Origin of the sequence: Okeania sp. (assembly GCF_035285525.1) — a bacterium.
Classification (GTDB): Bacteria; Cyanobacteriota; Cyanobacteriia; order Cyanobacteriales; family Microcoleaceae; genus Trichodesmium.
This window is the reverse complement of sequence record NZ_JAYKGW010000151.1, coordinates 1-41,940: the sequence shown is the minus strand read 5'-3', so window position 1 is coordinate 41,940 and position 41,940 is coordinate 1. Positions and strand designations below refer to the sequence as shown.

The 41,940-nt window shown below is 34.9% G+C and carries 37 protein-coding genes and 3 pseudogenes; 21 read left to right on the top strand and 19 right to left on the bottom strand.

Going from position 1 to position 41,940, the window contains the following annotated elements; genetic code table 11:
• Window positions 1-163 precede the first annotated feature (163 nt).
• Window positions 164-1,555, bottom strand: a complete 1,392-nt coding sequence (gene asnS, locus VKJ25_RS14475; protein WP_324237336.1) for an asparagine--tRNA ligase — start codon at window positions 1,553-1,555, stop codon at window positions 164-166.
• 919 nt (window positions 1,556-2,474) lie between these two features.
• Here asnS and VKJ25_RS14470 point away from each other — a divergent pair.
• The 5 genes and pseudogenes from VKJ25_RS14470 to VKJ25_RS14450 all read left to right on the top strand — a co-directional run bounded on the left by VKJ25_RS14470 (window position 2,475) and on the right by VKJ25_RS14450 (window position 8,703).
• A complete protein-coding gene (locus VKJ25_RS14470) occupies window positions 2,475-3,818 on the top strand; it encodes a type III PLP-dependent enzyme domain-containing protein (RefSeq protein WP_324237338.1) in 1,344 nt (447 codons plus the stop codon).
• Window positions 3,819-4,472: 654 nt separating this feature from the next.
• A complete protein-coding gene (locus VKJ25_RS14465) occupies window positions 4,473-5,321 on the top strand; it encodes a Rossmann-fold NAD(P)-binding domain-containing protein (protein ID WP_324237335.1) in 849 nt (282 codons plus the stop codon).
• Between the two features lie 201 nt (window positions 5,322-5,522).
• A pseudogene (locus tag VKJ25_RS14460) lies at window positions 5,523-6,317 on the top strand (SDR family oxidoreductase).
• A 97-nt stretch (window positions 6,318-6,414) separates the two neighbouring features.
• On the top strand, window positions 6,415-7,164 hold the full coding sequence (locus VKJ25_RS14455) for a 50S ribosomal protein L11 methyltransferase (RefSeq protein WP_324237334.1): 750 nt from the start codon (window positions 6,415-6,417) through the stop codon (window positions 7,162-7,164).
• A 792-nt stretch (window positions 7,165-7,956) separates the two neighbouring features.
• Window positions 7,957-8,703, top strand: coding sequence for a DUF2785 domain-containing protein (locus VKJ25_RS14450; RefSeq protein ID WP_324237333.1), 747 nt, complete (start codon window positions 7,957-7,959; stop codon window positions 8,701-8,703).
• Window positions 8,704-9,306: 603 nt separating this feature from the next.
• Here the strand turns inward: VKJ25_RS14450 and VKJ25_RS14445 are convergent.
• The gene (locus VKJ25_RS14445) at window positions 9,307-9,720 is read right to left on the bottom strand and encodes a sll0565 family protein (protein ID WP_324237332.1); all 414 of its coding nucleotides are present in this window, start codon (window positions 9,718-9,720) and stop codon (window positions 9,307-9,309) included.
• 51 nt (window positions 9,721-9,771) lie between these two features.
• Between VKJ25_RS14445 and VKJ25_RS14440 the strand changes: the two genes are divergently transcribed.
• Window positions 9,772-10,080 carry a DUF6439 family protein gene (locus tag VKJ25_RS14440; RefSeq protein ID WP_324237331.1) on the top strand — a complete coding sequence of 103 codons (309 nt, stop codon included), beginning with the start codon at window positions 9,772-9,774 and terminating at the stop codon, window positions 10,078-10,080.
• 16 nt (window positions 10,081-10,096) lie between these two features.
• Here the strand turns inward: VKJ25_RS14440 and VKJ25_RS14435 are convergent, their stop codons facing one another.
• The gene (locus tag VKJ25_RS14435; protein ID WP_324237330.1) at window positions 10,097-10,582 is read right to left on the bottom strand and encodes an ATP-binding protein; all 486 of its coding nucleotides are present in this window, start codon (window positions 10,580-10,582) and stop codon (window positions 10,097-10,099) included.
• Between the two features lie 732 nt (window positions 10,583-11,314).
• Between VKJ25_RS14435 and VKJ25_RS14430 the strand changes: the two genes are divergently transcribed.
• Entirely contained in the window at window positions 11,315-12,220 is a 906-nt protein-coding gene (locus VKJ25_RS14430; protein WP_324237337.1) for an alpha/beta fold hydrolase, read from the top strand.
• A 70-nt stretch (window positions 12,221-12,290) separates the two neighbouring features.
• Here the strand turns inward: VKJ25_RS14430 and VKJ25_RS14425 are convergent, their stop codons facing one another.
• Complete coding sequence (locus VKJ25_RS14425) at window positions 12,291-12,620, bottom strand: (2Fe-2S) ferredoxin domain-containing protein (RefSeq protein WP_324237329.1); 330 nt, start codon at window positions 12,618-12,620, stop codon at window positions 12,291-12,293.
• A gap of 251 nt (window positions 12,621-12,871) precedes the next feature.
• Here VKJ25_RS14425 and VKJ25_RS14420 point away from each other — a divergent pair, with 251 nt between their 5' ends.
• The 3 genes from VKJ25_RS14420 (at window position 12,872) to VKJ25_RS14410 (ending at window position 14,922) form a co-directional block, all read left to right on the top strand.
• Window positions 12,872-13,354, top strand: a complete 483-nt coding sequence (locus VKJ25_RS14420; RefSeq protein WP_324237328.1) for a CBS domain-containing protein — start codon at window positions 12,872-12,874, stop codon at window positions 13,352-13,354.
• Window positions 13,355-13,866: 512 nt separating this feature from the next.
• A complete protein-coding gene (gene nblB / locus VKJ25_RS14415) occupies window positions 13,867-14,535 on the top strand; it encodes a phycobilisome degradation protein NblB (protein ID WP_324237327.1) in 669 nt (222 codons plus the stop codon).
• Between the two features lie 168 nt (window positions 14,536-14,703).
• Complete coding sequence (locus VKJ25_RS14410; protein ID WP_324237326.1) at window positions 14,704-14,922, top strand: ssl0294 family protein; 219 nt, start codon at window positions 14,704-14,706, stop codon at window positions 14,920-14,922.
• A gap of 250 nt (window positions 14,923-15,172) precedes the next feature.
• Here VKJ25_RS14410 and VKJ25_RS14405 read toward each other — a convergent pair whose 3' ends face one another.
• The 7 genes from VKJ25_RS14405 to VKJ25_RS14375 all read right to left on the bottom strand — a co-directional run bounded on the left by VKJ25_RS14405 (window position 15,173) and on the right by VKJ25_RS14375 (window position 20,835).
• Window positions 15,173-15,670: a tetratricopeptide repeat protein gene (locus VKJ25_RS14405; protein WP_324237325.1), complete on the bottom strand. Its 498-nt coding sequence runs from the start codon at window positions 15,668-15,670 to the stop codon at window positions 15,173-15,175.
• A 17-nt stretch (window positions 15,671-15,687) separates the two neighbouring features.
• The gene (locus VKJ25_RS14400) at window positions 15,688-16,812 is read right to left on the bottom strand and encodes a hypothetical protein (protein ID WP_324237324.1); all 1,125 of its coding nucleotides are present in this window, start codon (window positions 16,810-16,812) and stop codon (window positions 15,688-15,690) included.
• 172 nt (window positions 16,813-16,984) lie between these two features.
• Window positions 16,985-17,446 carry a hypothetical protein gene (locus VKJ25_RS14395; RefSeq protein WP_324237323.1) on the bottom strand — a complete coding sequence of 154 codons (462 nt, stop codon included), beginning with the start codon at window positions 17,444-17,446 and terminating at the stop codon, window positions 16,985-16,987.
• A gap of 325 nt (window positions 17,447-17,771) precedes the next feature.
• Window positions 17,772-18,359, bottom strand: coding sequence for a hypothetical protein (locus VKJ25_RS14390; RefSeq protein ID WP_324237322.1), 588 nt, complete (start codon window positions 18,357-18,359; stop codon window positions 17,772-17,774).
• Between the two features lie 266 nt (window positions 18,360-18,625).
• Window positions 18,626-18,928 (bottom strand): sulfotransferase domain-containing protein, encoded by a 303-nt coding sequence (locus VKJ25_RS14385; RefSeq protein WP_324237321.1) that lies wholly within the window; start codon window positions 18,926-18,928, stop codon window positions 18,626-18,628.
• 974 nt (window positions 18,929-19,902) lie between these two features.
• Window positions 19,903-20,250 (bottom strand): tetratricopeptide repeat protein, encoded by a 348-nt coding sequence (locus tag VKJ25_RS14380; protein ID WP_324237320.1) that lies wholly within the window; start codon window positions 20,248-20,250, stop codon window positions 19,903-19,905.
• A 111-nt stretch (window positions 20,251-20,361) separates the two neighbouring features.
• On the bottom strand, window positions 20,362-20,835 hold the full coding sequence (locus VKJ25_RS14375; RefSeq protein WP_324237319.1) for a sulfotransferase domain-containing protein: 474 nt from the start codon (window positions 20,833-20,835) through the stop codon (window positions 20,362-20,364).
• A 164-nt stretch (window positions 20,836-20,999) separates the two neighbouring features.
• On the opposite strand from VKJ25_RS14375, the pseudogene VKJ25_RS24650 reads away from it, so the two are divergent.
• Window positions 21,000-21,071: pseudogene (locus VKJ25_RS24650) on the top strand (hypothetical protein); the annotation flags it as partial.
• A gap of 112 nt (window positions 21,072-21,183) precedes the next feature.
• Here VKJ25_RS24650 and VKJ25_RS14370 read toward each other — a convergent pair.
• Window positions 21,184-22,893 (bottom strand): alpha/beta hydrolase, encoded by a 1,710-nt coding sequence (locus tag VKJ25_RS14370; RefSeq protein ID WP_324237318.1) that lies wholly within the window; start codon window positions 22,891-22,893, stop codon window positions 21,184-21,186.
• Window positions 22,894-23,602: 709 nt separating this feature from the next.
• On the opposite strand from VKJ25_RS14370, the gene VKJ25_RS14365 reads away from it, so the two are divergent.
• The 4 genes and pseudogenes from VKJ25_RS14365 (at window position 23,603) to VKJ25_RS24870 (ending at window position 29,299) form a co-directional block, all read left to right on the top strand.
• A complete protein-coding gene (locus tag VKJ25_RS14365; protein ID WP_324237317.1) occupies window positions 23,603-23,980 on the top strand; it encodes a winged helix-turn-helix transcriptional regulator in 378 nt (125 codons plus the stop codon).
• A gap of 19 nt (window positions 23,981-23,999) precedes the next feature.
• The gene (locus VKJ25_RS14360) at window positions 24,000-24,128 is read left to right on the top strand and encodes a hypothetical protein (RefSeq protein ID WP_324237316.1); all 129 of its coding nucleotides are present in this window, start codon (window positions 24,000-24,002) and stop codon (window positions 24,126-24,128) included.
• Between the two features lie 1,122 nt (window positions 24,129-25,250).
• Window positions 25,251-27,611: a CHAT domain-containing protein gene (locus VKJ25_RS14355; protein ID WP_324237315.1), complete on the top strand. Its 2,361-nt coding sequence runs from the start codon at window positions 25,251-25,253 to the stop codon at window positions 27,609-27,611.
• A gap of 793 nt (window positions 27,612-28,404) precedes the next feature.
• Window positions 28,405-29,299: pseudogene (locus VKJ25_RS24870) on the top strand (Rpn family recombination-promoting nuclease/putative transposase).
• Window positions 29,300-29,423: 124 nt separating this feature from the next.
• On the opposite strand, the gene VKJ25_RS14335 reads toward VKJ25_RS24870, so the two are convergent.
• A complete protein-coding gene (locus tag VKJ25_RS14335; RefSeq protein ID WP_324237311.1) occupies window positions 29,424-29,978 on the bottom strand; it encodes a hypothetical protein in 555 nt (184 codons plus the stop codon).
• A 420-nt stretch (window positions 29,979-30,398) separates the two neighbouring features.
• On the opposite strand from VKJ25_RS14335, the gene VKJ25_RS14330 reads away from it, so the two are divergent.
• Window positions 30,399-30,914, top strand: a complete 516-nt coding sequence (locus VKJ25_RS14330; RefSeq protein ID WP_324237310.1) for a tellurite resistance TerB family protein — start codon at window positions 30,399-30,401, stop codon at window positions 30,912-30,914.
• Between the two features lie 412 nt (window positions 30,915-31,326).
• On the opposite strand, the gene VKJ25_RS14325 is transcribed toward VKJ25_RS14330, so the two are convergent.
• Window positions 31,327-32,823, bottom strand: coding sequence for a CIA30 family protein (locus tag VKJ25_RS14325; protein WP_324237309.1), 1,497 nt, complete (start codon window positions 32,821-32,823; stop codon window positions 31,327-31,329).
• 514 nt (window positions 32,824-33,337) lie between these two features.
• Window positions 33,338-34,132, bottom strand: coding sequence for a Uma2 family endonuclease (locus tag VKJ25_RS14320; RefSeq protein WP_324237308.1), 795 nt, complete (start codon window positions 34,130-34,132; stop codon window positions 33,338-33,340).
• 372 nt (window positions 34,133-34,504) lie between these two features.
• Here VKJ25_RS14320 and VKJ25_RS14315 point away from each other — a divergent pair, with 372 nt between their 5' ends.
• The 3 genes from VKJ25_RS14315 to VKJ25_RS14305 all read left to right on the top strand — a co-directional run bounded on the left by VKJ25_RS14315 (window position 34,505) and on the right by VKJ25_RS14305 (window position 37,104).
• On the top strand, window positions 34,505-34,879 hold the full coding sequence (locus tag VKJ25_RS14315) for a hypothetical protein (protein ID WP_324237307.1): 375 nt from the start codon (window positions 34,505-34,507) through the stop codon (window positions 34,877-34,879).
• 605 nt (window positions 34,880-35,484) lie between these two features.
• Window positions 35,485-36,261 (top strand): tryptophan-rich sensory protein, encoded by a 777-nt coding sequence (locus tag VKJ25_RS14310; RefSeq protein WP_324237306.1) that lies wholly within the window; start codon window positions 35,485-35,487, stop codon window positions 36,259-36,261.
• Window positions 36,262-36,429: 168 nt separating this feature from the next.
• Entirely contained in the window at window positions 36,430-37,104 is a 675-nt protein-coding gene (locus tag VKJ25_RS14305; protein WP_324237305.1) for a lecithin retinol acyltransferase family protein, read from the top strand.
• 191 nt (window positions 37,105-37,295) lie between these two features.
• Here VKJ25_RS14305 and VKJ25_RS14300 read toward each other — a convergent pair whose 3' ends face one another.
• The 3 genes from VKJ25_RS14300 to rpmI all read right to left on the bottom strand — a co-directional run bounded on the left by VKJ25_RS14300 (window position 37,296) and on the right by rpmI (window position 38,584).
• Window positions 37,296-37,826, bottom strand: coding sequence for a tetratricopeptide repeat protein (locus VKJ25_RS14300; protein ID WP_324237304.1), 531 nt, complete (start codon window positions 37,824-37,826; stop codon window positions 37,296-37,298).
• Between the two features lie 168 nt (window positions 37,827-37,994).
• Complete coding sequence (gene rplT, locus VKJ25_RS14295) at window positions 37,995-38,351, bottom strand: 50S ribosomal protein L20 (RefSeq protein WP_324237303.1); 357 nt, start codon at window positions 38,349-38,351, stop codon at window positions 37,995-37,997.
• A 35-nt stretch (window positions 38,352-38,386) separates the two neighbouring features.
• The gene (gene rpmI, locus VKJ25_RS14290; RefSeq protein ID WP_324237302.1) at window positions 38,387-38,584 is read right to left on the bottom strand and encodes a 50S ribosomal protein L35; all 198 of its coding nucleotides are present in this window, start codon (window positions 38,582-38,584) and stop codon (window positions 38,387-38,389) included.
• 88 nt (window positions 38,585-38,672) lie between these two features.
• Between rpmI and scpB the strand changes: the two genes are divergently transcribed.
• Window positions 38,673-39,194 (top strand): SMC-Scp complex subunit ScpB, encoded by a 522-nt coding sequence (gene scpB, locus VKJ25_RS14285; RefSeq protein WP_324237301.1) that lies wholly within the window; start codon window positions 38,673-38,675, stop codon window positions 39,192-39,194.
• Window positions 39,195-39,512: 318 nt separating this feature from the next.
• Window positions 39,513-40,085 carry a 5-formyltetrahydrofolate cyclo-ligase gene (locus tag VKJ25_RS14280; protein WP_324237300.1) on the top strand — a complete coding sequence of 191 codons (573 nt, stop codon included), beginning with the start codon at window positions 39,513-39,515 and terminating at the stop codon, window positions 40,083-40,085.
• Between the two features lie 60 nt (window positions 40,086-40,145).
• On the opposite strand, the gene VKJ25_RS14275 is transcribed toward VKJ25_RS14280, so the two are convergent.
• On the bottom strand, window positions 40,146-41,840 hold the full coding sequence (locus VKJ25_RS14275) for a M14 family metallopeptidase (protein WP_324237299.1): 1,695 nt from the start codon (window positions 41,838-41,840) through the stop codon (window positions 40,146-40,148).
• Window positions 41,841-41,940 lie beyond the last annotated feature (100 nt).

Here is a 41,940-nt window from a genome sequence, read left to right as displayed (position 1 = left end):
GGAAAAGCTATAAATGAGCGATCGCTGATAACGTAGGTTGGGTTGAGAAGTGCAAAACCCAACCAATACATCTTTTCAGATAGATATTTTGGTTGGGTTTCCTTTCGTCAACCCAACCTACAAACTTCTTTGTCTTCCTTGTCTTCCATAATCATTCCTAACATTAAAAATCCACAGTTAATGGCGCTCTCGGGAAAGGAATCACATCTCGAATATTCCCCATTCCTGTCATAAACTGCACTACTCTTTCAAATCCCAAACCAAATCCGGCATGAGGCACTGTACCATATTTACGCAAATCTAAATACCACCATAATTCCTCTTTATTCATCTCCTGTTCATTTATTCTTTTTTCCAAAATATTCAAACGTTCTTCCCTCTGAGAACCTCCAATAATTTCTCCTACTTTTGGCACCAAAACATCCATTGCCCTAACTGTCTTATCATCATCATTTAACCGCATATAAAAAGCCTTAATTTTTGCTGGATAATCAGTTACAATCACAGGTTTTTTAAACAATTCCTCACACAAATAACGTTCATGTTCTGACTGTAAATCCAAACCCCATTCTACCGGATATTCAAACTTTTTATCTGTCTTTTCCAATAAAGAAACAGCCTCTGTATAACTAATTCTTTCAAAACTATTATTAATAATCGTATCTGCCGTTTCCAAAACAGTTTTATCAATCCGTTGATTGAAAAATTCCATATCCTCCGGACAACTTTCTAAGACAGATTTAAAAATATATTTTAAAAATTCTTCAGCCAAGTCCATATTCCCTTCTAAGTCACAAAAAGCCATCTCTGGTTCAATCATCCAAAACTCAGCTAAATGTCGAGAAGTATTAGAATTTTCGGCTCGAAAAGTCGGTCCGAATGTATAAACATTACTAAAAGCAGTTGCCATAATTTCTGCTTCTAATTGTCCACTTACTGTTAGAAAAGACTGCTTTCCAAAAAAGTCTTGACTAAAATCAACATCTTGTTTTTCTGTGAGAGGAACTTTCTTTAAATCAAAATTAGTAACAGTAAACATTTCCCCTGCACCCTCACAGTCACTAGCACTAATAATAGGAGTATGAACCCACAAAAAACCTCGTTCTTGGAAAAATTTATGAACGGCATTAGCACAAGCATTTCTCACCCGAAAAACTGCCCCATAAGTATTAGTCCGTCCTCGCAAATGGGCAATAGTGCGGAGAAACTCAAAAGAATGACGTTTTTTCTGCAAAGGATATGTTTGAGGATCCGCATCACCATAGGCGATCGCGCTTTCGGCCTTCAGTTCAATTCTTTGTCCCTTTGCTGGGGACTCCACTAAAACACCAGTCATTTCTACCGAAGCACCTGTATTTATCTGTTGTAAAATTTCTTGATAATTTGGTAGATCGGGATTTAATACTACTTGCAAATTAGCTAAAGATGAACCATCATTAACTTCTACAAAAGCAAATTCTTTCAACTCTCGCTTAGTGCGTACCCACCCTTGAATTGTTATTTGATCATTAGGTTGACCATTTCTTAATATTTCTACAATGCGTTGCTTTGTCATTTATTTAATCCTGTCGATTAGACTTAACTATTTTGACTAATTTTTTTTATTTTAGTCTATTAGACTAGAGAGTACAAAATTCTAGGCTTTAGGGAATAGGAAATAGGGAATAGAATAAAACATAGATGTACTTTATGACTATGGGAAACCCTATACCTAGGAATAACTATTGCTAGAAATTTGCACTATCCAAATTATTAATTATTAATTATTCCCTAACTACCCAAATTTTTCGGTAATAAACTGGGTTTTTGGCTAAATCTTGTATTTTAATGCACTACGGTTCAGATAAAATATGATATTTTGGCTGTTGACATATTCCTTACTTTGAGTTATAAATATTTTGTTTATATCGGAATTAGTCACTTGCTTTTTTGCTAAAAAAATCTTTCACTATTTAGACATTTCCAACAATAAAAAATAAAATCAATAGTTGTACAGAAATTGTTAATTATTCAGGACTTACGCAGATCAACCCACAAACCCGGTACGAGGGTAGATTATTAATGCTAAAAACAACGATTTATCGTAGAAACCGGGTTCCTCCCGTGTAAGTCCTAATTATTGTCAGCATTTAGCAATCAGCTAACAGCTATTCAAATGGTTCTATAATTTATTACCACAAATTATATGGGTTAATAACTCAGATTGATGGTTGAAAATCTAGTAAAAGTTAAAAAAAATCTGGCTTCATTCATTAATAAAGCCAGGAACTGACGGCTGACTACTAATAGCTGTTAGCCCAGTATTCCACAGGAAATGCTTAACTAATTATTTTCTCCTATTCCCTCTTTTATGGAGATATCTACTGACTACTAAAAATTATTCAACAACCGAAAAATTCAAGTATAATTATATGAAAAATACTAATAATTTGAATGTAAATCAAGTGCGTTCAATTCTTTGATCTGAGCAAGAAATAAAAACAGCCTCAGCACAATACAAGGGTCCCCTATACCTCTACAATCTCAATAAAATTGGCTGTCAATATGCCAAACTACGAGATTACTTGCCGCCAAATTTCCAAATTCTCTATACTCTCAAGGCCAATAGCAATTTAACTATCTGCCACAAATTGGCTCAACTAGGATGTGGAGCAGATATCAGTTCAACGGGAGAATTGCAAGCAGCACTCAAAACAGGATTTTCAGCTTCAGAAATTGTGTTTACAGGGCCAGGAAAAACTAATTCTGAACTAGCAGTGGCCATAGAAATGGGGATTGGCATTATTGTACTAGAATCAGCAAATGAAGCTCGTCGCTTGCATGGCTTGGCCAAAAAATATGGCAAAAAACAAGATGTCTTAATTCGGATTAACCCCTTATACAGAAAAAGTCAGAGTTGCGAAATTAGGGAAAAAGCCAGTAGTTGTGGTAACAGTGATCCTAATAGTGTCCAACCTAGTCTAAAAAGTCAAACTATCGTTAGTATATCTAGCAAATTTGGTGTAGATGAAGACAAAGCTATAGAAGAAATTGCAGTTATAGATTCTTTGGAGAATCTTAACTTAAAAGGTATTCATATATTTACGGAAAGTAATGTCCTAGACTACAATCAATTACTAGATTCTTGGACAAATACCATTGATATAGCTAACAGAATTAATGACCAAGGTTATCATATCTCCCTATTAGATTTTGGTGGTGGCATTGGTATACCTTATAATGCTGTGGATACTGAATTTGATATGGAGTCTTTTGGCCAAGAATTGCCAAGAATTTTTGACAATAATCCTTATCCATATCATTGTATTGTAGAGATGGGGCGTTATATGGTAGGAGAGGCAGGATGTTATATGACAGAGGTAGTTGATATCAAAGAATCTCTAGGACAAAAATTTATTATTTTGGATGGGGGTGTTCACCAACTATTAAGACTTTCTATGAAACCAGCAAGTAAATACATGGAAGTGCTAGGAAAAAATGGTGACTATACCCAGAAAGCAACCCTGGGAGGAAAACTGCCAACACCTTTAGATATTATGGTAGAGGATGTGATGGTGCCAGAAGATATAGAAATAGGCGATCGCTTGGTAATCTATAATTGTGGAGCTTATGGGTTTAATCATAGTTTAACTAATTTTGCTCTGCACAATTATCCCGCAGAAGTAGCTTATAGTGATGGAAAAATGGAAATTATTCGCGAACCTGGAAACATAGAAGATTTTTTCTTGAATCAAAAATTACCATTTGCGACAAATTTAGAAAATGAATTTAAAGAGCACTCAGCAATCAGCAATCAGCAATCAGCAGTAAACTTTTAGAAGAGGATGTTTTAGCTTTCCTAAACTTTCCGATTTATAGAAACCAGGGATTAAAAAACCTAACCCCCCCAACCCTAGCAAGAGAAGGGGGAGTCCTTCTCCCCTCTCCTCGTAGGAGAGGGGTTGGGGGAGAGGTCCTAACAATTTTAGTCTTGACACTCCAGTAGGAGCGTTTTGCTTCGGAATACTAAAAGCTAATAGCTAGTTAATAACTTCTATTAGACATCTCCAAAAATAAAAATTCCCTATTTTTTTGAAACAGAAATTATCACAGGACTTACGCAAAGGCAATATATATAGGGTGTGGGTGCGTTACGCTACCGCTAACACACCCTGGGGATTAAAAAACCAACCCCCCAACCCTAGCAAGGCAAGGGGGAGAAGGACTCCCATTTCGCTCGTAGGAGAGGGGTTGGGGGAGAGATCCTCATCCACAATCGATTCCCTATTTTTTGGGAAAATGAAACAAGTTAAATTTACAGCATTTGATATCAACCCTTCCTAAACTTATAGCAATCCTCAATAGATTGTAACATTTTATAGTAGGGGTTTGGTCTCCAAACCCAAGCGCTAGGATACTTGGAGACCAAACCTCTACAGCTTTTTCTCTCTAATGATTTAATGTTACTATAGTTAACACTTGAAGAACATCAAATGAAAATTGCTTACATTAAACCCACTTTCCCTAATGAAAAAAGAGTCGGTTTATTACCACAATATTTATCCTACTGTAGTCCCGAAGACGAACGTAGATTTGAACAAGGTTATGGGGAAACTTTAGATATTCCCGATGCAGATTATGGAGAAGGTGCTGGTTATTATCGCGAAAGTCTATTTACTTGGGCAGACGTAATTTGCTGTATTAAAGTTCCCCAACCCCAAGATTATCAATACTTTAGAGAAAATCAAACTCTGGCAGGTTGGATTCATCCCTTTGGTGCATCAGGAAGACATTTTAGAGAATACTGCGCTGAACCCAAAAATCTCCGACTATTTGATATTACCAATTGCATCTCTATTCGTGTTACTCAAGGAAAAACAGAAACTTTAAATGTTCCCAGAGATATTACTCATAAAAATAGTATACTAGCAGGTTATGCCTCAATGATGCAAGCCATTATGTTGCGAGGTGGGATTACCCAGAACGATAAAGTAGCAGTATTTGGCTCAGGAAATGTGGCTGATGGCGTCTTGAAATATTTGCTGAGTAAAGGAATTGAACCTATATTACGTCGCCGGAGTAATGTCGATCTAATGCGACAAGAATTTAAAGATTATGATATTTTTATCAATACAGTGGAAATTGCTCAAGGAGATGCACCCATTGTTACTTTTGAAATGCTTGATTCCATGAAATCTACAGGTTGGGTTATTGATGCAGCAGCAGATACTGGTAGAGCAATTGAAGGTACTCGTGCTACTAAAATCGAAAATCCCATCTATCAAGACGATCAAGGTCATACGTTTTATGTAGTTGATAATTCTCCATCTATGCTGTATTGAGAAAGCAGTGAAGCAGTGAGCGAGGGTTATGCCAAATATTTTTGGATGAAACCTATGAGTTATTGGTACAGGGATTTCTGTATTGTTCCATCTGACTCCTAACTCCGTAGGGACTTTCCATGCAAGGTCTCTACAACTCCCTCGTTTATTTATAACTATTCAACCGGACTTGATATAACTATAATTACCAGCACTAAAACTATGGGAACCCAAAAACCCGGTTTCTCTTTGGTGTTTATTGTCAAAGACAAGGATTTAACCCTAGAAACTGGGTTTCTTTGCGTGTATTTCTCGATAAGTATAATTATGTCAAAATTAATTCTGATTACTGGTGTTAGTAGAGGTCTTGGTCGCGTGATGACCGAAGCTTTTATTGAACTAGGTCATACTGTTATTGGTTGTTCTTTGAATAGAGAAGCGATCGCTTCCTTGGAACAACAATTTGGCGAACCCCATCATTTTACTGCTGTCGATATTGCTAATGAAATCCAAGTCAAAAATTGGAGTCAAATAATTAGCTCCAAATATGATGCTCCAGACTTAATTATTAATAATGCTGGCATCGTACACGAACTTGCACCCTTGTGGGAAATAGAAGGGGAAATTTTCGACCGCGTAATTGATATCAATATCAAAGGAGTGGCGAATGTTCTCCGGCATTTTTTACCACAAATGGTAGCTAAAAGTCAAGGTGTAATTGTTAATTTTAGTCCAGGATGGGGACGTTACACTGCTGCTTAGGCTGCACCTTATTGTGCAAGTAAATGGGCGATCGAAGGCATGACTAAAGCTTTAGCTCAAGAGTTGCCTCCAGGAATGGCAGCAGTTTCTCTGTGGCCGGGAACCATCCATACTGATACTTTAGAAACAGTTTATGGACAAGAAAAAGCAGCTAAGTGTCTTCAACCTCAAGATTGGGTGAAAATTGCTGTTCCTTTTCTGCTACATATTGGAGCAAGTGATAATGGCAAAGCTTTAACTATTCCCACAGGATAATTGGGATTTACTCAAAGAAACCGAGTTTCTCGTAAAAACCCGGTTTCTGAGTTTGGCTGCGTCAGTTCTGATAATTCATTAAGAAAATTAAAACAAAATGTTAACTAACTTTCAAATTCGCTTACCTGATAACATCGAAAATTTACCAATTAATGAAGAATATTTTTTCATTACAGAAAACGGGCAAGAGCGTCGATTAAAACTCCATGATTATGGAGAAGTTTATAGTATCCCAGGACTTTATAACTATTTAGCTTTAGAGAAACTCGCCTATCGTTCTCCGCAAGTTATGGCTACTTTATTAACCGAAAATTTAAAAAATAACGGTGAGTCAGTGGAGGAGCTAAAACTATTAGAATTAGGAGCGGGAAGCGGATTATTCGGTCAAGCGGTTGCCAAACTAGGAGTAAAATCTATTATTGGTATTGATATTGTTCCCGAAGCTGCTGAAGCTACTCAAAGAGATACTCCCGGAATATATGAAAATTACTTTGTGGAGGATTTGACTCAATTATCAAAATCAACTAGGGATTTTCTGAACGAGAAAAAGTTAAATGGTTTTGTTTGTTGTTCTGCATTGAGTGAAGGTCATATTCCGGTAAAAGCTTTTGTCACAGGAATGAACTTCATTAAAAATCAAGGTTGGGTGTTATTTAATGTAGCAAAAACCAGTTACGAATGTGAGGATAATTGTCAAGAATTTGTCAATTTTTACCGTGAGGCAGTGGCAAAAGATTACTTAAAAATACATTCCACAAAATCCTATCTCCATCGTCGTTTTTTTAATGGTAAACCTCTAGAATATGTGGCAATTTTAGCTAAAAAGCAAACAGATATTCCCGAATAATTAATAATTGGCGTTGGTGAATTAGTGTATGATACTAATGTTAATTATTTAGGAGTCAGGAGTCAGGAGTCAGGAGGAAAGAAGAAGAAAGAATAGTAGAGGGAGAAAGTTTTTTGTTTGCGCTCTTATCCAGACAATAAATCATACCTCAAATCACCAACGCCTAATAATTAATAGTTAATAGTTAATAATTAGAACTTTTCGTTCCGGAATGATTCGCCACTCTTCCTTTTCCCCTCCTGGGAGGGGTTAAGGGTGGGTTTACTCCTGACTCTTCTATCTTAATTTATAGCGCCTGTATAATATCAAATTAGTATCGCTATAAAAAAGCAGAGAAACCGGGTTTATTGCTGTGATATTGTTGTTCAAAATCAAAAGCTGGCATTGCATAAATGCGGGATGATTTTAATAGTTTTGTGGAATGGGCATCTTGCCCGTTCCTTATACAGCATATTTCGGCCAAATGATGTACAGGGTAAATGGTAAAAATCATGTAGTGCCGGCATCTTGCCGGCGATGGGTGTACCTTATGATAGCGAAAAACGCTGTATTTTTGGACGGGCAGGATGCCCATCCCACTGCTTAAAATATTCGGAAAATGCTGTATTTTCGGACGGGCAGGATGCCCATCCCACTCCCACTACTTAACATATTCGGAAAACGTTGTATTTTCGGACGGGCAGGATGCCCATCCCACTACCACTACTTAACATATTTATCCCTTAATTCAGCAACACCCAAAAGTTTTACCTCATAAATTCAATAATTTCCATAACTTAACACATAAAATCAATGGATATAGAACTTTTAAAATCAATTTTCGAGAATAAATTTGCTGTTCCTGATAATTATGAAGTTGCAGAATTAACCCCTAAGCTAATGGATAATTTAGGAGCGACAAGATCGGATTTGCGGGATTACAGTTATATGACTTTGAGTGCATGGATTTGGGGATGGTACGACCGCACTTACTACAATCACTCAGAACTGTTAGCACTGGCAGAACAAGCCAAAGTTAATATCAAAACAGGTCTCGGTGAAACAGAAAGCGATGGAGTATTTTTGCGGAGTTATTCAATATTACTTTTAAATGATTTAACTGAGTTCCATCGCCAGGATCCTTATCTAGAAGAAGCAGAAATTCGCGATCGCATGGAACTCTACTTAACTTATCTAGAAAAAGAGCAAGATTTAAGAGGATACATTTCTCCAGAAAAAGCATGGTCTCATGGAATAGCTGATGTTGCCGATGCTTTAGGTATTCTGAGTTTGAGTTCCTATCTCAAGGATTTAGATTTAATGAGATTATTAATAGTGATCGCCACCAAACTTCAGCAACCAGTACCATCAGTTTATCTTCACTCTGAAGAGGAGAGACTGGCACAAGCAACTGTTAAAATTTGCCAACAGAATATGCTGAGTATTGAGCAAATAAGTTCTTGGTTAGATATCTTGATTGAAACTGAGCGCCGTCCATCTGGTATTTCGATTTGGGAGAATTTTGAAAAGTATCCGAAAAATACTTACAAGTCCGACTGAACAATTATGTGCTTATCGGAATATCCAAAATTTTCTGCGCTCCTTTTATTTTCAGTGGGAGCGATCAGAAAATATCATTGAGAAGCAAGAACCTGTTCGACAACTAATTGCTCAAGCTTGAAAATTTATAGAAACAGGTTTTTGCCATAGCGATAAAGGTTTCTTTCTGAATGCTTAAAAATGGAGATAAATTTTATCCTAAAACTTTAGTATCAGGACTTATGGAAAGGGACTATATATGGAGTATTGGTGCGTTACGCTATCGCTAACACACCCTACTGGACTGTTTCAGCTAAAATAGTGCATTAGGGAGTAGGGGAGTGAGGTAGGGACGTTGCATGCAACGTCCCTACGGGAGAAAGATTTTTGCTGGGTTTAGGTCCCTCAAACCAACCTAAATCTATTGCACCATTTTAGGTGAAACAATGCACTACCAGTAGCTACTAAAACTTTACAGCGGTTTTCATTTCAGTAAACCACAGTAGGGACGTTGCATAACAAAAATGCGAACGTCCCTACTAAATTTTGGTTATGACGATGTGGTTTATCAATCTGAAAAGCGCTGATTATTTTAACCCTCTGGCAACAGCTACTGATAACTTATTATCCAGCCCAAGATTTTAATAGCCAACCTATAACTATTCCTAAACCTCCAAATCGCACAGCTTGCCAAAATGGCTCTTTTATGCTATGCCAACCAAACAAACTGCTTTCTAAGTTTAATTCTATTGTTTCTAATTCTGTCTGTATCTGTTGTAACTCTTCTCGCAATTTACGAGTTTTGTCGCGACGTATTTCCGGCCGGATTTCTTCTAAACGATGCTGCAGTTCTAATTTGCGCTGCTGGTAATACTGAACTTGAGAATAACGTTCCTTCACAGCAGTAAGAGTAAGTTCCACCTGTGCCAATGCTTGTGCCAACTCCATTTCTGAAACTTCTGACTCCTGATTAACTGGGGCACAATTTGAAGAGTTATCATTTAATTTTTGTGGAGAATTTTCGGGAGTTGGGTTCATACTGGCATACTAGATATATTAAGTTTACTGGAAAACATTATCTCAAAAGATATGCTTCACCCTAACTCAACCCCTCTAATTAATCAAGTACACAGTTCTAGTCATATAGATTTACAACAATATAGCACACTAGAACTAGCCCAAGCTTTAGCCGAAAGACTTGCTATACCAGAAAGGGACTGGCATCGACTCAAATCTAATCGCCAAGTTCGTGCATTAGAGCTAACTATAGCTGCTGTGGTTTTTCTGATTCAGGGTCAACCGACTGAAGCGATCGCTCGCCTCAACCAAGCCATTAGATGGTTAGATCGATCCATCTCAGCACCTCCATGTCCAACTCATGGTTCTCAGAAAAATTAGCTTTCAATTTAGTTAATTATCTGATCAAGGGCAATCTAGAGTTATTCCTAACATTTTTGCATAAGGTTAACTCTGTACCCTTGGAATTCCATTCAATATAATCAAAAACTTGGTAAATAATAAATATTCCTCGACCACAGTCACTTTCATCGTCACAACAACAAGTATATTGTTCTGAGTCATCATTTGTAACTTGTTGTTGATTTTGGTTAGCTCTATAAGGAGGTTCAAAACCTGGACCTTGGTCTGAGATCACCCACCAGTAGTAGTCTTTGATAATTGAAAAACGAACGAAAACTCTTTTATTAGGGTCTAAATTGTTCCCATGCTTTGTTGCATTTACTAGCGCCTCTTGTAATCCTAGTCGTAATTCCGGATGCCAGATCTTAGGAACATCTGCTAGGAGCAGATCAAGGATCGGACACAAATAGAGGGTAGAAGCGAAGCTAATAGTCACCCAATTTTGACTTATTTGACGTGGACGTAATGATATAGCAACCACTTAAAAAACTCCCTAGCCTGATTGTATTGGGCATAGTTAACAACTACTTTTATCAATAGTTGTGAATCTTCTCTAAACTTTCAGAAGTTATACATAGTAATGGTGGATATAAACAATTAATACTTGATTATGAAAGTAGAATTTTTTACCACCATCTTTTATATAATCAAAATAATTACTATGAACAACCATTACAATGCATTACTACTGAAAAAGCTTTTGTATGAGCATTGCTGTTCTCATATTTCCTATCATATCAAAACTCTTAATAAAAATAAAGTACCTAAATAGAATTAATGCAAATTCCTTCAAAATTTCTGGAAAATAATCTAATATCTATATCTTTGGACTTGGATGCGTACTACTATAGTAGTATAAAAAAATATATAATTAACCTTTTATTTTTAAAGTAGCTTATTTATTCATTTAGTTAGTATAATAATAATTTTATGCTATTAAGAAATTTTCCCAAACCCTCTATAGTTTTCTCTTGTAGCTGACGTCAAAAGTGAAATTATTGACTGGATGTTGTAGACGGTTCAAGCTCTCTAATGTCAATTGCTATATCTAAAATTAATTTGGTTTTAATCAAAAAGCAAAGATTTTTTTGATTCCTATATTCTGATTGGGATCATTGAGAATAAATCTTCTGTGACTAATATCACCTGCTCCCAATTGATTTTTGATGTTACATTAAATTTAACTTAATAAATATTTACATTTTTTAACATGATGTTAACTAAATCAGTGCTTACGACAGCTACAGTACCTGGTAGTTATTGGCAATGGCGGGATCAGCAAATCTACTACTTATGTGTAGGTGAGTCTGATCAGGGAAATCCACCTTTGCTATTAATACATGGCTTTGGAGGATCAACAGATCATTGGCGCAAAAACATTGCAGGTCTAAGCCAGTTTTTTCAGGTTTTTGCTGTTGACTTACTAGGATTTGGACGTTCAGGTAAACCAAACTGGCAATATAGTGGTCAACTATGGCAAGAACAGATAAATGACTTTATTACTGAAGTTATTGGTAGACCAGTAGTGATAGGGGGAAATTCTCTTGGAGGCTATACAGGATTATGTGTAGCAGCTCAATATCCAATCTCTGTAGCAGGTTTAATACTGATTAACAGTGCGGGACCATTTACTGAATCTCAGCCTATTTCTCAGCCTCCTTTATGGAGAAAACTTATTTCTAATAGCATGAAGTGGTTATTTTTGCAAGATTTACCTAGTTTTTTATTATTTCAATGGACGCGACGGCGGAGCAATATTAGAAAAATTTTACAGAAAGTTTACTTAGATCAAAGCGCCATTACAGATCAATTAATAGAAGATATATATCGACCTTCTTGCGACCCTGGAGCGGCTAAAGTGTTTGCTTCTGTTTTCAAGAGACCATCTGGCCAAAAAGTAGATGAATTATTGAGTAAGTTAGATTGTCCCTTACTTATGCTCTGGGGAGAAGCTGACCCTTGGATGAACGCCAAAACTAGAAGTGCCCAGTTTCGGAAATATTATCCCCAATTAACAGAATATTTCATCAAAGCAGGTCATTGTCCCCATGACGAAGTTCCTGAACAGGTTAATCAGTTGATTCAAGAATGGCTTTTCTCGGTAGTTAAAAGGGTTTAAAACCAAGAAACCGGGTCTCTCGCTCTGATTTCTGGCTGAAAATAAACCCGGTTTCTAAGCAAGTCCAAAATCAGTAGAAGCGAGGATGAATTCTGGGGTGGAGCATATCATCTACAGGTTGATTGCCTTGGAGATGTTGTCTGACTATTAGTGACACATTATTAGGTTGGACTCGGCAATACCAAATTTCATCTGGCATAACTCGTACTGTAGGGCCAGTGCTACATTGGCCGAGACAACCACTAGCCTCAATATGGACATTGGCCAAATTTTCGGTCTCAGCTTTAAAGGTATTGAGGACTTCTTGAGAATTGTGGCGCAGACAAGATTGATTTTGGCAAACAAATACATGGCGATCGCCAGGGTGATTTTCTGATTTTTGGCCTTTAGATGTTGACATTAAGTTATTTCCAGAAAAGAGGGAAAAAAGAATTAAGGAACAGGGATAAATAATTGATAATTTCTGGATCGGATTTGATTTGATTTTTGGAGATATTTGATAGTAGGGGTTTGGTATCCCAACCCTGGTCTCCCAACCCAAGCAAAAATTAGGATTTGAAGACTAAACTCCTATAGTTTTTTTTACAAATGATTTAGGATTGCTATATATGTCTACCATAATCTAACCAGAAAAAAATCGTAGAGGTAAATATGACCAACAAAATAGTATCAGATGTTATGACTGGCAATCTAATTACTGCCAAACCAGAAATGCCTTTGAAAGAAGCAATTAAAATTTTGGCAAAGCAACATATTAGTGGTCTTCCTGTAGTCAATGAAAAGGGAAAGTTAATTGGTATCGTATCAGAAACAGATTTAATGTGGCAAGCAAGTGGAGTCACACCCCCACTTTACATTATGCTTTTAGATAGTGTTATTTTCCTAGAAAATCCAGCTCGTTATGAGAAAGAAGTTCATAAAGCTTTAGGAGAAACTGTTAAGGATGTAATGACTAAAAATCCGATCACTACTGCACCAGATCAATCACTTTCAGTGGCAGCTAAACTGATGCACGAGCGTAGTATTCATCGGTTGCCAGTGGTAAATGAAAATGATGAAGTGATTGGTATATTAACCAGTGGTGACATTATTAGAGCTATCGCAACTGAGCTAGAAAAAGAGAGTGGTGAGTAAGGAAAAAGAATTGATAATTTTTCTGGAATAATTGATTCTATTTTTGTAAGCATTCAGCTATTAGTTAGCCTCTTTTTCTGCGAAATGCTTCGCCAAGAGAGGAGTTTCTTTTTCATGTCGCGCAGTGTTTCATATTGGCTCAAAGGCCGAAAACAGCTATGAGCTATTAATATCAAATCCACCTTTGGAGAATAAAATGAATATTGGCAAAAACTCCTATATTGGCAAGGTTGGGAGACAAAACCTCTACGATATTGAATCGTACCAATACTATTGGATTTGATATTATTTATTAAGTTTATCCTCTAAAGCTAATGGCTGAAAGCTGGTGGATGTTTGCGCAGCATTCCACAGGAAATGCTTACCTATTTTTTATTATTCGGAAATTTATAATAAGATCAGGACTTAGGCAAAGCAACCAATAAACTCGGTTGATCAACGCCATTTCTGCGTAAGTCCTAAACATTAAGCCTCATACTGAGTTGCTACAAAAAATTAAAAGAACAGAACTTATGGAAACTACTGTTACACCAGATTTGATTCAACAACTATTAATATCTGAAGAATTAGGCGATCGCTTGCGCGGAGTTAATCAGTTACGGCAAATAGAACCAGCGATCGCTTTTGAATTAATCCAAACTCCAATTAAGGACAAGAATACTCGCGTAAGATACGCTGCTGTGAGCCAAATGTCAAGTTTGGGAGAGCAAAATTTAACAATGTCCGCAGAAATATTGCGTGATTGTCTCCTCAATGATCCTGAATTTGATGTCCAAGCAGCAGCAGCAGATGCTTTAGGAGCATTAAAAATTACCCAAGCTTTTGATGACTTAGAAGAACTATACAAGAATACACCAGAATGGTTAGTGAAAGTTAGTATAGTTGCAGCAATCGGAGAAATGGGGGAACCAAAAGCATTCTTTTTACTGCAAGATGCTCTGAAATCAGATAATGAATTAATACAGACTATGGCCATTAGTGCTTTGGGGGAACTAGGAAATTTAGAAGCTATTCCTTTACTAAAGCCTTTTGCTGTTCATAGTGATTGGCAAATGCGTTATAGACTGGTACAAGCTTTACATAGGTTAGGAAGTTCAGAAGCAAAACAAATAATAACAGAATTGACTAAGGATGAAGTTGAGCAGGTAGCTCAGGAAGCCAAGTTAGCTCTGAACAGTTAGTTTATGGCGCTACGCTTAAGTCAAAATTCAAAATTCAAAATTCAAAAGTAATATTTGAGTGACTTTGACCATTGATAAATTGATGATACTTGGATATTTACTGCGTTAGAATATCAGTGAATAATTTTATCTGCTGAGAAAGATAGTATTAGCAAAAGGAAAAGTTTGATGTTTTTAGATGAATTAACTCCAGTTGTAAAAGAATTGATTGAACAACCAGCAGCCTTTTTCGGAGGCTTTTTCTCTGGTATACTGCGACTAAATCTTAATGATGATCCTGTGAAAACTTGGCTTAATCAGCAGACTGGTTATACTCCTACTAATGGTTCTACCACAGGAGCAGATAATAGCAAAAGTGAAGGTCCTCAGTCTATTACTATAGAATAGTATTTACAGCAATTTCACGCCCGCGTGTGAGGTACAAAATTTTATTTAGTAATGAGTGGTAACACAACCTTCCAGGTTGTAACAGCAAACGAAGGCTGTGTTACAGTGGATAGAGATTAATCTGCAACTGTACCTCACCATCCTGATGCATTGCTGTAAGATTTAGAATCAGGACTGACGCAGACAAACTTAAGAAACCCGGTTTTTCTACTCTAGAAACCGGGTTTCTTTGTGTGAGTTTGATTTTAGGTTATTTCTTAGTTAAATTAATATTCTGGAATAAAGATAAATTTGGGTAAAGCTCCTGCGCTATACGGTAAATAGTTTTTGCCTCTTCTAATTTACCTTGCTTTTCTAAGACTTGTCCTAAGTTATAGTGATACCAAGGAAACTTAGGTTTAAGTTTGATAGCTTGACGGTAAGCGATCGCTGCTTTGTCTAGTTTTCCGAGTTTCTCCAAAACTTTCCCCAAAGAATTATAAGACCAGGAATAATTAGGATGAAGAGCGATCGCCTCTTCTAAAGCAGTAAAAGCTTCATCTAGCTTCCCTTCTTTCTTTAAAGTCTCTCCTAGTTTCAAGCAATCCTTATAACTACCATTTTTTAGAACTTTCAGAGTTCTTTCTGTAATAAGCAGAGGTTTTTCAATCAACTGCTCTGATTTAATGTTGGGTTCTGAGAGCGAATCAGCTTTAACTTGCACCTCGACTTTGGAAGTGGGAAAACCTTTGTTTTTGAACCAAGTCACCCCTTCTTGAACTAAGTCTAGTTTAATATATAATTTCCCTCGGTTTTGGGTGTGGTTATAGTCAAAGTTAATTCAATTTCTTCTTGGGGTTTCAAATCTTCTTGCAACAAGACTCTACCATCATCATTTTGCAAAAGTTTTCCATTTTCATCCAACCAGTGATTGCCACAACGTATCCAGTTAAAATCTTTTCCTGACCAAGTAACGTTACTTAAATTCTTGACTATTACTTCGATCTTGATTTTCTTACCCGGTTTTGCTGCCAAGTATTTTTGAGCAGTTATTTCTCCTTTATACCAAGAATTAGGGAGTTGTTTCGGGTAATATTTTTGGTGTATTTTAATTAGGCGATCGTAAATCAACTGCCAATCAAAATCGTAGTCGCAATAACCAGGACCATGTTCGTCATCTAAATCGGCAATACAATCTGCTGGCACAAACATTGGTTTGATGCCATTTTCTCGAACTTCTCCCCACCAAGGTGCTTGATCGCTAGTGTGCCCGAAATTACAATGTGCTACTCCTGGTTTATTAGCTAACCACGCTACTAAAGTTAATCCGGCGCTAATAAAGGCTATATAATAATGTATAGAATTTGCCCAAATAATGGTTTCATAAAGAGGACAATGGAGGGCGTTATAGGTAGTAATTTTGTTAGGAATTAAAGCTAATATTTTCTCCATAGTAGTTTTTTCGTCAGGAAATCCATCAAATATAATCGCCATATTTGGATAATCACGATAAAGAGAATTAATGATGTTGGCATATCCTTCTACACGAGAACTCCATGCCTTATCGTGACCGCGCAAATTAATCCATAAAAGAGGGAAATGTTTTTTGGCTTTTTCTACTTTTTCTACAAAATTTTCGGAACATTTTTTCAGGGCATTATCGTAGATTCGATTGGCTAATTTCTCTTGAAAATGAGCATCGGTAACTCTGACTGCTAAGTAATTATTTTCTAACATCAATTTGCAGATATTTTGCTTTTCTAAAACGGGCACTAACTTATCTGATGAAATTTCTGGAAAGATATCGCCGACGTTAAAAGTATCGCTGTATTTGCCAAGCAAAAATTTATCTATTTTGTCTAAAGTTTCATTTTCATATAAAAATTGGATTCCGGTTATTTCGTTCCACAAATAATGACCTAAATTTGCATAAGCAATTCCTTAAAATAGCTACTACTTCAGTTTTAATGTTATTTGAAATATAGGATTTTACTGCTTTCCAGTTAGTTATGGTGTCAGCTTTAAAGCGATTGATTCTATCTAAGTTAATTACACAATAACCGCTATTTTTTAACTTAATAACTCAATCTAATCTGGGAAAGTAAATGTAACCTTTATCGCCCTGAGCTTCCGAAACAATTAAATACAATATCTCCTCACCAACAAAGCGATAAAATATTGCAGAATTATTAAACTTGTGTTTCCCAAAATTAATTGTGCCGAGACAAATTTGAGATTTATCTGACTTGAGAATCTTACCCGTACTGGGGCAAATAATATAGATATAACCAGTTTTTACTATAGTTTGCTGAAAATTAATTGCAGGATCTACCCCATGCCATACTCTTGAATTTTCTACGTTTCTCGTCGTTTTGTGAGATAAAGTTAAACAAGTATTATTACTATTATTACCCTCCCCCCCCCCCCGCATAAAAAGCTGCTCTAATCCTCTACGATATAGACCTATTAACTCCAAATTAGCTACGGATAATCCGGCACTTTCTAGATATTGTTTTTGGCGATCGCTCAATTTTCTTAATTCCATAAACTGAGATTTAGAGGTTAAATTAAAGTATTTATCAGCAGTCTCCCAATTAATTTCTTTTTGGCAATAGGGATGGTTTTCATCGAGGGTTTATAGTTGGTTTAATCCCTGCCAAATATATGACATTTCTGTGGGATTTCTGTACCTATAAATATTGTAATTTCCGTCTTCTTGTTTAAATATTTTCCTTTTAGTTTCTTCATCAATTTTATAAGATGCTAAAGGTCCGCTGTAGGGAATTGGGGGAATCTTAGTAGCTAGCTATGGATGAGGTAAAAAAACTTTCTTTAACTAAATCGTTGTCGCTAAAGATATTTTCTAACAGTCACTTTTCAACTTCGGCAAAAATAGCTTTTTTGGGATAATCGTTATGTTTGCTATTATCAACTTCTACATAATTGAACTGTAAAATATGATGGGGATATAGTATGGCTGAAATATGAACAAAAATTAGTTGTGATTCATACCAACAAACATGATCAAATTTATCGATATAAGGAAGTAATAGATCGTCAAAAACAACATCTCGATGAAATGGGTTAAAGATAGCATCGTAAGAATAAACCACCTGAGCTTCTAAACTGGAATTAAGATTTTCGTTGTCAGAAATGCTAGTACCAATAGCAGGCATATATTTGAGCAGCATTTCCTCAAAATATCTCCAATTTCCTTGAATAAATTCTAAGTCGTCATCTAGGAAAATGTAGTAGAGATATTGGTGTTTTGAGTTTCTTGCTTCTTCGAGCAATCTATTTCTATCAGTAGTCGAGGTACTATTAGGGAAATGAATATATCCCTCAATTGGTTCTTTCCAAGACAAGTACAAAATATCAGCATTTTCGTTAGGAATATCGTCGTAATGGGAAGGTAAGTTGCCATCTGTTTGAACTAGATACAAAAACTTTTTAGTCATTAGTAAATCTTTCTATTAATTTAAAGCTATGTTAAAACAATTATCATAAATTATGAGTGTTTAAGACTAGGGATTATTCCCAGTTAAACTCCATGTCTAAATACTCTTCTAACTTCTGGTTTTTCAGTTTATTACCTTGTATTAAATCTGTCATTTTTTGTTGTCGCGTAAGTTTATTAACTTAGATTTTAACCTATTTTTCTTTCCAGCTATTTCCCTTATTTGAAAGGTTTATTAATTTCTGTAATTTTTCCTCAAGCAACAAATTACTTGCAGTTAAATTCCATACCCAAATAGTCTTCTAATTTCTGGTTATAAGGTCGAAAATAATCTGCCAAAGTCTGTCTTATAGAATTATCTATAGCTGGATAACTATTGGAATTAAAATTATGATATTTAGGCAATAGATAACCTGGCAAACCCAAGAATTTAAAACACCTTTTCATAGTTGTTTTTGGATGAGAAAATAAGTCCTCACTTTTTAAGATTAAAAACTGTTCTCTAGGAAAAAGATTCATCCACCTTTTAAAGTGGTATAAATACAAACTTTCTAAGATGTAGATAGGCATTCCCCAGTACATTCTTTCTATTAACTCTGTTTCTGTAAGTTCTTAAATCAAGGTAATTTCCCTTTTCATTGCCTCTTCTAAAGAACGAGATTCTACACATCCATTTAAACCCATGTAATAGTGAGAAATAATTCTGTTGATTGGGTTTCTGAGAATCACAATTAACTTAATATTTGGGAATAGATTGAATATGTGTTTTTGTGCTAGAGGATATGCAAAGTACCGAGGACTAGCTTCTCCAGTTAATAAATCACTTTCTTTACTTTTCTTGGGAAATTGATTTAGATACCAATCTATTGTCTTATACCATTTCTCAAAAAGTTTTCTACATTTGATTTTGCAAGGGAGTCGGGGGAAGAAGTAAGCATTATAAAAATTGACATTAACTTAGCTAAAATTGGCAAAAATGATTTTGTTTGTGTTAATTATTTGATGACTTAAGTATTCTTCAAGTATAGCAATAATGCATGGTAATTGATATTATACCTTAGAGGAGAAACAAAGAAATTAAGTTCCTTATTAGTAGCAGGAACTATCGAAGGATGATTAGTTAAATACTGATATAAAGAAGTAGTACCGCATTTAGATGCTCCAATTATAAGAAAATCAGGTTTAGTTTTTTCTGGATAGTCGTTCAAATTAATTAAGTGTTTGAATTTATCATCAATGGCTTTTTTATAGTTGTAGTATTTTTGTTTAAAGCAGTTTTTAGCATCTCTTATTTTCGATAATTGTAGTAATGCTTTAACTTTATATTCATTATCTTGAATATTTTCATCTATCGAAAAATATACAACTTTTTTCCAACAATAATTTGCCTTGAGAACTTCTCTATTCAGCTTGTATAAACATCCTATTTTATAATAGGAATCTGACTTTTATGGATATATACTAATCGCTTTTTCAAGGCAAGTAATCGCCTCGTCAATTTTACCCCTCTTATGTTTAATCATTAGATTTATTGCATCGCTATGTTATCTTTTAGCAATTACATTGGCTAAATTTTTGGAAAATTTAGTAAAATCTGGATTAAGCTCGCTAGTCTTAAGCAAAAAAGCGTGAGCCTCATCAAGTTTGCCTTGTTTTTCTAGAACTAACCCCAAATTATAATGCGGCCAAGCTAAATTTGGGTTCAGTTCAATAGCACGTCCGTAAGCGGTTGCAACTTGATCAAACCGACCTAACTTTGCTAAGACTTCTCCCAAATTATGATGAGACCAGGCAAAAGTGGGATTAGAGTCTATTGCAAGCCGATCACCAGCGATCGCTTCTTCGAGTTTCCCTTTTCTTTTCAGTTGATTAGCTTGTATTAAATCTGTCATTTTTATTGTTGTGTAAGTTAATTAACTTGGATTTTCACCAATTTATCTTTCCAGTTATTTCTCTTCTTTAGAAGGTTTATTAATTTCCGTAATTTTTGCTCAAGCAACAAATTACTTCGAGTTAAATTCTATACCTAAATACTCTTCTAATTTATAGTTATGGGGTCGAAAATAATCTGCCAAGGTCTGCCTTATTGAATCATCTATAGCTGGATAACTATTAGAATTAAAATTATGATATTTAGGCAGTCGATAATCTGGCAAATCTAAGAATTCATAACACCATTTCATAGTTGCTTTTGGATGAGAAAATAAGTCTTCACTCTTTAATATTAAAAACTGTTTTCTAGGAAAAATACTCATCCACATCTTTAGTTGATAAAAATACAAACTCCAGGATATGTACCCCAATTTATTCCAGTAGTTTCTTTCTATTAAATCGTTTTCTTTTGTCTTTTCAAGAACTTGTATTTCTGATAGTATCGCGTCTCCTAAAGAAGGGATCTCTCCCCCATACTTACAAAGAGCTTTTGTTGGACTTTCATAACAAATTATTCGATATACATTTATAGTAAAATACCACAACTTTGTCTAAGATAAACTTTAGTTATATCAAAAATATTTCTTTTGTCCCTTTATCTGATTATCAATCATTTGAAGCAGAAGCAAGAAAGCGTATTCCTAGAGACCCTAATAATTGAGAAACAGTTGCCTTAGCTTTAGCTTTACCCGCAGCTATTTAGACAGAAGATTATGACTTTTTTGGTTGTGGATGTCCGACTTGGACTACTCAAACTTTATTACTGCAAATTAATCAATAATTAACGAAGATAAAAAAGAGGTACAACCCGAAGCCGACATCTTGCCCGCACTACAAAATTTTCAATATTTAGCTGGTATATTATTGACTCTAGTTTGATTCATTTTAAATAGTTATCTATATCGTTTATCTTTTCTTGCTTCTTCCTTTCTACCAAAAATTTGAACTAATTCAGCTCTGGTCAAAGCAGACAAAAAACTCAATGTATAAGGTTCTTTGCTAATAGCTAAAGCATAGGAAGAACGCAAATAATTAAAATAATTAGAATCATTCCTGATATAGAACTGAAAAAATGCTAAACCAAAAGCATTAATATAAGACTTAATTACAGGTGAACTTTCACTGACAAATTGATTTAAAGAGTCATCATTTACAGATTCTACATTTTGAATAGCAGTAATATTAAAGTCTAGATGTTTTGCTCCTTTGGTTAACATAAAATACTTTTCTTTTACTGGCAACCAAGTAAAAGAATTAATTTGTTCTATTACTACTGGAGTTAATTGATCTGCACTACCACCAACCCACAAAATCGGTATATTAATGTGACTTAAACCTAACTGACTAAATATACTCCGATTCACTGGATCGATAACTAATAGTGATTTAATTCTGGCATCACGAAAATTATAATTTTGATAAATTTGTTGAGGCAATTCTAAAGCACGACATTGTAATAATAAGGAAGGATTTAATAATTGAATTTGGGGTAAACAATCTTGCTTTAGTTGCTCAAAATTAATTTTAGCTCCAGCTACAGATAATGCTGTATAAGCTCCAAAAGATTGACCTGTAATTCCCACATTTTTCAGATTTAGTTTTCCTTGGAATTGAAATTTATTTCGTTTTTCTAATTCGTCTAATAAATAACTAATATCTAGAGGTCTGTTAATAAATTCTTCGAGTTGAAATATATTTTTTTCTTCCCCATCCAAAAAAGCTTGAAAATACTTAAAATCACTCCCTGGATGTTGTACTTTTGCTACAGCAAAACCATAAGATACTAAATGTTTGGCTAAATGTTGCCATTGATTAAGTTCTACTGCTAAACCAGGGGAAAGAATTACTAATGGTATGGTTTGAGTTTTGGGTAAATTATAAGGTAAATAAAATTTAACTAGAAATTGACGTTGACGACTTTTATCATTAAGTTTAAGAATCTTTTGATAGAAATAAAAATTTCCTGGTTGGCGTAAATCTGGTAATCTAGAAAAATTTATTTTGGGTTCAGTATCAGCAGCAGTTAATGTTAGTTTGTTAACTTCTTGTAGTAGTTTTTCTGTATCTTGAACTAAGCTAACAAATTGTGTTGTAGTTCTTATAATTTTAATTAGGTCAAACTGGATTTGACCAGAAAAGTTATCCAATAAATTTATCGGGGTCAAATCTTGAGATGTAGCAGTTATGATTAAAGCTTCTCGAATAGGAACTGCTCCATTTGTGTCATCTATCTGAATCATTTCTCCCACATAATTCAGTAATTTTTTTCCCATTTGAGAATATAAACCTTGAGTTAATTGTCTGGGATTAACCTGGAGTTGGAAATTTAGGAAGTTTCGCAACTTTTGTTGATTTTCTAGATTGATAAATAGGAGATAAAATTTTAATTCTTTGTCAATTTTTCCTCTTTCAGCATAATTTTTTAAGGCAGTTAAAGGGATACCTATTCTGAAAATACCGCAATGAAAATAAATTTTTTCTGCTGATTTTTCAGAGAAATTTGTCAACAAAAAGGGAATTGTTCCTAAGAGGAGAAAACCTAAGTATAAAAGTATCCTTTTTTTGGTTTTGCCATGATGTTTTATGGGAAAATTATGGTTCATATCATGTCTGAATGAAGAAGGAATGCTTTCGTTATTTAGGAAAGAAAATTTGCAATTATAACACAGCCTAGAAGGCTGTCTTTTGTGTGCTTCACTGATATGAAATAGCCCTGTGTAAGTAGGTAGTCATAAAAATATGAAAAATAACCTAGAAGCAAGTTACTAATAGGTTTTCACATTTTTGAATTTTCACTGCTATTGTGCAAATAATTACAGCATTTTTGATGATTGTGAGGTACAGTTATCTGTAACACAATCTTCTAGATTGTTACAACCTGGACGGTTGTGTTACCAAAACTACTAATAGGCTTTGAAACTTTATTTTGTAACTCACGCGCCTCCGAAATTGCTCTAAGCTTACTTACTTAACTTATTATGACACCAAAGTAACGAATTAGTCTAATAGCGAGAATTAAAAGTTATATTTATGAAGCATTTCGCTTTGAAAAAAAATGCTACAAACAAGTCTATCTCAATTAGATATGCTTAAAAATAGTTCCTCTAATTGATTTTAGACAGCTTTATTTATCATTTTGATCCTTTTTTATATTTTTCCCTCTTCTTCCTTCCTCCTTTTTCCTTGTTTCTAACATCTGTAACAAAAATTTATAAAATTGGTATTAGTTACATATAGTAAAAAATTTGTTTTTTTGAATAAAAAAGGTTAATATTAAATAAATATAAATTTATCAAAAAAAGTAACCAGAAAATGAAAGTTCAAAATAAAAGTGTTAAATCAAATGCGGAAATACCAAATATTTTCTGTCTCAGTAATAATTGTCCGATTCAGTTTGTATTGAGAATATTAGGTACTAAGTGGTCAGTGTTGATTTTGCGAGAACTATTGAGTGGCGATCGCCGAACTCATGAACTATTAGAAGCACTACCAGGAATTAGCTCAAAAACCCTAACATTAAGATTGAGACAATTAGAAAAGCATGGTTTGTTAGCAAGGAGGGTATATGCAGAAGTGCCTCCCCATGTCGAATATTCTCTGACGGAAAAAGGTCTACAAGTGCAACCAGTAATGATGGCAATCAAACAGTTAGGGGAACAATGGTTAGAGCATAAAAATTGTACTTGCTAGATCAATAGGATTTTTGGCAATGCTCATTGACTATCAAACTTTTGTTCCACAAGTATTTGTTCTATGCAGCACAAATGCTATACCATTAATAAAATCTGCTGTATATGCAGGACTTTCCGTTGCCAATGAATACAAAACTTTAGGTTGAAGAGAACAAGGTAATAGAAAAGAAAGAAAATAATTTTATTTCATAAATTCGCAAAAATTGCTATCAATAGAAAAAACTGTAGGGTTTGGGAAACCAACCCCTACGATCAAATTTCTTACGCAGAAAACGGGTTGATCAAAGAAATTTCTTGGTTGAAACTACAAGAGCGCAGCTATCAACTCGGTTTCTTGGTCGCGCTTGCGTAGATATACTATTCTATAGCAATTTGAAAGTCAAACTTTACCGAATAATTAATAATTAAATAATTAAATAATTCGTGCCTTGAAGCCTCCCCTAGGGGAAAAAGCGGTCGTCAGCGGAGCTTCCCGAAGGGTAAGATGGATGGCTTTCCTAACCATATCTAATCTCCCCTTGAGAAATAAATTTTTTCCTTTTATTCAACCCTTTTCCTTTTAGGGAGAGGTAATTATCAATTATCCATTATTGAAAAGTTCTAAATAATCTTCAATTAAAACCTTTTTAGGATTCCAATATCTCAAAAAAAAGATGGTTTAAGCTACCGGATTTGCTCAGATATTTGATGGTTTCTTATGATATAATTATAAAAAATACAGTTCACAAACCAGATCAAAAAGAAACTTTTTATCTTATAATAATGTCAAGGAAAAAAAATAGTTTAATCTGTCATCTACTCAACTTAAACCAATTAATCATTGCTATTGCTATTCATTGCCCAATCTTTACTATCAGGACTTACGCAAATTATGAAACAATACCCTATCTGTAGGGAGTAAATGCCACTTTCCCCTACCAAAAATGGTGGTTGGTGCGTAAGTCCTGACTATTTTTAGATGTCAGGCTGAAAATTAAAATCTAGGTATTTAACAGAATTGAGCCCTAGATGAATATTTTAGTGCTAATGGTCAAATTATCTAGAAAGCACTCCTGAATTAGTTAATAGGCAATTGTATAGGACAGTTAAATATAATACCAAGTGTGAAAATTGCTAGTCCTGGAAAATCATAACCAGCAATACTTTCACCTTGTTTAGACTAGCTACATAACCATAGCCGTCATTTCTTTTCCATGTATTCACAATTAAAAGAAAAAATCAGGAGTTTTGACGGAATAAATAATTTGAGCAGAAGGATAGAAAATTAAGTGACTCAAGAATTTCATATTTCTATTACTCCCCTAGGAGAAGACGAGTATTTTGTCCGTACAGAAAAAGTCCCCATTGGTGTCCCTGTGGCTGAAGAAATAGTTGCATGGCCTGTCAAAGAATGGCTGGAGCAAGCACGTCACTTATTTGGCGATCCATTACTCGATCTTCTTGAAGAAAAATCTAATTCTCAGGTAATCATCCCCGATCAGATTGTGGCCAGATCTGGGGAAGTGGTAAGTCCAAGTTTAGTAGCATTAGGCCAAAAAATGTATCAAGAATTATTTAAAGATGATCTGGGAAAGAGTTGGAAATGTGCCGAAGCAATTGCTCATAATCGAGGGGAGGTTTTACAATTACGTCTAGGTACTAAGGACAGACATATATCCAGTTTGCCTTGGGAGGTACTCCATTTAGGCGATCGCCCCTTGGCAACTGGTACTGATATTGTTTTCTCTCGCTATCAACCTAATACCTGCTTACCTAAATCTAACCGGACATTAACATCTGAAGAACCATTAAAAATCTTAATGGTGATTGCTGCTCCGACTGATAAAGACAGTCTACAACTAGAAAAAGAATACGAAGCATTACAACAGGAACTGCAAAAAAATAGTGGGGAAACTCACATTCACCTGGATATTCTCCGACAACCAGGACGAGAACAACTTACCCAAGCTTTAGAGCAAGGTAAATATCAGGTTTTTCACTATGCAGGTCATAGTAACTGGGGTGTTTCTGGTGGCGAAATATCTTTAGTCAGTAATACTACAGGCTTAACAGAAAGTCTAAGTGGGAAAGACTTAGCAGGTTTGCTAGTTAATAATGGTATTCAAATGGCAGTCTTCAACTCATGTCGAGGTGCTTATAATCATCTAGTTGATCCTATTAATGAGGGAGTAGAAATCAATTTAGCAGAAGCGATGGTGAAAAGGGGGATTCCGGGGGTGCTAGCAATGGCGGAACGGATACCAGATGATGTTTCTCTGATTTTGACACGCTTGTTTTATCGCAATCTTAATCAAGGTTATCCCATAGATTTAAGTTTAAATAGAGCTAGACAAGGTTTGATTTCTGCCTACGGTTCAGATCAACTTTATTGGGCTTTACCAGTTGTTTATCTACATCAAGAATTTGATGGATATTTAATTGAACCACAAAAAAGTTCTCAAAATGAAATAGAAGAGGATTTCCTGACACCTATTAATGTCAATGAAGAAAGCGAATCTTTGGCTAATTCTGAAGATTCAACTCGTGTTCTACCAGATATTAATTTAGAAAACCTGGAAGGGTATGCTGCTGAACTGGAAACTGATAATTTTAATTGGCAAGTTGAAGAGAGTCAAGAAGGAGTGATGACACTTCAGGAGATTTTGCAAGGCAAAGAAATAGAAAAACACTTAGATAGTCAACCAATTATACTCACACAAAATAGTGAAGAATTTCTGTCAAAAGTAGACATATCAGAAACTCCGAAAAAGTCTCTTAGTTTATGGAAAAAAACATTAAAATATACTATATCAGGAATGCTGTTATTGTTTGGCACAAATCTCATTATTTTGAATCGGCAATTACAAATGAACGTTAAATTGCCAAAAGCACCTGCTCCAGGTCTCAACTATGAATATAATAGAATTCGACTTGTTAATGAGACAATTAATAGTGGCTCAGAAGCACAAACTCTGGCAATTGAACAGTTTAATCAAAATGATCTTCAAGCTGGTAAATTGGTAGTAGAAACATTACTAGAAAGAGGAGAATTAATGAATGCTGGAGAAACTATATCTGCTGTACCCGAAAAACTTAAAGATCATCCAGAAATAAATTTTCTTAAAGGTAGATTAGCTTGGGAGTTGTTCCAAGATAGAAATCAAAGTAATCTGATAGATGAAGCTATAAAATATTGGGAACAAGCAGCTATAAAAAAACCAGAAAATATTCAATATCAAAATGCTTTAGGGTTTGCTTATTACACTAAAGGAGACATAGAAAAAGCTTATATAGCTTGGTTAAAAGTGTTACATTTATCTGGAGAAATTGCTCCAGAATTTGCAAAAGTTAATCCTGTTTCTTATGATTATCAAAAAAAATTATCAGTCAAGAATAGAGAAGCTCTAAATGCTTATGCAGGTCTAGGATTAGTCAAACTTAAATCTGCTCAAAGTTTACAAAAAACTCCTGTTCAAGCTTTTAAATATGCTGGTAAAGTTATGAGAGAAGCTGGGCAAGAATTTCATATATTACAACTACAAAAAAACTGGTTGTGGTCTCCTCAAGCACGTCATGATTGGGATTTGCTATTGAAACTTCGGCAGTTGCAGCAATTTGAACATCATAAAAGTTCAGAAGAACTGGCTTAGTTATTTCAGTTATCAGTTATCAGTTATAGTAATCCTATTTTATTTGTGTATAAAAATTTTACCGCTTTTCGGGAATAGGCAATGGGCAAGAGTTTCGGAGTTTATTTCTGGTTTTTGAATTGTTAAAAACTATTTAGGGTTTGCTGATTAAAGATGAAAGCCTTTACAAATAAACTTTTTAGCATTTTTAGATTATGAAAAAGTACCAGCTTTTAAGTCTTGAAAGCTAAAAAAATCTAGGATTTTCTGCCATAATTAGCCGATTTTTCGGGAACCGTAAATCAAGGGATAATTCTTCCTCCTACTCTTCTGTAGCTCCTATTCCTCCTGGATTCGGGATTAACCGATTCTGGCTTCTCCCTGCTACTAAAAGACTTTTTCAGCAAACCCTATTTAGGATTGCTATAGATAAATTAGGGGAATATTCTACTTGATATTAGTTTTTTTTAAGCATATTTGAGGATTTTAAACTGTTTTTGTGAGAAGTGAAAATTGATGCGATTGCAATTTCTATACTTATTAGTTAATTGTTCCCTAAAAGTGATAAATTTTTGGCTTTCTTCAAAATTGAGATGCACCTAATATATATAACTTACAACGGTTTTTCTGGAAGGTAGAACAAAGTAGGGATGTTGCACGCAACGTCCCTACAATATTTTGGTTATGGCGATGTGGTTCATCAATTTAAAAAGGGCTAATCTGAGAAATACTATTTAAGATATAATGGGATTTTAGGAAGTTAAATTTCCAGTTTTGCATATAGAAAAGTCATTAATTAGGAGGTTAAATTACTATGAAATTTATTAATTCCAAACTTGATTATGCTTTTAAGAAAATATTCGGTTCATCTGAGAGTCAAGACATATTAATTAGCTTTCTCAACGCCATTATTTATGAGGGAAAAAACAAGATTAAATCTCTAGAAATTATCGACCCTTATAGTCCTGGTCAAGTTGAAATTTTCAAGGATAGTTTTAATTATTGAGATGCAAGTTGCTAACGTAGCAGGTTTTGAAAATCGCGTGGTTTATAATGCTGCCAAAATTTACTCCAACCATTTAAGAAGGGGAGAATATAATCCAGAGATTAGACCAATAATAGCTTTAACAATTATGGATTTTCTGATGTTTCCCAAAATCGACAAATTGATTACCAATTTTGTTTTCAAAGAGAAATCAGAAAATGTTGAATATACTAAAGAGCAAATGGGTTTTGTATTTGTAGAGTTGCCCAAGTTTAAGAAGAATTTATCTGAATTAGAGACTTTAACAGATAAGTAGATTTATTTTATTAAAGAAGCAGCTATGTTGGAGGAAATACCAACTTCTTTAAAGGAAGTTCCCGAAATAGAAAAAGCTCTCAATATTGCTAACCAAGCTAATTTAAGTCCTCAAGAACTCGACAAATTACATGGACAAGAAACCTTGATTCGAGACCGTCGCGGTCAAATTGCTTTTGCTAAAGAAGAAGGGAAACAAGAACGAAAGGAAGAAGGAAAAGAAGAAGGAAAGAAAGAAAGAGAAATTGAAGTAATAATTCGCTTACTTAAAAAGCGTTTTGGTGAAGTTCCAGAGAATCTGAAAAATCAGTTATCATATTTATCTTTGGAGGAGTTGGAGAATTTGAGTGAAGAGATTTTTGACTTTACTAATTTTGACGATTTATCAAATTGGTTGACAAAGAAGTAACTGTGAAAATTAATAATTAATAATTGCCTCTTCTTTAATATAGAGATTGACAAAAAGGATTTTTGTGTCTATGAATCAAGAGGCTTTATACCTAAATATTTCGGTAATTATAGTTACTCATAAATTATGAAAAGTACCTTGATAACTTTTTGATTTCCTTATTCAATGGTTCATCAATGTAATTTACATATTCATTATATTCTGGCATTTTACCAAATACATCAAGTAATATTTGATGCTGTTTTTTCAACTCCTCATCATACTCATATTTTCCAGTAAACTCATCTTTACCATTTGCTAATATACCAATAACAACATGGCTTTTTTGAGTTTTCATAGTTAAATATTTTGCCATTCTCAGAGTATATTCTGCTCCTAAATTTTCTTCTATACAAAAGCTATAAAATTCATTATCTGAATAGACCAAACCATTTTCACTAAATCCATCAAATCCTTCTATTCCTGGAATATACAGATCATCATCACCCCAAATATTGTTAAAATCAAAAGTATTAAGATTGTCAACTTTTAAGATAAAGTAAGAATCCTCTTCTATATATTTACAACCTTCTTTTACTTCTGTTACTTGTTTTTCCTCTGGTAGTTCAGAAAAAAATTTACCTGACTTATTTTTCTTTTTCTTAGAACCAGAATTAGATACACCAAAACCTTTAGCCATTATTTTATGCTCCTTAATCTATTTATTATTCAAGATTTTATCATATACAGAACTTTCCTATTTACTGATAACTGAAATGACTTTAAATATATTAAGTGGTGCGTTACATTTCATTTTCCTGTAACCCAGTATTTTGCTTCGCGACATATAAAGCGGAGCTTTGCGGAACGCAAAACGCACCCTACTCAACTACTAAAAGCCTAAGTTCGTGATTTTAGAGAATATAAATTTTTGTTTAAGGCATAGGCTTAATGGCTAAATCTATATTTCTGATTAGAAAGATATGTCTTAGTAAAGGTAAAAACTGTTTTATTCAGGACTTACGCATAAACGCTATTAGTAGGATGTGTTAGCGTCAGCTTAACAGACCGAATACGCTATATCGTAAGTCCTATTATTATCAAAAGCCAGGAGAAAAAAATGTCAGAGATAGATAACATAAGGGCTATCGTAGCTAAGTGGTATTACAAGGAATGTTGGGGCTGGGATCTAGAGAAAATGGCTACTGCGGAGGAACTTGCCAATCATATCGACCTTGGACCGTTTCTCAAGTCCCTTCTGATTGTTGCAAATGGCGATGGAGAATTATCCCCAGAAGAGAGAAAATGGGTAATTGGACGAGGTGCAACAGCGGGTGCGCCAGAATCCTTATTGAAAGAACTAGAAACCTATCCAGCTAACGAAGATATCTCCCAAGTCGTAACTGATGCCTCAGTCGTCAGCAAAGGCCGTCGAGCAGTTATTTACTTTGCCATCAAGGCTGCTTCTGCCGATCAAGAATATGCGGAAGGCGAAAAAGCAACTGTTCGCAAGATGGCAAAGGCGATCGATATCTCGGAAGAGGTTGTTCAGGAAATAGAAGCTCTCTGTGTTGAAGAAGAACAAGTAAAACAGAAGCGCATTGCACTGTGTTTACCTGATGGTGTACCCTATTAATTGAAGGGATTCATAGCGGAGGTTCGGCAACCTCTGTCAAATGTTTCAGTCTAGTAGGGTAGTGGACCGTTTCATCTAAAATGGTGCAATAGTAGGGGCGGGTTTTTGAGGAAATTTTCATGCTTACTCTAAAATTTACATAAACCCGCCCCTGGGACAGCGGCAAGGGGGCGGGTTTATCTGACAAACGCATGAAAACTTTAGCTTACTTGTTAAACCCGCCCCTACATAGCCTGATTTCCTAATGCACTATTTAAGGTGAAACAATCCAGTAGGGTGCGTTAGATTTCATTAACGCACCTAGTGGAATGAGACTATTTTTGTTGGGTTTCCGACCTCAACCCAACCTACATTATTTGCAACTTTATGTTGGGTTTCTTTCCTCAATCCAGCCTACATTATTTGCAACATTTTAAACTGTCAAAAGTGACTTTTTCTTATCAGTTTCTAAACTATTAAATGACTTCTCCCAATTTTCATAACTTGCTTGATTTTCTCGATCGCCTTTCACCTCAAAAGTTGTATTGCTAGCCCGATTTTCTTCTAAAACTTTAACACAAAGTTCGGCAATATCATCCCGACTAACAAGACCCTTAATATTATCACCTTGGTCAAATATTAAAGCTTGACCTCCTGGTTGTTCAGTCATTCCACAAGGTCGAATTACTGTATAAGGAATACCACTAGAACGAACAACTTCTTCTCCTTTGAATTTCCAATTTAATAAACCTTTTAATTGGTCATTCAACTTTACTATGGGAATTTGTTCATCTAAGTTTAAATCTGGTCGCCCCGGACGAGTTACACCTGCCGAACTAACCAATACAAACTTAGGTAACTCCTCGCTACCATAAGCTTTAATAGACTCAATTTCTAACTGAAAAAATCCTGGTGCAAATTTAGGATTAAGTTCTCGGTTATATTCAAATTTACTCAACATTAATTGGTAAGAATAAATTTGATTAGGATTAAAAGGTTGAGCATTTTCGACAACTCTGGCACGAAATACCGGAATTAAATCTTTAAATGGAATGCGAATAGTCATCCAGATATTGTAAACGGTATCAAAAGAATAGCTGTAACCAACTCCATCCCATTTTTCTTCGCAACGGAGGAAAAATTTATAACGTTTCCCATCTCCTTTTACCCGGAGTTCGATACCACTGTATCCCAATAGATTCACTGGGGGTTCAAAGTTGCGGGTGCGCACGGAAACAAAACCACCGGAGTTAGCAGTGGAAACATTACCGGAAAAAATAGCGCTACTACCTGTGAGACGAATAGAACTTTCGCTGACTCCACCCATCACCACATCGTCTAATGCACCCCAAATTTCTTTGACATCTTGAGTGGGGTTGGTGAAATCAAACAGAATTTTTTGGTTACTTTGTTGTAGTTGTGGTTTTGCTGCTGCTACTAGATTTTTCATGCCTTCGTATTCCACAAGTTGGGGGTCTTCCGCAACTTCTGGCATGAAAAATTTGATGCCTTGGTTATATTTGCCGCGGTTTGGGTTGTCGCCTTCTACAGGTTGCACTCGCGTACCCGTACAACAGATAATTTTGCTAACGTTTTTGAATATTTCAGGAGTTAGGGTTTCTGGTTTAGTGATGTCAGCGGTTACTATTTCCACATTCTTTCCCAGAACTTTTTGAGCTTTTTTGGCATCTCGAACGAGCGATCGCACTTGATAACCCCGCTTCAACAGTCTTGGTACAACTCGTTTACCTACTCCACCATTAGCACCAACTACTAAAACAACTTCTGATGTGTTTGTTGGTTTTGGTGTCTTTTCACCAAATAATTTTTGTAACCATTTAATACTCCCCACAAAGGGAACTACTCCGAAGTAGGCTAGGGTTTGAAACAGTCTGCTGGCTTTCCATTGAGATTTTTGGTTGTCAGTCATGGCAATATCCTTAAATTTTCCTTTTCTATATATTAAGATATATTAAGAAATTTTGCATAGTAAAGCGTATCTCGTAACGCACCGATACTCCATATGTAGTGCCTTTGCGTAAGTCGTGAGGATTCCTACATAAGCTTTACCTATAACAATCCTAAATAGGTTGTACAAATTTTTATAATAGTTAGTTTTAACTGAAAATCTTTGAAATCGTTAGTAAGGAGTTATTACAGAGGTTAAATTTTAAGGTCAACCACTTTAAAAAGTAAAGTTTCTCAAATTTCCAGAGTTTTGTACTGGTTATATAATTCCTGGACTGTCATAATTCAAAATTTTAGGGAATTAAGTATTTAGCTATAAATTAATTATAGAGGTAGAAAGGGTGCGTTACGCGATCGCGTAACGCACCAAGACTCTATATATAATGCCTCTCTCTGCGTAAGTCCTGACTTATATGAATAATGGATAATGAAAACTATCTCTAATTATCCATTATCCATTAGTAACTCCTGGAGTATTAATTTAATTCGTCTGGATCGATACCTAATTCTCGCAAACGTGCTGCGAATTTTTCAGCCTGCTGTCGCTGAAGTTCAGCCTGTTGTTCAGCTAGAAGTCGAGCTGCACGATCTTGCAGTCGAGCTTCCTGTTCTTGCTCTAGACGTTGTTCGGCTAGAAGTCGAGCTTGCCGATCTTGCAGTCGAGCTTCTTCCTCCGTAGGATATCGCTTTCCAAATTCATCATACCAATACAGCCATTCCGTGGTAGTTCCGTGATAAGTTCCTACTTCTGTTCCGATACCTAAACCTATTTCTGGCATCCACATTGGGTTTTTTTCTTGCAACTCATATTCTCCTTCTTTGTTAAGACGGTACAGAGTCAATTTAGGTTTTCTTACCCGCTGGGGAGCGAAAATTACATAATACAATACTCCGTTTCGGGCATATTTTCTTTTTTTCTCTTTGTATTCCCCACCCGGAGTTTTTGATACTACTTCTATTGCTAAGGAAGGAACTACCCAGTTTTCTTCCCAGGTAACGTAACTTAACCGCAAAGGGTTTCCTCTGAAGCGCTCTACTCCCAGACATAAAAAACCATCAGGGGCAATGGGGTTTTCATCGGGAGAATAATACCATCCCATATCTGTACCAAAAAACCAATCGTTACGATCAGCCCAAATGTAGTCGAGAATATATTTTAATAAGTGAGTAATTAAATCTTGTAGTTCGCTATCCACTGGTTTATCATCTTTATAGGGTAATTCTTCCATAGTGGGAAGACGCTTTTGGATTTGATAATCTAATTTAACCATGATATTGACTATACTAATTTCATTGTTTTTGATTAGTTTAACATCAGCAGGACTTAAGTAAAGATACTATGTAGTGCATAATAATTTTAGCAATTTTCACTGTAGTTTTGTTCGTTAGCGATCGCTTAACTATATACCCACAAAAATTCAGTTATTTTTAATTAAATAACTTTTATTTTCATGGAAAAAAATCAATATTATTAGGCATTATTTATTCTAATTGGTAATAGTTTTTCAAGCAGAAATAAAGAATACTAAAAAATACTTAATTAGCTACATTCATTAATTAAAGATTATATTCCTGAGAATAATCTGATAGATGTGATATATAAGAATAAATAAAAATAATGGTATGTTTAGGAGCTAATAATAATGATTAACCAAGAATTTCAAGTATTGAAACAGCAACGTGATGCTCAACTTGCCAAAGTTTTGACAACAATAATTGATACAGAATGGAATCGAGTTAGTAGACAATTAGATGCTCTGGATACTGATTCTGGTGATGTTACGAAAGCAGCAATTTTAGTGGGGCAATATCAAATATTAGATAAATTAATGGAAGCATTATCTGAAGGTAGTCTGAGTTCAGATTATGAAATAGAAGCTATTTGGCGTTCAAAATTAATTCAGCGTGTTGTAGAAGGTTTCAATTTAGACTTGGATACTCGGACTCCACCTCGTCAATATAAAAGCATAGCGCAACAACTCGCAGAAGCTTGTGGATTGGAAGTAATTGAAGATTAAGTAGGTGGTTAAAATTTATCGTATTTATGAAGGCAGAAGAAAAAAACTTTAGAGCTACTTTACTTTTTGTTATATAGTTAGTTTTTTCGTCAGTACTTACTTACAGCAGATTCCAGGTATATGAAGTACAAATATTCAGAATTAAATGTTTCTAGTGCGGGCCGGAAAGCCCCTATGGGGGTGTACCTCATGTCTAGTGAAATCTGCTGTAATTTGGCATTAAATATATATATAGCAATATGAAATCATTCGTGAGAAAAAACTGTAGGGGTTTGGTTTCCCAACCCAAGCGCCAAGGGGTTTGGAGACCAAAACCCTACTATAAAATCTCACAACCTATTTACGATTGCTATAGTGATTCTCAATGACTTGAGAAAAAACTGTAGGGGTTTGATTTCCAAATCCTATTTTCGAGCTTGGTTTAGAGGCTAAAATCGTACAACTTAAAAGTAGGATTACTATATAATTAGGACTTACGCATGCGAAACCTGGTTTCTACGATAAATCGTTGTTTTGAGCAATAGATGTCTAGGAGAAACCGGGTTTATGGGTTCACATGGCTTTAGTCCTGATAATAATATTTATGCACAAAAATAACTATAATTATGAAAACTAATACAGATAAATTTGACTCAGATATTATTCAGCGATGGTCTCATTTAATTGCTATTTTAGCTGCTTTTTTCATGAATGTTTATGTAAATATTGCTCCTCCCAGCGGTCAAACAATAGGAGCAATTTCTAACACAACATTTAAGAATGTTTTGATTACTCCTGCTAGTTATGCTTTTGCTATTTGGGGATTAATTTATTTAGGTTTAATTAGTTTGGGAATTTATCAAGTTTTGCCAGCACAACGAGAGAATAAAATTTTACCCAGATGTCAATATTTTTTAGTAGGAGCAAGTCTGGCACAAATTGTTTGGGTATTTTTATTTCAATATCAGCTATTTATTCTTTCAGTCTTGGCAATGTTAGCAATTTTAGGTTGTTTAATTTGTCTATATCTAAATTTAGGAATTAGCTATGAAAAAGTCTCAAAAAAAGATAAATGGTTCGTTCATCATCCTATTAGTATATATTTTGGTTGGATTAGTGTCGCCACAATTGTAAATGTCGCCTGCGCTCTAGATAATTTAGGCTGGAATAGTTCAGAACAAATTGGTATTATTTGGACAATAATTATGTTAATAATTGGCACTGTTATTGCCACAATTATTAATATTCAAAAACAAGATATTGCTTATACTTTAGTATTTATTTGGGCATTAACAGCAATTGCAGTTCGTCATTTAGATATTTTAATTCTGGCTATTAGTGCTGGAATATTATCTTTAGGATTAATACTTTTAGTTGGTATCAAATTTTTTTCCAAAAGTTAGATAATAATCCCCCTAAATCCCCCTTTGAAAGGGGGACTTTGAAGGTGAATGGTAAAAATTTTGTAGTGCGGGCATCTTGCCCGCGATGAATATACATCACCAAAAATGAGTTTACCTCACTGACAACGGGAAGCGCTATAAAAATGTAATAAATTTAGAAAAAATAATATGGCACGGGGAGAACAAATATACACTCTTAGAGAATTTCTCAAGATCGATGGTGTTTACGAACATCATGGTATTGACTGTGGGGATGGAACAGTTATTCATTATCGCAAAGGTACAGACACTATTGAACGAACTTCTACCAGAGAATTTACTGATGGCAGAAAAGTTTATATTAAACGTTACCCACTTCGTTATATTGCTGATACAGTTATTCAAAGAGCAGAAAGTAGACTAGGAGAAAAAAAATATAATCTTCTTTTTAATAATTGTGAACACTTTGCAACTTGGTGTATCACTGGACTTAGTTATAGTCAACAAGTAAAAAACTTTATTCCTCTACTTGATCGCATTAATGTCGAGCAAATATCTAAACCACTTCAGGAAGCAATTTTAGCAGGAAAAACTCAGGTTGATACTAATGATTTAGTAAGTCAAGCTTTAGCAGATATTAAAGTAGCTTGGGAAAATATTCAACCTGAATATAAACAAAGTTTACAAGAAATAAATGACTGGGAAAAAGTTGCTTTTACAGCTCTCAAAAAAGACCGGGAAGATTTAGCTCGCGCTGCCTTAGTTCGTAAGCAAAAATATCAGAAACGTGCTCAAGAATTAGAAGCTAATTTGCAGAAGTTGGCAACCATAACAGAAACTCTTTTAGGAATTAATAATGGATAATTGATAACTGACTTACCCAAAGAAACCCGACTTACGCAAAGAAACCCGGTTTCTAAGTTCTAAGTTCGTACCTTACAAAAGAAACCCCATTTCTCGTAAAAAAAAAAGAAACCCGATATGAGAAACCGGGTTTCTAAGTTCAGAAAAGTAGAAGTTACAAAAGTTGAATGCTAATAGCTAAATACTTTAAATTAAGACGATGGTATTAAACGTTTCTTCATAGATTCTGCACGTCTTTTTGCAGTATCATTTTTAGGGTCACATTTCAGTGCTGACTCATAAGCTTCTAAAGCAGGAGCAGTCAAATTTTTCTTCTCATAAGCATGACCCAAATTATTATAAGCTGTCACATAACTAGAATCTATTTTTAATGCTTCTTTATATTGCTTAATCGCAATATCATATTGTTCTTGAGCGAAGTAAGCAAAACCAAGAGCATTATAAATTTTAGGCATATTTTCTTCATTTTCTGAGTCTTTTAATCTCAGAGCTTTTTGCAACAATTGAACTGCTTGAACATATATTTTTTTTTCTAAATATATACTAGCAAGTTGATAATATTCATCTACCGTTCCCTTTTCTTTTGTTAGTTTATTTTTCAATTTAGAAAGCTGACTTTCTGTTGTTCTTGTCTTTCTAACCTGACGTATAATAAATATAGATGCTATAGACAAGAATATTAGCAGTATTAATAAGTATAAAACTGATAGATTACTATCCATAAATTTTTACCCAGGATTAATTTTAATTTTAGGTGAATGAATAATGAATAATGGATAATTAAAACTATAGCAATTGTACATAGTTTAGGTGAGATTTATGACACAAATAAAACAGGGCTGTCATATTTCTAAATTATCAATTATCCATTATCAATTATCCATTATTAATTATCCTTTTGCTTGATTTGCCAATTCCACAACTTTTGCAAAAGTTTCAGGCTCTAAAACAGCTAATTGTGCTAACATTTTACGGTTAATAGCTATATTGGCTTTTTTCATATTGCCAATTAATTGACTATAACTAACACCTTCTTGACGAGCTGCAGCATTGATTCGGGCAATCCACAAACGACGAAAGTCCCGTTTCCGTTTCCGGCGATCGCGATAGGCATTCCGTAAAGCCTGCATAACTCGTTGATTAGCAACTCTAAATAATCTAGACTGTGCCCCTCTAAATCCTTTAGCAAGCTTCAGAATTTTATTACGGCGTTTACGAGCAACATTACCTCTTTTGACTCTAGGCATAATTTATCTCCTAATCGATAATTTTTACTTTTACTTTATAAATAAGGAAGCATTAAACGTACATTCTCTTCATTCGTCTCATGGACAAGAGTCATTTTTGACAAGTCATTTTTACGAGTAGAACTTTTATGCTCCAAAAGATGACTTTTGAAAGCTTTACGACGTTTGATTTTCCCACTACCTGTAGCTTTAAAGCGTTTAGCTGCTGCTTTGCGAGTTTTGAGTTTTGGCATGGATTTACTCTAAATTTTACACACAAGCTTTTATAATATCATAAATTTTGTTAAAATCCAAGACAATCACGGTAACTAATGATACTAAATGTATAGTCTTTCCAGTAAAATTGAGGCAATTTTATATCTCAAGGGACAACCCCTCTCCATTTCTGAAATTACTGAAATTGCCAAATGTGAGCGTGGCCAAGTCAAGGATGCTTTAATGGAATTAATGTCCGAATATGCCCATCGAAATACTGCTTTAGAAGTTGTCAAAACGGAAAAAGGTTATAGTCTGCAACTAAAGTCAACCTTTGCTGAGTTGATAGAAAGTTTGATTCAACCAGAATTAGGAGTAGGTGCTTTGAGGACTTTAGCAGCGATCGCCCTGAAAGGAGGTATTACCCAATCAGAATTAGTAGATATTCGTGGTTCGGGAATTTATCAACACGTTCCAGAGCTGGTAAATTTAGGTTTTATCCGTAAACGTCGTCAGAAGGAATCTCGTTCTTATTGGTTACAAGTCACAGATAAGTTTCATCAATATTTCCAACTAGAGCAACTACCGCAACAATTATCATTAGACCTTCTTTCTCCATCTAATAGTAATATAAATGAAGAAGAATAATCCAATTAGTTATCAGTTTTCATTATTGTTTGGCTTTGGTCTCCAAAGCCAAACAAATAAGGGATTTGGTTTCCAAGTCCCTACGGTAAAATCCTATGACTAATTAATAAGACTTGATATTATATCAATATAAGAAGAGGTAATTATTAATTGTTAATTATTAATTATTAAACACACTAATATAATTAGGACTTACGCATTAACGCTATTAGTAGGGTGTGTTTCGCTACCCGACATGTAAAGCGCGAGCGTAACGCACCAAGCCACTATATATAGAGTCTTTGCGTAAGTCCTGATAATATTATTTTGATCACATTAATGCTTAAAAAAGAACTAAGAAAATCCTTGTTAAAAAAACGTCGATCTATGTCGGAAATAGAATGGAGAGAAAAGAGCGATCGCCTATGTTACCATTTACAAAATTTCTCCCTATTCCAAACAGCTAAAACCGTCTTAGCTTACTTCAGTTTTCGTCAGGAACCAGACTTAAGTTTATTGTTTACAAATACTGAAGAAAAAAACACATTTCCTCCTAAAAATTGGGGTTTTCCTCGCTGTGTGGAAAAATCTCTTGTTTGGCATATTTGGCAACCAGGAAATTCTCTACAAAAAGGTGCTTATGGTATTCTGGAACCAGAGTCAAATGCACCATTATTAAAATCATCAGAAGTAGATTTAATCTTAGTTCCTGCTGTTGCTTGTAATGTTAATAATTATCGTTTAGGATATGGCGGTGGTTTTTATGATCGGATGCTAAGTCAACCAGAATGGTCATCAAAAACTACTATTGGCATCGTGTTTGAATTTGCTTATTTACCAGATTTACCCATAGACTCTTGGGATAAACCTCTTGATTTTGTTTGTACAGAAAATGGAATAATGAACAATTGATAATTGATCAAGCATAGGTTGGGTTGAGGAACGAAACCCAACCTACATTTAATAAACTAATTATCCATTATCCATTAAACTAATCACTGCCCTCACCAAACCCGCACGTTCCGCTTTTGCCGCCACCTCAACTTTACAACCAGCAACACCTTTAACCACCCACTCCAAATGACAACGATAATTTCCATGTTGAGGAAACCAATGGAAACTACTAAAAGCTGTACTTGATCGCCCCTGCAAATGCTCAATTTCCTGCTTTTGTTTCCCACTCACCAACATCACACCATCAGGTAAATCTAAAATTACCTCTATTGGTTTCACACTTTTTTGTGACAAAGCTTTTTCACTGGTATAGGTAGGCAAAAATCCTTGATTTTCTAACTGCACCACCAGACGATAGAGATCGCCACCCTGATGTTCAACTACTGTCTGACTGACTGCTAAACGAGGTGACATCAAAGCATGAGTAATAGCAAACTGACATTGTTCCTCACACAACTTTGGTAAATAATCAACCGGAGGATTTTGCCAAACCTCCTTATCTTTCCAACCACCAATTTCTACTGTACCCAGTTGGGGATGCTCAAAAGGTTGCCAATCAACAAAACCCTTACCACCCAATTTTTCATCATTCCATTCCATCATTTTCAAATCATCTGCAACCGGATGTCTTCGTAACCACTCAATATAACCACCCTTCTTAACTCCCGCTGCGGTAGGTGCATCCCAAAGCTCTATAGAAAAACCAAACCAACCAAAGCGATCGTAACAATAGTCAAGCATTCCCCCAGAAATCTTATCACCATTTGGATATGAAAAATTATGATAAATCGAAATGCACTCATAACCCGTAATTTCAGTACCTTTTTCTCCAATCAATTTATAAATATCCAAATCTTTTATGGGAAAGTGTTCGTCTGAATAAGCACAGTAGGGACGTAAAAATACCGCAGAAAATGTATGATAGTTAATGAAACCATTAATATTAGGATGCTCTCGCCAAAATTCTGCTACAGCAAGAGTTTCAGGTTCAGAAAAAGGAAAATCTCCAGCGCCTATTTGTTTTCCCTCTGGTCGCCACTCAAAAGGATAGTTGCGATTAAAATCTATTCCTTCCTTTTTGGGAGCAACTTTGATATCATAACCGTCATAATTTTTGATCGTTCCCTCTGGCAAAATAGTATAGTAAGTATCTCCAAATTCATCAGGTTCACGAGGTATCATAATTCTGGGATCTTCTGAGGAAATTTTCCAAGCTCCACAGTTATCTTTGAGTCGCATTTGCAAAATTAACCCATCCCCATTGATATCTTCCGAGTGGAGACCATCCCGTTCTTCTGGATAAGGATAATGACGAATACTCGATCGCAAAATATCAGGAGTTGTCAAATATTTTTCTGCCCCATCAACAGCAATGCGAGGTAAAATATAAATCGTGAAGTTATCTAATAAATGAGTGATTCGAGGTTCAGTATTATAATTATTTAGTAAGTAATAAATAGTATATAAAGCAACTGCTGAACCTGTAACTTCTCCAGCATGAATATTAGCATCAATCCAATATCCTGGTTTTTCTAAAGCTTCCCCTGTATTTTGATTTGTCAGAGTAGCTAGGAAAATATCTAGTCCGCCATAGCTTTTGCCAATAACTTTTAAATCTATCAAATGAGGATTTTTTTCCCTCATTTGATTGAGAAAATCTACTATTTCTTGATATGTATAGTAGTGGCTAAAATCAAACCCTGATTCTGTCATCTTAAATTATTTAATCCTCTGAATTTAATACCAATTCACTTTAGAAATTTCACAAATATTTTCCAACTTTAATATGTGAAATAATTTCCTGAAATTACTA

What these genes read in the sequence shown, in the direction of transcription:
- asnS (WP_324237336.1), bottom strand. Translation starts at nt 1,555, where the DNA reads ATGACAAAGCAACGCATTGTAGAAATATTAAGAAATGGTCAACCTAAT.
- VKJ25_RS14465 (WP_324237335.1), top strand. Translation starts at nt 4,473, where the DNA reads ATGAAAATTGCTTACATTAAACCCACTTTCCCTAATGAAAAAAGAGTC.
- VKJ25_RS14455 (WP_324237334.1), top strand. Translation starts at nt 6,415, where the DNA reads ATGTTAACTAACTTTCAAATTCGCTTACCTGATAACATCGAAAATTTA.
- VKJ25_RS14450 (WP_324237333.1), top strand. Translation starts at nt 7,957, where the DNA reads ATGGATATAGAACTTTTAAAATCAATTTTCGAGAATAAATTTGCTGTT.
- VKJ25_RS14445 (WP_324237332.1), bottom strand. Translation starts at nt 9,720, where the DNA reads ATGAACCCAACTCCCGAAAATTCTCCACAAAAATTAAATGATAACTCT.
- VKJ25_RS14440 (WP_324237331.1), top strand. Translation starts at nt 9,772, where the DNA reads ATGCTTCACCCTAACTCAACCCCTCTAATTAATCAAGTACACAGTTCT.
- VKJ25_RS14430 (WP_324237337.1), top strand. Translation starts at nt 11,315, where the DNA reads ATGTTAACTAAATCAGTGCTTACGACAGCTACAGTACCTGGTAGTTAT.
- VKJ25_RS14425 (WP_324237329.1), bottom strand. Translation starts at nt 12,620, where the DNA reads ATGTCAACATCTAAAGGCCAAAAATCAGAAAATCACCCTGGCGATCGC.
- VKJ25_RS14420 (WP_324237328.1), top strand. Translation starts at nt 12,872, where the DNA reads ATGACCAACAAAATAGTATCAGATGTTATGACTGGCAATCTAATTACT.
- nblB (WP_324237327.1), top strand. Translation starts at nt 13,867, where the DNA reads ATGGAAACTACTGTTACACCAGATTTGATTCAACAACTATTAATATCT.
- VKJ25_RS14410 (WP_324237326.1), top strand. Translation starts at nt 14,704, where the DNA reads ATGTTTTTAGATGAATTAACTCCAGTTGTAAAAGAATTGATTGAACAA.
- VKJ25_RS14395 (WP_324237323.1), bottom strand. Translation starts at nt 17,446, where the DNA reads ATGGAATTAAGAAAATTGAGCGATCGCCAAAAACAATATCTAGAAAGT.
- VKJ25_RS14390 (WP_324237322.1), bottom strand. Translation starts at nt 18,359, where the DNA reads ATGACTAAAAAGTTTTTGTATCTAGTTCAAACAGATGGCAACTTACCT.
- VKJ25_RS14385 (WP_324237321.1), bottom strand. Translation starts at nt 18,928, where the DNA reads ATGCCTATCTACATCTTAGAAAGTTTGTATTTATACCACTTTAAAAGG.
- VKJ25_RS14380 (WP_324237320.1), bottom strand. Translation starts at nt 20,250, where the DNA reads ATGACAGATTTAATACAAGCTAATCAACTGAAAAGAAAAGGGAAACTC.
- VKJ25_RS14370 (WP_324237318.1), bottom strand. Translation starts at nt 22,893, where the DNA reads ATGAACCATAATTTTCCCATAAAACATCATGGCAAAACCAAAAAAAGG.
- VKJ25_RS14365 (WP_324237317.1), top strand. Translation starts at nt 23,603, where the DNA reads ATGAAAGTTCAAAATAAAAGTGTTAAATCAAATGCGGAAATACCAAAT.
- VKJ25_RS14360 (WP_324237316.1), top strand. Translation starts at nt 24,000, where the DNA reads ATGCTCATTGACTATCAAACTTTTGTTCCACAAGTATTTGTTCTATGC.
- VKJ25_RS14335 (WP_324237311.1), bottom strand. Translation starts at nt 29,978, where the DNA reads ATGGCTAAAGGTTTTGGTGTATCTAATTCTGGTTCTAAGAAAAAGAAA.
- VKJ25_RS14330 (WP_324237310.1), top strand. Translation starts at nt 30,399, where the DNA reads ATGTCAGAGATAGATAACATAAGGGCTATCGTAGCTAAGTGGTATTAC.
- VKJ25_RS14325 (WP_324237309.1), bottom strand. Translation starts at nt 32,823, where the DNA reads ATGACTGACAACCAAAAATCTCAATGGAAAGCCAGCAGACTGTTTCAA.
- VKJ25_RS14320 (WP_324237308.1), bottom strand. Translation starts at nt 34,132, where the DNA reads ATGGTTAAATTAGATTATCAAATCCAAAAGCGTCTTCCCACTATGGAA.
- VKJ25_RS14315 (WP_324237307.1), top strand. Translation starts at nt 34,505, where the DNA reads ATGATTAACCAAGAATTTCAAGTATTGAAACAGCAACGTGATGCTCAA.
- VKJ25_RS14310 (WP_324237306.1), top strand. Translation starts at nt 35,485, where the DNA reads ATGAAAACTAATACAGATAAATTTGACTCAGATATTATTCAGCGATGG.
- VKJ25_RS14305 (WP_324237305.1), top strand. Translation starts at nt 36,430, where the DNA reads ATGGCACGGGGAGAACAAATATACACTCTTAGAGAATTTCTCAAGATC.
- VKJ25_RS14300 (WP_324237304.1), bottom strand. Translation starts at nt 37,826, where the DNA reads ATGGATAGTAATCTATCAGTTTTATACTTATTAATACTGCTAATATTC.
- rplT (WP_324237303.1), bottom strand. Translation starts at nt 38,351, where the DNA reads ATGCCTAGAGTCAAAAGAGGTAATGTTGCTCGTAAACGCCGTAATAAA.
- rpmI (WP_324237302.1), bottom strand. Translation starts at nt 38,584, where the DNA reads ATGCCAAAACTCAAAACTCGCAAAGCAGCAGCTAAACGCTTTAAAGCT.
- scpB (WP_324237301.1), top strand. Translation starts at nt 38,673, where the DNA reads ATGTATAGTCTTTCCAGTAAAATTGAGGCAATTTTATATCTCAAGGGA.
- VKJ25_RS14280 (WP_324237300.1), top strand. Translation starts at nt 39,513, where the DNA reads ATGCTTAAAAAAGAACTAAGAAAATCCTTGTTAAAAAAACGTCGATCT.
- VKJ25_RS14275 (WP_324237299.1), bottom strand. Translation starts at nt 41,840, where the DNA reads ATGACAGAATCAGGGTTTGATTTTAGCCACTACTATACATATCAAGAA.